This is a genomic window from Photorhabdus aegyptia, from assembly GCF_000612035.1.
Lineage (GTDB): Bacteria > Pseudomonadota > Gammaproteobacteria > Enterobacterales > Enterobacteriaceae > Photorhabdus > Photorhabdus akhurstii.
On record NZ_JFGV01000010.1, the window covers coordinates 57,672 to 107,681 of the forward strand.

The 50,010-nt window shown below is 42.7% G+C and carries 45 protein-coding genes and 3 tRNA genes (1 of these 48 cut by a window edge); 13 read left to right on the forward strand and 35 right to left on the reverse strand.

Annotated features, from left to right (window positions below; all coding sequences use genetic code 11):
- Positions 1-1,218: the start of an autotransporter assembly complex protein TamB gene (gene tamB, locus BA1DRAFT_RS04625; protein WP_036776566.1), read on the reverse strand. 2,556 nt of this gene lie to the left of the window's left edge; the window shows 1,218 of its 3,774 coding nt (coding positions 1-1,218); it begins with the start codon at positions 1,216-1,218; its stop codon lies beyond the left edge, outside the window.
- Entirely contained in the window at positions 1,215-2,957 is a 1,743-nt protein-coding gene (tamA, locus tag BA1DRAFT_RS04630) for an autotransporter assembly complex protein TamA (protein WP_036776569.1), read from the reverse strand. Before tamA ends, tamB begins: the two co-directional genes overlap by 4 nt.
- 111 nt (positions 2,958-3,068) lie before the next feature.
- On the opposite strand from tamA, the gene msrA reads away from it, so the two are divergent.
- Together msrA and paeA are read left to right on the forward strand one after the other, a co-directional pair.
- Positions 3,069-3,716 (forward strand): peptide-methionine (S)-S-oxide reductase MsrA, encoded by a 648-nt coding sequence (msrA, locus tag BA1DRAFT_RS04635; protein WP_332008658.1) that lies wholly within the window; start codon positions 3,069-3,071, stop codon positions 3,714-3,716.
- Between the two features lie 155 nt (positions 3,717-3,871).
- Positions 3,872-5,203 carry a polyamine export protein PaeA gene (paeA, locus tag BA1DRAFT_RS04640; RefSeq protein ID WP_036776572.1) on the forward strand — a complete coding sequence of 444 codons (1,332 nt, stop codon included), beginning with the start codon at positions 3,872-3,874 and terminating at the stop codon, positions 5,201-5,203.
- 117 nt (positions 5,204-5,320) lie between these two features.
- On the opposite strand, the gene BA1DRAFT_RS04645 is transcribed toward paeA, so the two are convergent.
- Positions 5,321-5,527, reverse strand: a complete 207-nt coding sequence (locus BA1DRAFT_RS04645; protein ID WP_011148633.1) for a DUF1107 domain-containing protein — start codon at positions 5,525-5,527, stop codon at positions 5,321-5,323.
- 290 nt (positions 5,528-5,817) lie between these two features.
- Between BA1DRAFT_RS04645 and BA1DRAFT_RS04650 the strand changes: the two genes are divergently transcribed.
- Entirely contained in the window at positions 5,818-6,372 is a 555-nt protein-coding gene (locus tag BA1DRAFT_RS04650; RefSeq protein ID WP_036776573.1) for a YtfJ family protein, read from the forward strand.
- A 112-nt stretch (positions 6,373-6,484) separates the two neighbouring features.
- Here BA1DRAFT_RS04650 and cysQ read toward each other — a convergent pair whose 3' ends face one another.
- From cysQ to BA1DRAFT_RS04670, 4 genes are all read right to left on the reverse strand, one after another.
- Positions 6,485-7,228, reverse strand: coding sequence for a 3'(2'),5'-bisphosphate nucleotidase CysQ (cysQ, locus tag BA1DRAFT_RS04655; RefSeq protein WP_036776574.1), 744 nt, complete (start codon positions 7,226-7,228; stop codon positions 6,485-6,487).
- Between the two features lie 258 nt (positions 7,229-7,486).
- Positions 7,487-8,860: an MFS transporter gene (locus BA1DRAFT_RS04660; RefSeq protein WP_082303633.1), complete on the reverse strand. Its 1,374-nt coding sequence runs from the start codon at positions 8,858-8,860 to the stop codon at positions 7,487-7,489.
- A 124-nt stretch (positions 8,861-8,984) separates the two neighbouring features.
- Positions 8,985-10,088 (reverse strand): hypothetical protein, encoded by a 1,104-nt coding sequence (locus BA1DRAFT_RS04665; protein ID WP_036776576.1) that lies wholly within the window; start codon positions 10,086-10,088, stop codon positions 8,985-8,987.
- Positions 10,089-10,670: 582 nt separating this feature from the next.
- Complete coding sequence (locus BA1DRAFT_RS04670) at positions 10,671-11,291, reverse strand: BamJ family beta-barrel-assembly machinery protein (protein ID WP_036776577.1); 621 nt, start codon at positions 11,289-11,291, stop codon at positions 10,671-10,673.
- A gap of 270 nt (positions 11,292-11,561) precedes the next feature.
- On the opposite strand from BA1DRAFT_RS04670, the gene BA1DRAFT_RS04675 reads away from it, so the two are divergent.
- Positions 11,562-12,278, forward strand: coding sequence for a helix-turn-helix domain-containing protein (locus tag BA1DRAFT_RS04675; RefSeq protein WP_036776580.1), 717 nt, complete (start codon positions 11,562-11,564; stop codon positions 12,276-12,278).
- A gap of 36 nt (positions 12,279-12,314) precedes the next feature.
- On the opposite strand, the gene BA1DRAFT_RS04680 is transcribed toward BA1DRAFT_RS04675, so the two are convergent.
- The 22 genes from BA1DRAFT_RS04680 to tsaE all read right to left on the reverse strand — a co-directional run bounded on the left by BA1DRAFT_RS04680 (position 12,315) and on the right by tsaE (position 36,271).
- Positions 12,315-13,610, reverse strand: coding sequence for an ATP-grasp domain-containing protein (locus BA1DRAFT_RS04680; RefSeq protein ID WP_036776582.1), 1,296 nt, complete (start codon positions 13,608-13,610; stop codon positions 12,315-12,317).
- Between the two features lie 10 nt (positions 13,611-13,620).
- The gene (locus BA1DRAFT_RS04685; RefSeq protein ID WP_051560662.1) at positions 13,621-14,808 is read right to left on the reverse strand and encodes an MFS transporter; all 1,188 of its coding nucleotides are present in this window, start codon (positions 14,806-14,808) and stop codon (positions 13,621-13,623) included.
- A gap of 123 nt (positions 14,809-14,931) precedes the next feature.
- Positions 14,932-16,629 (reverse strand): carbamoyltransferase family protein, encoded by a 1,698-nt coding sequence (locus tag BA1DRAFT_RS04690; protein ID WP_036776588.1) that lies wholly within the window; start codon positions 16,627-16,629, stop codon positions 14,932-14,934.
- A 22-nt stretch (positions 16,630-16,651) separates the two neighbouring features.
- A complete protein-coding gene (locus BA1DRAFT_RS04695) occupies positions 16,652-17,455 on the reverse strand; it encodes a dimethylarginine dimethylaminohydrolase family protein (protein WP_036776590.1) in 804 nt (267 codons plus the stop codon).
- Positions 17,452-18,642: an argininosuccinate synthase gene (gene argG / locus BA1DRAFT_RS04700; protein WP_036776593.1), complete on the reverse strand. Its 1,191-nt coding sequence runs from the start codon at positions 18,640-18,642 to the stop codon at positions 17,452-17,454. The genes BA1DRAFT_RS04695 and argG overlap by 4 nt, the downstream gene beginning before the upstream one ends.
- Positions 18,632-19,831, reverse strand: a complete 1,200-nt coding sequence (locus BA1DRAFT_RS04705; RefSeq protein WP_235200970.1) for a PLP-dependent cysteine synthase family protein — start codon at positions 19,829-19,831, stop codon at positions 18,632-18,634. The genes argG and BA1DRAFT_RS04705 overlap by 11 nt, the downstream gene beginning before the upstream one ends.
- A 668-nt stretch (positions 19,832-20,499) precedes the next feature.
- Positions 20,500-20,952 carry a 50S ribosomal protein L9 gene (gene rplI / locus BA1DRAFT_RS04710; protein WP_036776595.1) on the reverse strand — a complete coding sequence of 151 codons (453 nt, stop codon included), beginning with the start codon at positions 20,950-20,952 and terminating at the stop codon, positions 20,500-20,502.
- A 38-nt stretch (positions 20,953-20,990) separates the two neighbouring features.
- Complete coding sequence (rpsR, locus tag BA1DRAFT_RS04715) at positions 20,991-21,218, reverse strand: 30S ribosomal protein S18 (protein ID WP_000135199.1); 228 nt, start codon at positions 21,216-21,218, stop codon at positions 20,991-20,993.
- A 4-nt stretch (positions 21,219-21,222) separates the two neighbouring features.
- Positions 21,223-21,540, reverse strand: coding sequence for a primosomal replication protein N (gene priB / locus BA1DRAFT_RS04720; RefSeq protein ID WP_011148645.1), 318 nt, complete (start codon positions 21,538-21,540; stop codon positions 21,223-21,225).
- A gap of 5 nt (positions 21,541-21,545) precedes the next feature.
- The gene (rpsF, locus tag BA1DRAFT_RS04725) at positions 21,546-21,941 is read right to left on the reverse strand and encodes a 30S ribosomal protein S6 (RefSeq protein WP_036776597.1); all 396 of its coding nucleotides are present in this window, start codon (positions 21,939-21,941) and stop codon (positions 21,546-21,548) included.
- 179 nt (positions 21,942-22,120) lie between these two features.
- Positions 22,121-22,849, reverse strand: coding sequence for a 23S rRNA (guanosine(2251)-2'-O)-methyltransferase RlmB (gene rlmB / locus BA1DRAFT_RS04730; protein WP_200868759.1), 729 nt, complete (start codon positions 22,847-22,849; stop codon positions 22,121-22,123).
- Positions 22,850-22,979: 130 nt separating this feature from the next.
- On the reverse strand, positions 22,980-25,424 hold the full coding sequence (rnr, locus tag BA1DRAFT_RS04735; protein ID WP_036776649.1) for a ribonuclease R: 2,445 nt from the start codon (positions 25,422-25,424) through the stop codon (positions 22,980-22,982).
- A 44-nt stretch (positions 25,425-25,468) separates the two neighbouring features.
- Positions 25,469-25,894: a nitric oxide-sensing transcriptional repressor NsrR gene (nsrR, locus tag BA1DRAFT_RS04740; protein WP_036776602.1), complete on the reverse strand. Its 426-nt coding sequence runs from the start codon at positions 25,892-25,894 to the stop codon at positions 25,469-25,471.
- A gap of 190 nt (positions 25,895-26,084) precedes the next feature.
- On the reverse strand, positions 26,085-27,383 hold the full coding sequence (locus BA1DRAFT_RS04745) for an adenylosuccinate synthase (protein WP_036776650.1): 1,299 nt from the start codon (positions 27,381-27,383) through the stop codon (positions 26,085-26,087).
- Between the two features lie 142 nt (positions 27,384-27,525).
- Positions 27,526-28,536, reverse strand: a complete 1,011-nt coding sequence (hflC, locus tag BA1DRAFT_RS04750) for a protease modulator HflC (protein ID WP_036776604.1) — start codon at positions 28,534-28,536, stop codon at positions 27,526-27,528.
- Positions 28,537-28,541: 5 nt separating this feature from the next.
- On the reverse strand, positions 28,542-29,762 hold the full coding sequence (gene hflK / locus BA1DRAFT_RS04755) for an FtsH protease activity modulator HflK (RefSeq protein WP_036776606.1): 1,221 nt from the start codon (positions 29,760-29,762) through the stop codon (positions 28,542-28,544).
- A 105-nt stretch (positions 29,763-29,867) separates the two neighbouring features.
- Entirely contained in the window at positions 29,868-31,148 is a 1,281-nt protein-coding gene (gene hflX, locus BA1DRAFT_RS04760; RefSeq protein WP_036776608.1) for a ribosome rescue GTPase HflX, read from the reverse strand.
- A 96-nt stretch (positions 31,149-31,244) separates the two neighbouring features.
- Positions 31,245-31,553 carry an RNA chaperone Hfq gene (hfq, locus tag BA1DRAFT_RS04765; protein ID WP_011148654.1) on the reverse strand — a complete coding sequence of 103 codons (309 nt, stop codon included), beginning with the start codon at positions 31,551-31,553 and terminating at the stop codon, positions 31,245-31,247.
- A 110-nt stretch (positions 31,554-31,663) separates the two neighbouring features.
- Positions 31,664-32,605, reverse strand: coding sequence for a tRNA (adenosine(37)-N6)-dimethylallyltransferase MiaA (gene miaA, locus BA1DRAFT_RS04770; protein ID WP_036776610.1), 942 nt, complete (start codon positions 32,603-32,605; stop codon positions 31,664-31,666).
- Positions 32,598-34,499 (reverse strand): DNA mismatch repair endonuclease MutL, encoded by a 1,902-nt coding sequence (mutL, locus tag BA1DRAFT_RS04775; RefSeq protein WP_036776612.1) that lies wholly within the window; start codon positions 34,497-34,499, stop codon positions 32,598-32,600. Before mutL ends, miaA begins: the two co-directional genes overlap by 8 nt.
- Before the next feature lie 9 nt (positions 34,500-34,508).
- Positions 34,509-35,792: an N-acetylmuramoyl-L-alanine amidase AmiB gene (amiB, locus tag BA1DRAFT_RS04780; RefSeq protein WP_051560663.1), complete on the reverse strand. Its 1,284-nt coding sequence runs from the start codon at positions 35,790-35,792 to the stop codon at positions 34,509-34,511.
- A gap of 14 nt (positions 35,793-35,806) precedes the next feature.
- The gene (gene tsaE / locus BA1DRAFT_RS04785; RefSeq protein WP_036776614.1) at positions 35,807-36,271 is read right to left on the reverse strand and encodes a tRNA (adenosine(37)-N6)-threonylcarbamoyltransferase complex ATPase subunit type 1 TsaE; all 465 of its coding nucleotides are present in this window, start codon (positions 36,269-36,271) and stop codon (positions 35,807-35,809) included.
- Positions 36,272-36,442: 171 nt separating this feature from the next.
- Between tsaE and queG the strand changes: the two genes are divergently transcribed.
- Positions 36,443-37,600 (forward strand): tRNA epoxyqueuosine(34) reductase QueG, encoded by a 1,158-nt coding sequence (queG, locus tag BA1DRAFT_RS04790; protein WP_036776655.1) that lies wholly within the window; start codon positions 36,443-36,445, stop codon positions 37,598-37,600.
- Positions 37,601-38,106: 506 nt separating this feature from the next.
- Here queG and BA1DRAFT_RS23465 read toward each other — a convergent pair.
- A complete protein-coding gene (locus BA1DRAFT_RS23465; protein ID WP_160169988.1) occupies positions 38,107-38,280 on the reverse strand; it encodes a hypothetical protein in 174 nt (57 codons plus the stop codon).
- A 187-nt stretch (positions 38,281-38,467) separates the two neighbouring features.
- Here BA1DRAFT_RS23465 and BA1DRAFT_RS04795 point away from each other — a divergent pair, with 187 nt between their 5' ends.
- Entirely contained in the window at positions 38,468-38,899 is a 432-nt protein-coding gene (locus BA1DRAFT_RS04795) for a flagellar protein FlhE (protein ID WP_036776617.1), read from the forward strand.
- Between the two features lie 122 nt (positions 38,900-39,021).
- Here the strand turns inward: BA1DRAFT_RS04795 and BA1DRAFT_RS04800 are convergent, their stop codons facing one another.
- Positions 39,022-39,939 carry a LysR family transcriptional regulator gene (locus BA1DRAFT_RS04800; protein ID WP_036776621.1) on the reverse strand — a complete coding sequence of 306 codons (918 nt, stop codon included), beginning with the start codon at positions 39,937-39,939 and terminating at the stop codon, positions 39,022-39,024.
- A gap of 148 nt (positions 39,940-40,087) precedes the next feature.
- On the opposite strand from BA1DRAFT_RS04800, the gene BA1DRAFT_RS04805 reads away from it, so the two are divergent.
- From BA1DRAFT_RS04805 to BA1DRAFT_RS04820, 4 genes are all read left to right on the forward strand, one after another.
- Positions 40,088-41,278, forward strand: a complete 1,191-nt coding sequence (locus BA1DRAFT_RS04805) for a tetratricopeptide repeat protein (RefSeq protein WP_036776623.1) — start codon at positions 40,088-40,090, stop codon at positions 41,276-41,278.
- Positions 41,279-41,296: 18 nt separating this feature from the next.
- Entirely contained in the window at positions 41,297-42,292 is a 996-nt protein-coding gene (locus tag BA1DRAFT_RS04810) for a DMT family transporter (RefSeq protein ID WP_036776624.1), read from the forward strand.
- A gap of 326 nt (positions 42,293-42,618) precedes the next feature.
- Entirely contained in the window at positions 42,619-42,894 is a 276-nt protein-coding gene (locus BA1DRAFT_RS04815) for a type II toxin-antitoxin system Phd/YefM family antitoxin (protein ID WP_036776626.1), read from the forward strand.
- A complete protein-coding gene (locus BA1DRAFT_RS04820; protein WP_036776629.1) occupies positions 42,894-43,226 on the forward strand; it encodes a type II toxin-antitoxin system RelE/ParE family toxin in 333 nt (110 codons plus the stop codon). The genes BA1DRAFT_RS04815 and BA1DRAFT_RS04820 overlap by 1 nt, the downstream gene beginning before the upstream one ends.
- Before the next feature lie 11 nt (positions 43,227-43,237).
- On the opposite strand, the gene BA1DRAFT_RS04825 is transcribed toward BA1DRAFT_RS04820, so the two are convergent.
- From BA1DRAFT_RS04825 to orn, 4 genes are all read right to left on the reverse strand, one after another.
- A tRNA-Gly gene (locus tag BA1DRAFT_RS04825) sits at positions 43,238-43,313 on the reverse strand.
- A gap of 65 nt (positions 43,314-43,378) precedes the next feature.
- Positions 43,379-43,454 (reverse strand) — tRNA-Gly (locus BA1DRAFT_RS04830).
- 54 nt (positions 43,455-43,508) lie between these two features.
- Positions 43,509-43,584 (reverse strand) — tRNA-Gly (locus BA1DRAFT_RS04835).
- A 205-nt stretch (positions 43,585-43,789) separates the two neighbouring features.
- Positions 43,790-44,335, reverse strand: coding sequence for an oligoribonuclease (gene orn / locus BA1DRAFT_RS04840; protein WP_036776631.1), 546 nt, complete (start codon positions 44,333-44,335; stop codon positions 43,790-43,792).
- Positions 44,336-44,554: 219 nt separating this feature from the next.
- Here orn and rsgA point away from each other — a divergent pair, with 219 nt between their 5' ends.
- The 3 genes from rsgA (at position 44,555) to mscM (ending at position 49,939) form a co-directional block, all read left to right on the forward strand.
- Entirely contained in the window at positions 44,555-45,610 is a 1,056-nt protein-coding gene (gene rsgA, locus BA1DRAFT_RS04845; protein WP_036776634.1) for a small ribosomal subunit biogenesis GTPase RsgA, read from the forward strand.
- A 73-nt stretch (positions 45,611-45,683) separates the two neighbouring features.
- Complete coding sequence (gene asd, locus BA1DRAFT_RS04850) at positions 45,684-46,577, forward strand: archaetidylserine decarboxylase (protein ID WP_036776638.1); 894 nt, start codon at positions 45,684-45,686, stop codon at positions 46,575-46,577.
- Between the two features lie 26 nt (positions 46,578-46,603).
- Entirely contained in the window at positions 46,604-49,939 is a 3,336-nt protein-coding gene (gene mscM, locus BA1DRAFT_RS04855) for a miniconductance mechanosensitive channel MscM (protein WP_036776640.1), read from the forward strand.
- Positions 49,940-50,010 lie beyond the last annotated feature (71 nt).

Consider the following 50,010-nt stretch of genomic DNA (forward strand, 5'->3'; position numbering starts at 1 on the left):
CACGAGTAATGCCGGTGGAATTTCATTCCCCTTAATACTGGAACGCAATGACAGATCATAACCACTGGCCTTACCATTTAGACGCATTCTTACACTATCAAGCTGATATTCAGGCGTTCCCGTTAAAGGCCAACTTAGTTGCTGGCTTTCAAACATCATTCGCACTGGCAAACCCGCCTTCGCCAGTTCCGCTTGAGCATCAAGTTTAGCCCTGACAGGACCAGACAAATTCATTCCCAAGCTAAGTTGCTCCAGTAAAGCGCCATTAAGCTTTACATCAACCTTTTGCCCCTGAATCTCTTGTCGACTTAATTCACCTTTTATTACCAATTTTATCGGCCACTGCTGCGCCAGAGTCGCAGAACCATTAATGGCAATAGAACCTTCCGGCATTTTAACATTCAATTTATTGAGCTGAATCTGCTGTCCCTGATTGCTAAGTTGCAGTAAAAACTCATTGATTGTGATATTGGTATCACCCGTCAGCCGTAATTGCTTACCACTGATCCCTTCAACAGTCATATCCAGTGGAATAGGCACTTCTGGTAACGTTGCCAATAGCGGCTGGGAGAACAATTTTTTCAGGATTTCCGCCAACGATTTTTCCGGTTCACTCCCTCGTTTCGCTTTCTCCTCTGCTTCCACCGTTTTCAGCCGTTCAGGGGGAGTTTTTGGCAGTCCCACCAGCAATCCATTAATTTTCGTTGGTTTAAGCGTTAATGCTTTTTGCTGCCACTGAGCTGCGGTCCTAAATTCATCAAGGGCAAATACCGTATCATTTACGGTGACAGTGACATTTTTAACAGATAGCAAATCAAGTGAGACTGGATACGGCGTCTTCAGTTCAGTCAAAGGCTCTGACTTTGACGACGGTTCTCCCGCAGGGGGCAATTGACTCGTATTAATCGCAACTTTTACGCCCTCCGTCGTCAATGCATTAACACATAACTGACTGTTTTTCAGACAGGAAAGACGCAACGAAAGATGAAGTTGATTGACATTAACATCCACTCCAGGCATTTGATACTTAACGCCTTTCAGTGTCAAATCTCGCCAACCGCCACTGACGCTGGCTATATCCAGTCCTGGTACCCAACGGGCAGCACTGTTAATCATAAAATGCAGACCAGATTGCGTTCCTACCAACCCGGCAACAACAATAACCAACAAAGTCACCATCAGTAAAAAAGCAATACTGGCCTTTTTAATCCATCTCATAATTCAGATCCTAACCCGATATAAAACTGGATATTACGGGATTCTGAATCCCCTATTGGTCTGGCAAGGTCAAATTTAATGGGCCCAACCGGAGAAGCCCAACGTACGCCAACACCTAGGCCGGTTTTAAAATTGCTTTTTCTAATGTCATTAATGGCTTCACCGGTATCAACAAAAACAGCACTCCACCAATTACCCGTTACGTTATATTGGTACTCAAGCGAACCCACAACCAGCGCGGACGCGCCGGTCAATTTTCCTTTATCGTCTTTAGGGGAAATTTTCTGATATCTGTAACCACGAACACTGTGATCACCGCCAGCGAAAAAGCGTAAGTCAGGTGGAACTTTCTCGAACGCATTGGTTTCTATCCAACCCAAATTACCCCGAGCAACAAAACGGTGATTATCCCAGTAAGTCCTGATCCAAACGTTTTGCGCCTGTAATACCAAGAAATCGACATCAGAACCCCAAAGGGTATCAGAGATATCAATAGAATAGCGCTGGCTATCGCCCCAATAAGGCATTGTCCCCCCACGCTGGCGAATACGGCTAACATTTGCTCCTGGGTATAATAACATTGCCGTATTGGTGACATTAGCCTGAGTAAAGTGGCTGAGACTCCAACGCATATTGACCCCATACTGCCAACCCGTTGAAAGATCCCAATTACGGGAAAGATTTACTGTCGCGGTATCTGATACGGTATCGTTGATATCTTTACGCTTATAACCTGTCTGCAATGCGTAATATTGCTCTAACGGGTTTACTTTCAGCGGCATTTTATAGGTGGCATCAACAACCTGCTCAGGCGCCGAAAGGTTGATGCTGGTGCTAAGGCTGTGTCCACGGGAATTAAGCCAGGGTTTTGTCCATTTCGCTTTTACCCGTGGTCCTATATCAGATCCATAACCCCCACCCAGTTCAACATAGTTTTTGGAACGTGGAGTTAATACTGCTTCAAGAGGAAGCATTCCGTCACCGTTTTTTCTCGCGGTATTAAAATCCGGTGTAACTACCGCTGAATTAAACCAGCCAGTTTCTGCTAACCGCCGATTCAATTCGGCCAATTGTTCTGAGGTATAAAAATCCCCTTCTTTGAACGGAACCAGAGGATTCAGATAATCTTCGCGGATCTGTGAACCACGATAACGTATCTGACCAAAGTGATAACGCTCACCGCTATTAAAAACAAAGTCCCAGAATGCCTCATGCCGCGCTTTGGAAACACCCAATTGGCTCTTTTTCATAACAGCGTCAAAATAACCTTTCCTAATAGCAAGCCCAGTCAGAGAACCTTTAAGGCTTTCATATTCATCATGATTAAGAACCGTTCCTTTCTTTGGGCTTTTGCTTTTTACCAGTTTGGCATAATCTCCATCTGTCTTTGCCCCACCTTCCAAAACAACATTAACACCGGCGATTCGCACAGGTTCACCTGCGGTAACTTTTGCCGTTAATACCGAGCGAGCAGGCGGTTTATTTTCCTGATAGGTAAACTCGATAATAGGTTCATAATAACCAAGCGGGCGCAAGCCTTCACGAATCGCTTTATCTACACGAGATCGGAAACGGCCATCTGGCGCAACTTCATCTGTGCTGATAGTGGAGAGATGAATTCGGGCATTTTTCTCTAAACTGCCTGTTAGTCCCTCTATTTTCAGACGAAGATTAGCGCTATAAACAATGGGAGAGGCGATAGACACGCAAAGAAAGCATAAAACGGGGTATCTTGACACGCGAACTCCTAACCTGATCGGAATAATTTGACTATAATAAATTTATCTTGAGTAAAGTTTATAATATATACAATCTATTAATGTCTGAAAACTTAATAATTACGGGAGTGAATTGTGCCAACAGCTAATAAAAGCCTATCTATTGATCCTCAAAGCGCATTACCAGGCAGAACCGAGCCACTTAAGGTTTCACCTAACCATGCTGTTACCGATCATGCGATAGAACCTGTCCCAGAAAATATGGAAGTTGCCTATTTTGGTATGGGATGCTTCTGGGGCGTAGAACGCCTATTTTGGCAACAACCTGATATTTACACCACCTCCGCAGGTTATAGCGGCGGTACAACAGCGAATCCAACTTACGAAGAAGTTTGTAGCGGCCTGACCGGACATGCTGAGGTTGTTAGAATTGTTTACGATCCAGCAAAAAACAGCTACGAAAACTTATTAAGACTTTTCTGGGAAAACCACGATCCCGCTCAAGGAATGCGCCAGGGCGGGGATATTGGTACTCAGTATCGCTCCACGATTTATACCATGTCACCTCAGCAACATGAAATGGCATTAGCCAGCCTTGAACGTTTCCAACAAGCAATGCAACAGAAAGGGGATAACCGCCCTATTACAACGGAGATCACAGAAGCGGGGCCATTCTATTTCGCTGAAGACTATCATCAACAATATCTATTTAAAAATCCTGAGGGGTATTGTGGACTAGGCGGTATTGGTGTTTGCCTACCCCAAATGAACAAAAACTAGTCGTTACATTTTATTAATGTTATAATTAATACGCTAATCAATGGTTTTCTAAGTGTTTGTTATCACTTTTTATTTTATATGATTTTTATTGTTTCCTCCGGTGCTCTTCTAAATGACAACCTACCCTACCACCGGAGGTAAAACACGGACCCCATATGCTAAATAGTCTCTTAATAGTGTTTCTATTGTGCGCGATAAGCGCCTTTTTTTCGTTATCTGAAATCTCTCTTGCTGCCTCCAGACGAATCAAACTAAAACTGATGGTCGATGAGGGTAATGTCAACGCAGCCCATGTCCTCAAATTACAAGAAACCCCGGGAATGTTTTTTACCGTGGTGCAAATCGGCCTAAATGCAGTGGCAATTTTGGCAGGTGTTGTCGGTGAATCCGCATTCTCCCCTTCACTGAAAGCTTTTTTCATGAAATTTATGCGTCCTGAATGGGCGGAACAGTTGGGCTTTATCTGCTCATTTACCATTGTGACCAGTATATTCATTTTGCTCGCAGACTTGACACCAAAACGTATCGGCATGATCAAGCCTGAAGCTGTCGCAGTGAAAATCGTAAACCCAATGCGTTTCTGTCTGACAGTTTTCCGTCCGCTAGTTTGGCTATTTAATGGCCTGTCTGATCTTATCTTTAAGATTTTTAAAATTCCGACAACGCGTAATGAAGACATCACATCTGATGATATTTTTGCGGTTGTGGAAGCAGGCGCTGTTGCTGGTATTCTGCGTAAACAAGAGCATGAACTGATTGAAAACGTGTTCGAACTCGAATCCCGTACAGTGCCCTCGGCCATGACCTCAAGGGAAAGTATCATCTACTTCGATAAGAATGAAAGTGAAGAAAGTATCAAACAGCAGGTTTCCAGCCAGCCACACTCCAAATACCTGATATGTGATGGAGATATTGACCACGTTATCGGTTATGTGGATTCCAAAGACCTACTCAACCGTGTCTTGAGTGGTCAAAGCCTAAGCTTCAACAAGGGTGTCCAGATCCGCAACGCTCTGATCATTCCAGATACTTTAACGCTTTCCGATGCTTTAGAAAGTTTTAAAGCGGCGGGTGAAGATTTCGCTATTATCCTGAATGAATATGCGCTGGTAATGGGTGTGATTACCCTTAATGATGTTATGACTACCCTGATGGGTGATTTAGTCGGCCAAGGGCAGGAAGAGCAGATTATCATCCGTGACGAAAATTCATGGTTAGTAGAAGGGGGAACACCTATCGATGATGTACAGCGGGTACTGGATATTGATGACTTCCCTGATTCAAGTAACTATGAAACCATTGCCGGTTTCATGATGTTCCGGCTGCGTAAAATTCCAAAGTGTACCGATTCAGTCAAATTTGCTGGTTACAAGTTTGAAGTTGTCGATATTGATAACTACAAAATCGATCAGCTACTAGTCACAAAAATCACGGATATTCCCACCGCGACGCCAACACAAAACCTACTTATCAGTGATGATAAATAAAAACGGCCTACTCTTGAACTAAGGCCGTTTAGTATTCTCGTTAAGCGCCACTCATTGTTATTTTGTGGCGCTCTGATTACATCAGTATGAATATGCAACCCGACTCTTTTTCGTTATCTATCCTATTTCGGCCTGCAAACGTAGCACTTGCTGATTGACTTCGCTCATTACACTAAAATGGCGCTTATCTCTCACCTTCGGTGGTAAAATTTTGCCACAGTCGAATTCAAAAGCCCCCATATCTTTAATGTATAAACGTCCACGGAATAAAGTTTTAACGTAGAGAGCAATTTTCAGTGGGTTATATCGGTGAAAAATTTTCATCTCTGCTTTTTTCCTCCTAAGTGCTTCTTACGGTTACGTTTGGTGAACCAACTCCATACACGATACCGTTATGTAGAATAATAGACTGAATTTATCCGATTTTGTTCCCTCCATTTTTAGTTTTATGCACCGAATTTACATAAAATGACAGATATTTAGATATACATAACTATGTAACTTTATCTCTTACTTAATGTTAAAAATTTGATCTTCTTTAAAGAGATAAATCAGTTAATACCCGCTATGCTAGAGATCCATGTATTGTCACATTAACCTACAAAGGAAAAATTATGATAAAGAACTTTATGCTATATGCTGCGCTACTTTGTTCTCCTGCTTTAGCATTCGCTCACAACATCACCCTGGAACAGCAGGTTCCTTCGATCAATGTCTCTGATAAAGGTGAGTTGCTACTCAATAATAACAAGTTTAGCTACCAAAATTGGGATAGTGGAAAACTGATTGGTAAAGTGAGAGTCATACAACATATTGCAGGTCGTAGTGCCGCTAAAGAGATGAATGCTCCGCTGATAGAAGAGATAAAACGCGCTGATTTTTCAAAAGAAAAATACCAAACCACCACCATCATCAATGTCAGTGACGCCATATTCGGTACTGGGCCATTTGTCCGCAGTAGTATTGAAGATAGCAAAAAAGAGTTTCCGTGGTCTCAGTTTATCGCTGACAGCAACGGTGTGGTCAAAAAAGCTTGGCAGTTGGAAGCGAAAAGTTCTGCCATTATTGTCCTGGACAAAAATGGCGCAGCGAAGTTTGCCAAAGAAGGTAAGCTAAACAGTAGCGAAATCAAACAGGTAATTGAGTTAGTTCGTAAAGAACTACAGTAAAAACATCCGTGGTGATAACGACTTGCAGGTATGTTTTCGTTTGCCCTTATCACCACTATTCTGCTAAAAAACAAATCTACTGAAAAACAAATCTGCTAAAAAACAGCCACGATTAAAAAATCGTTACTCTAAATCCCGGATTTAGGAATGATTCACGAGGCGTATAATCTAGAGTCTGACCTTTCCAGTTCGTCACGTGAGCACCGGCAGCAATGGCTATAGCGTGACCCGCCGCAGTATCCCAGATATGAGTGGGCCCAAAGCGAGGATAAAGTTGCGCTTTTCCTTCAGCCACCAAACAGAACTTCAGTGAAGACCCCACAGAAACCGTCTGATGTTCACCTAACTGATTGAGATAATCTTCTAATTCTGTATCCATATGAGAACGGCTAACGACTACCATTGGTGGATTAGCATCACGAATTTTAATCGGCAAGCATTGACCACCACCGGCTTTTTTCCATGCCTGCCGCCCTTGCCCGGAATAAAGCGTATCCTGCACAGGAGCATATATGACCCCCATCACAGGAACGCCCTCGTCAATCAAGGCGATATTAACCGTAAATTCACCGTTACGATTAATAAATTCCTTAGTACCATCCAGAGGATCAACTAACCAATAGCGCTTCCAATCACGCCTTTCTTCCCAAGAGGGAAGCTCTTCTTCCGACAACAGTGGAATTTCTGGAGCGATACGGGATAATCCGGCTTTAATGATTTTATGAGCTACAATATCAGCCATAGTAACCGGTGAATCATCTTGCTTATGATCAACTTTCAGAGGATGTTCATCCTGATAAATTGTCATAATAGCCGCACCAGCTTCCTGAGCCAGTTGGCAGATTTGTTCTAACATCATACACCTCTGCGGTTAGTCATCTGTTATCATTTTAGACTATATTACCAATTGATCTTTTATTGGAACGGTAAGAATTTTATTACCCCTCTTAAAATAAAAACAACTGGATATACCTGCTCAAGTTACTGACAATCTGATGCAATCGCTATTATCTTCATGTTCTCACCAAGCACTTTTGCCCAATATGATGCCGTCATCTAACCCGTTGTACCACCAACAATTCATTCATTTAAGTTAAGCATTAAAAACCTTGTGTTAATATCCGCGACTTCGTTGTAAACCCTGGCACACCGCAAGCGCCACTAAAGACAACATGGCGGCTATCAGTAACGCCATAGCTTCCGAGATATGGATGACAGACTCCTCGCTGTGTTGCGTCAACAATGAAAAAAAAGCGACTCCTGCGGCAAACCCGACTTGACGCAACGTGCTGGTAAGAGCTGCCGCCAATCCTGAATTCTCAGGAGCAACATTGTCCATCACCAGCCTTGCCATCAATGGGTTAAGTACTGCCGCTCCCGTACCTAACAACAACAATCCAACCGCCAACAACCAAACATTCCCATCAACAACCGGACTAAAGATACCAGCCAACAGCACCAATCCAACCGTTAACATCAGGAATCCCTCGGTAGCTTGAAGATTGAAACGCTCGGCAATCCTCAATAAAGGTACCAAGGTTAACGGCAAAGAAAGCAATAGCATTGTCATAGCCAGATACAATGCATCAAAGCCCAATTTCACCGCGAAATATTGCGGTAACACCACAAATAAGCTCCAATAGGCGATAGAAAAAATAATCGGCAGAACCAATGAGATAACAAAGGCACCATTTTTAAGCTCAGGTAAACGTGTGAAACTACGCACAGAAAAATGGTGACACAGCCAAACGCTTATTCCCCCTAGAATAAGCAGCGTTGCCTTGATGATAGTGCCATTCTGACCCGGAAGCACTTGATCGATATATTGATACATGGTGACCAACAACAGAATCGCCGTCACTGGTAAGGTACTAAACAGAGAAACACGGCTTAACGCCCCACCGGCAGACAAAGTGCGGCCTTTTCTTTTCAACATCAAGAATACAACCAGCCCCCCTAAGGGCAAATTAAGTAACAATATCCATGACCAATCCAGCATCCTGATTATCAAGCCCCCTAAAGGCGGCCCCAAAGAAAAACTCAGCCCAAGTATCATTGACCAGGTTTTGAAAACCTGTGAACGGTTACTACTTCCCACGGGAAATAGAAGATTCAACAACGCCATCGCCGCTGTATTCAAAAAAGCGGCGGCAATGCCTTGAATTAAACGAACAAAGATAAAACTGCCAAGAGAAACACAACTAACGGACATATAAGAAGCAACAACGAACACCAACAAGGCGGAAATCAGTGTTCTCATGGCTCCCAGACGGTCAGTGATTATTCCGGCGGGTAATAGGAAAGCAGCAAAGCCTGCTGTATAAGAAATGCTGAGCCATGCTCCTTCTTTAACACCAAAACCAAGTTCAGTCGCGATCACCGGGATAGCAACCCCTAAGCCAGTTGTATCAAAACCAATCATAAAGGTGACGATCATGATGGCGATAAATATAGCTCTGTATTTCGTCTCTTGATTAGAAGAATTCATATAGTCCTATAATGTAAGAGGGTGAATAATAGCCACGCTTTTCCATACATAATTAATGTTTCAGACAACAATAATTCAGGGATCACTATCATCTGAAACATATGACAATATCGTGTCAATTTACCTAAGCAAGAATTGAACCTTCAAGATATTTGACCACATTGCGATCAATAAGGCATTCACACTGTTCATCCATCACACCAAGCGCCGTTATCCACATTTCCTCCATACGTGCCCTTGCCATTTCAGGACCCTTTTCATGCGCCAATAGTGCTAGCATGTAAGTTGTGCCAGAAACCGTATAACCAGCCATTTTGATTCGGGAACACTTCAACGACAGCTCAAGAGGAGATGCATTCATTTCCGCCAAGCTTTTGGCAACAAAGGCGTTTTTCTGGGCCATATCCTTAACATCAGGAGAATTCAAAAATTGTTCGCGGGCAGTTTCATTCTCAATCAGGTAACGTAACGAGCTCATCAGATGGAAACTTTCCATCGGTTTAATCACCGAGACATCGGTGCCATGCCAAATATCGAGGAGTGCCCACAGATCCATCTCTTTGACATTACCTGGCATGATTTTCTGACCGGTATTATGGCCTACAGCATCCAAATAAACATAGGCAGTGCTGGTCTCACTATTTTGGGAGAACGAATAAATTTTCGTATAATCCCCCGCCTTACTGATCCCTTTTTTCGTCAACATCACTTCCTCTGGTAAACGTCCCAACGTAACCACTCCATGAACATGATTACGCGAAAGGATAAAACCCACTTTTTCCAGCAAATTATGAGTCTGTTCCTTATCAAAATTACCGTTATTATCCCGCACACCCCATTGCCCATCCTCTGTTAACGCCAGACCAAAAGGATCGACAATCATCTTTACTGGCACGGAACCAATCGAAGCCAATATATTTTGCAGTGTTTCTTCAAATAATATTAAGCCCGCTTCAATATTATTATTTCTATTTGCCGACGAGATAAATCTCAGAGAAATATATTCTACTCCGAGTGTATTAGCGTGAATTATTCGGTTGGCAGCGCTACGCCAACCATAAGCAAAATAACCAGGTATCCCCTTTGTCGGATTACATTCTTCTTCTCCCAGATCAATACTAACATCAATAGCCTGTGCCATTCTTTTCGGGGAAATTCGGTATAGACTTTCAGAATTAATACGACGAGAAAAATAGGGTATTAATGGCGATATTTCAATTGCACTCATTTTAATTTCCTTTATATCAAGATAAAACTCCTGGCTTATTAATTCGCCAGACCTTTTCATAATCGTTGATGCAATGAATTAATTACACTATTCTTCAATATATTTAATAAATCAACATTATCTTTATAATAAAAACCAACAAAACATTATTTATTTGTTATTAAAGTTATTAGAAATAAAAAATACTTTAAAATGCTGAAATTCAGTCAAAAGTAAAAGTAAACAAGTGTTAACAAGAGAAAGGAAAAAGTGGAATCTAACCTTGCCAATGCGAAACAGTACTATGATCACAATTAAGATCTAGAAAGAACCCAAATAATGGTGACAATAGTATGGGATATCAGGACAAAAATAGTGTTACCGACAACATTCTTATTCATTTTTGAGGTGAAAACGAAAACTGATCAGGCCAAAAACCCTATTCAAAGAAACAACTGGGACATTGAGAAAAAGCCAGTTAATCGGCAACATACTAGCTGAAATTTTCGATAGTCTGAAAACACCGCCCACTTTATTAAATGGGTTTATCAGTAGTCTGAGGCGAATATACCGGCTATTTTTAATCCTACTTCTGGATAAAACTTACAGAATATCCAATAATTCCACCTCGAAAATCAGAGTGCTATATGGAGGAATCGATGCACCAGCGCCTCGCTCACCATAAGCCAAATTATAAGGGATATAAAGCTCCCATTTAGAACCGACAGGCATCAACGTCAATGCTTCAATCCATCCAGCAATCACACCATTCACCGGAAATTCAGCAGGTTCGCCACGCTGTACTGAGCTGTCAAACACGGTGCCATCAATCAGACGTCCGGTATAATGAACACGCACGCTATCAGTACGAGCAGGAATTGCACCATCCCCCTGTTTTAGAACAGAAAACTGTAAACCGGATTCAGTGATGCTTATACCATCACGCTGAGCGTTTTCTGCCAAAAACTTCTGACCCTCTTCTGCCATAACTTGCTGACGTTCACGACGCACACCATCCGCACGTTCATGCATTTCACGTAAGGCACGATGTAGTATATCAACCGGCACCGCTGGAGAATGATTTTCCAGCGCATCACACAACCCTGCTAACAGCGCTTCAGGTTCCAGACCTTGCAGGCCAGACTCCAGTAATTGCTGACCAACTTGCAAGCCAACTCCATAACTTGCTTGTGCCTCGATAGAATCAAAAGAAAGTTTTGCCATGAAAATACCTGTGATCAAATTAAATTAGGTTCGTAAGCATAACAGCGCTATGCAGTAGGGTAAACCGAAGATATCACTAGAAAAATACATGTCGACAAAATATATAAGAGCTAATAATCGATATAATTCTAAGTAGCATATTCATTCCTTAAAGGTTACAATATAAAAATTCAATTTTTATATATTTTTACTTATAATTGATTATATGAATGAAATATTTTTTATATAAAATTAATTTTATTGCAAATATTATACGACGAGGAAAATCTTATGAATACATTATTTAATGAGATTTCATCTGAAATTAAAAAATCCAAAACCATGCCAGAATTAGAAAAGAAGCTGTTAAACGCGATAAATTATCTGGGTTTTGAATTCTACTCAATTTATCAGGAAGAAAAATACCCATTCACGACTAAAAAATATGTCCTAATAACCAACTTAAATATAGAAAATGCAAATAATTATAATCAAGATAATAATCACGACAGCGACCAGTTAATGAATGGCGATTACACTTTCTCTATTCCGTCAATTTGTAATGATAAAATATCAGAAAACGCTGATTTTATGATTGAAAAATCAAATCCAAATAAAAATGAAGTTAAAAATAGTCTTTCAATCAAAATTAAAGGTTATCATGGAGAAAGGTCAATTTTTTCAGTTGCCAGAAAAGAAGGCACCATTTCCCACAATGAAATACTTAATAAAGCAGGAATGTTAGGCATATTGGCAAATGAATGCATAAAAACATTCAATAATCTAAAAAACAAAAAGGATAAGATCATTGTTCCAACTCTCTCTACCAGAGAGGTTGAAGTCATAAGATGGACTTGTGAAGGAAAAACTTCTGCTGAAATAGCCGATATACTGGATATTTCGACAAGAACAGTTAATTTCCACATTAACAATATCATGGAGAAATTAGTGGTTCCCAATAAAGTCGCGGCAGTTGCTAAAGCAATAGCATATAATCTAATTATATAACAATTAGAGCCGAAATAAGGCTCTACCCATACGAAATTACAAAATATAATTAGACAATATATCCCTCCATGCATCATTAATTTCATTCATCAGGGATTCACATTTGACGTGCCCATCATTAATATGCACACAAACGTAACCACAGAAATCATTATTGCTTTTTGGTGTTTCGTAAACTAATGAATTCTTCTCTAAATTAATTTTTATTGCAATAATTTCGTAATATAATTTACTTAGAATATTATCAATAGATGCTAGTAATACTTCATTAATTTCTGTTTTATCGAATTTATCATTAATCTTTCCATCTTTACCTGCCAGCAAATTAATCAAAAATGCTCTCCCCTTCGCTTCAGGCAATATCATCCGATCACTAAATCCTTTGACTAAATGGTCAACCCAAATTTCCTGTAAATTTATACCATATACCCGGTTAGCCATATCCCAAATACGCATACCCGCAGGTCTACGATTAGTTTCAACCAGAAAAGTTTCTCCCGTTTTACTCTCCTGCTTAATCTCATTATGGAATGCACCAAGAGTTTGCCCTGAGATCAGATTCATTGCCTGCCCTGCTTTATGTAATGCAATCGTATTTCCGCCATCACATTGCGCCGGTACTATTTGCCCTATTTCAACAGGATATTCCCCTTTCTGAGAAACTTTTTGCGTTAAAAACGCCATACAGCCAATACCATCATAAGAATATTCTGTATCGAAAATAATAAGCTCTTCTGCAAGAACTTGATTACCTCCTGATTGCTCAACAGATTGAACAAAAGCCGTTGGGATTTTACTTCTATCTTTAACCGCAACCACTCCTATATTTGCTCGACCACAATTAGGCTTAATAATCACACCATACGGAACAGAGTCATAAAGTTCTTCTAATTCTTTAATCTCATTAATGAAAGTATATCGAGGTGTCTTAATATGTTGTGCCGCAAGCAGTGGTAATATCCGAGTTTCTTGTTGGCGGAATTGATATTTTTCAATACCCGCAAAACTTAATTCGGGATCATCACCATAAACATTTAATTTTTTCGCGATAACAGCAGCATACCCAGATACCGCATCCATAAAGGGGAGAATAGCCGCACATGTCATATTAAGTTCACCAAGAATTGCCATCACACTATCAACATAATTTTCTGTTCGTACAGGAATATGATAGACAAATGATGTAATATCTTTCTCCTCACCGGACAACATATCGCTAATAATCACCAACTCAAGGGAGTAATGAAATCGAATATAATCGCGAATATTAACGATTTCACTCAGCCTTGCCGGAAGATAATCAAGCACTAACAAATATTTTTTTGAACACATATTTCATCCATTATTGACTATTATGCAGATTAAATTTAAGTGAACGATAAGGATTAATAATAACAAACATCAATAGAACAAATGCAGAGAATATCAGATAAATACTATTGTAGGAAAAATAGTTCAGTAAGTTAGCACAAATGAAACTAGTTAAAGGTGTCGCTAACTGATTCAAAACCAGCACCACACCAAGATACTGAGAAAAACGCTGCTTCGGAATAAGACTTGCTCGATAAGAGCGAGAAAAAAGATTAAAACAACCTTCCGCACCAATGACCAGTAAGAAACCTAATGTGTAAACCACAAATAACGGCCCGGTAGCAAATAGTGTCAAACCACATAAAGCAATCAGAAAAGCCGTTACACCAACGATACGCACATCAAAAACTCGGCATAATTTTGGCGCAATAAAAAATACACAACAATTCACCAACCCCGCATAAGCCAAAAGTTGAGCATAACTCCCCTCTGGCTGTGAAAAAACGCTGGTGATAACATAAACTGCCGTTGACAGAATAGCACCTTGCATCACATTCATCAGAAATGTCAGGCCAATGACGCGTAACAAGGATGGGTTTCCCATCAAGAATTTAAAAATGGCCGGCAGATTATAACCTTCTCTATTAGAGTGTTCTTCAATCTGGTTTTTCCTTTGTAGCTGAAACCATATCAAGCTACTAATCAGAAAAGGAAAAAATGCAAATGCAAATACCGCATAAACACTAAATTTATAAACCAACAAACCGACAACCGCCGGGGCTGCAATATAGGTAAACTGTTCAACAAACTGTAAACGAGAGTTAACAGAAGGTAATTCTATTGCACTTATGTTTTTAGAGACAAAACCTTCAAGGTTGACATATCCCGCCCCACTAAAAAAGGATAAAACACATGAGAGAGGAATAATGATATATACGATGCTATTATCAGAATATATAAATGAAAGAATAAAAAGAAATAAGCAAACTAATGATCGAAGAATATCACTCAGGAATAACATAACCAACGTATGTATCCTGTCGCCCATCCAACCAGAAATAGGGAGTGAAATCACCCTGAATAGCCGCTCAAGCCCAAAAGCAAAAGATGAAAGTGAAGCACTATTAGTTGAGGTATATACTAATACAGGCACAGCGAACATAACAAATGCTTCTGAAAAAACAGAAAAAAAGCGAGCCAGTATGATCCTATGTATCATTAATATTACCTCAACCTTATTATCTATCCCAATAGGCCATTTTATTTATCAATTCGGCTCTGAGCAAGACTGAAACTGATTCCATCAATTATGCCTACTGGGATAGATTTTTACTTGCAATAATTAATGAACAGATTTAATCAAATAATTCCCCAAAACTAAATAATCAATATTTGTTTTCATGAAAGTTTTAATGGCATCATCAGGAGAACAAACGATCGGCTCACTATCGTTATAAGAGGTGTTCAGCAACAAAGGAACACCGGTTTTCCGATAAAATGCCTCAATCAACAGGGCATAATCTGGATTTGATGCACTATCTACCACCTGAACTCTAGCAGTACCATCTTCGTGAACCACTGCCGGAATTTTCGATGCCTGATCCACTTTAGCATCCATCGCTAACAACATATATTTTGCAGCTTCCGGTAATTCTTTCCGAACATGGAACCAATCAGCAACATGTTGACGCAATACACTAGGCGCAAATGGTCTAAACATTTCACGATGTTTAACTTTACGATTCATTAAATCCCGAATATCTTTATTTCTCGGATCGGCCAATAAACTACGATTACCTAATGCCCGCGGCCCAAATTCCATCCTCCCCTGGAACCAACCAACGACATTATTTTCGGCCAGCAAGTCTGCGACGACTTCATGAATATTCTCTTCATATGTCCAGTCCAAACCATGCGCTTTCAAGCTACGTTGGTAATCATCTTCACTATATCCCAGACCCCAATAGGTATGAGTCAGAGGATAGCGTTGATTATTTCCAAGAATCTGATGCCAGATAAATAGTGCGGCACCAGTAGCCGTCCCGCCGTCATGTGCGGCAGGCTGAACAAAGATATCTTCGATATCCAACTCTTCATATAGTCGCTTATTCGTAATGCAGTTTAACGCCACACCACCCGCAAGACAGAGCTTATTCGTTGCTGTTTCCTGCAAATAATGACGAGCCATATTTAGCACGATTTCATCAGTTATTTGCTGGAGAGAAGCGGCGATATCATAATATTCCTGCGCAACTTCACCACCTGGCACTCTCTTCGCAATACCAAACAGGGATTCTAAGTGAGAAAAATCTTGGCTGCGGAAATTGAGAATGGAGTTATCGATCGTAAACTCACCTTTCTCATAAATTTTGACGAATTGCTGGAACGCCGGCATAAAACCTTCAGGCTTACCGTAAGCAGACATTCCCATTACCTTGCAGGCATCGTATACAGAGAAACCCAGGAATTCTGCCAGTTTCTCCCACATAAAACCAATTGAATGAGGGTATTCAATGGTTTTAATTTTTTCCAAACTATTACCATTTCCCAGATATACCCCTGCGGTATTATCCTCTCCAACACCATCAAGCGATAAGGTTAACGCTTTATCAAATGGCGAAACAAAATAAGCAGATGCCGCATGTGCTGTGTGATGCGGAACCCAATGAAATTGACCACGGAATCCCATTGATTGTAAAATTTCTGGTACTGAAGTAGTTTTACGATAGAAAATAGATTCACCCGAGACACTTCCCCAACTTCCTTCATGGGTGGCTTCATCAATAAAGATTGATTTTCTTCGTTCTATCGGATCGATAGAAAACCCAATATGACTCACATCTTCCAAGCTAATACCCGCAAAGTCTAATGCAACTTCAATAGAAGCCAATGGCAATTCATCGGGATTATCAATATTTGCTGGTTTTCCGTGTTTTCTTCTATTTAAACGCTCTTCTTCAATGGCAAAGATAGTTTCTCCATCTTTTAATAAGCAAACTGCTGACTCATGGTAAACTGAATTTATACCTAAAATATACATAGCTAATTATCCTCCCATATAATTATTTAATTTTTAATACTAAGCAGCGAAGACTACCACCACTCTTTAAGAATTCACTCATATCACATTTAACCACATTGTAACCATAATTATTTAATTGACGCTCAACCTCTATAGAACAATCATGCATGAGAATATCTTTACCTATTGGGATATTATTACAGACAAATAATTCTTTAGCGTCATGTTCTGATATTGAGATCCGGCGCTCAAATGTTTCAATAATATAATTTTGGCTCTCTTTAGTAAATGCTTCTGGATAGTAAACAACTGTATCTTTGTCAATAAATGAGAATGCCAGAGCTACATGAAAGAAAGTTTTATCCTGAATATGCAGCTCACCTTTAACTTTAAGTTCTGGATAGACTTTCTGAATCTTATTTATTGCTTCTTTATCTGAGCGAGGGCCATAACCAAATATGATATCATTTTCCCAATAGATAACATCTCCAAGCCCTTCAAAATAGATACCTTCATCAACACGATGTATCTCATAACCTAGATTTTCCAGGTAATCGATATAATACTGGCTTTCCCCTTGGCGTTCAGCGTGCCGGAAATTACTAGCAAGGAATTTATTATTATGCACCATACCGCAATCACCTGAGAAAGTCATATCAGGCAAACCATTAACAGGATCAATAGTGCGAATAGTGATGCCACGTTCAGTCAACCGTTCATAAAGAAAATCCCATTGTTGCTGTGCTAGTTTTTTATTGACTCTATTATTAGGGTCCATCCAATCATTAATAACGTATTCAATATCGTAGAAATCCGGTTTACACATTAATAATTCTTTAATCATAATATTTGCCTCATCTTAGATTTAGCACTTTGCTTAGTATGGATATTAAATATTTTTGCGAATCCCTCTGCATCGTTTTGACTATATAAATGCCCACAATTATATATTGCTAAATTATCATCATAGATAGTTGTCTTTGAAGTGCGGGAACAAACGTTGGCATATTTATAGCCTAATTCAAGCTTAATCTCACCATTGACATGTTGATTCATGCTATCAATAAAATGGTTTAAATGAGTTAATAAAGGATCATACCAAAGCCCAGAATAAACTAATTCAACCCATTTTTTATCGATTATCTCTTTGAACCAATTCTCGTTACGATTACTACAGTAACATTCCAAATCACGATGAGCGGTAATTAAGATATGTGCAGCAGGTGATTGATAAATTGCGCGTGTTTTCAAACCGACAATGCCATCTTCAACAATATCAAAAATGCCAATTGACTGTTTTTTACCAATTTTATTTAATATTTCAATAATTTCATATAATGATTTTTTCTCGCCGTCGATCGATATCGGTATGCCATTCTCAAAACCTAATGACAAAAATATTGGCTCAGTGGCTGATAGTGCATCCTCAAATAATTTCTCTTTGACATCTTCAGGGATTAACATTTCTGGCTCTGCCAATGGTCCACATTCGACACTGAATCCCCATATATTTTCACTGGTAGAATAAGGGTTATTACAACCAAATTCTTGAGGAATACCATAATTCATAGCATAACTATTTACGACACTTTCGTCGTATTTAAAATCTCTCAACGAAGCAATAGGTATTTTATTCAGAATTTCTATATTCATATCCATTCTGACTTGATCATTACCTCTGAATTGATGAGCAATATAATCAATATTGAGCTCATTGGCTACTTCAACTGCCGCCTCCGCAATCGCAGGCCGGGAAAGTGCAGCACTGAGAAAATAACCATTTTGATAAATAGCATTCGCTTTTATCGCTTTTGTCAGGAAATGTTCAGCATATTGCGCCCGATAATCTTTATAGATAAATTTATCAGCGCCCGCAACCATGCATTCCAGTTCAATATCTTCAATGTCTCTTACCTGTCCTTCATCAATATAAAGAGCAATCACCTCTTTATACTTAGATTTAAGACTTCTTATGATAAGAGGATTATAGAGGCGATTATAGTAAATCACCAAAACACGATCAGAACTCATTTAATACGCACCCCATGTTTGTAATAATTTCTTCTAGCTGAGGTTCTGTTTTACTTTCCTCAACTAATTCTGAGAAATTATTTTCAAATAACCAAGTATCATTATAAATTGTGTCGATATAACGTTCTCCACTATCAGGAATAATGACAACAATATTATCTCCAGGTTTAAAATCATCCAGGTGATTTAATGCTGCGCTTACCGCACAACCTCCCGTTCCACCAATTAAAATACCTTCATTTCTGGCTAATTTTCTTGCTATCCGAAATGCATCAATATCTGCAACCTTCAAGGTAATATCGATGTTGTTACGCTCCAGAATAGAAGGTATAAACGTCAGTCCCTCGCCCTGTACTAGATATTTCCCTTGTTCACCACCGAAAATAACTGATCCAACCGGTTCAACACCATAAATTCGCACCTGTGGATTTTTCTCTTTCAAATAACGGGAAATCCCGGTAAGTGTTCCACAACTGCCTGCCGTCGCAAAACAAGCAGTCAAATTATTGCCAAAAGTTTCATACAACTCACGCCCCGTGGAATGATAATGTTCATCAGGATCAACCTGATTTTCAAATTGCATGGGGCTAAACGCATTCGGATAGGCTTTTATAATCTCTCTAGTTAAATCAATACGATATTTGACAGTATCCGTTCCCGCTTCAAATTCTGGCAGGAAAATAATTTCCGCACCAAATGCTTTTATTTTATCGCGCTTCGCTGCCGGTACCATACGGTCCAAGACAGCAATAAATCGATAACCTTTAACAGCACACGCCATTGCCAAACCAATTGCCGTATTGCCCGATGATGGTTCAATAACCACCATGCCTGGTCTTAATTCTCCCTGAGCCTCTGCCCTTTCCAACATTGCAGCCGCAATGCGATCTTTAATACTCCCACTGGGGTTAATATTCTCCATTTTGAGAAAGACATTAATACCTTTAGTGTATCTACCATTCAACATAACTACTGGAGTATTACCTATAGTTTGTAATATGTTTTTACCTAGTTTCATACCAGTTTTATCCCTTATGTCCGGGTTAATATGAAGAACATATAATGATGATAAGGTATTTTTATTAATAAATAAGTAAATCAATTCAATATATAATGCACCTATTAATTTATTAATGAAACAATTCACTTTATAAATAATTATGGAGAATAACTTCATGCCTATTAACAATAAGCACATTTATTTGTGTTCTCACACAAGGGTTAATTAACAAAAATGATAATTATAAAATTACACTTAAAAGTCTACTGTCAACTCTGACAGTTATATCAATAAAATCTCATATAAATTTTTGATATTATCGTTCAATAATAAGGATATATATTATCATCATTAAATATTCTTATATAAACTCATATGAAATAAATTATTATAATGACAAATAACCGTGACTATATAAGAATATATTTCTAATTATTATGAAATAATCATACATGTAATTAACCAGATTTATACGTATATATATCAAAATATGCAATAAAAATTCTCATATCACAACAGAATTAACAATAACGATATTATCTGATAATAAGAAATACGAATTGGATTATTTATAGATAATAATCTGATAATGAATAATATTTTTGCTATAAAAAATGCAAAATCAACAATGATAAAAACAGAAAAAAGACAATATTATAGAAGAATAAGCAAGAGAAACTATGATTCTATAAACGACAAAATAAGGGAAATAAATGTAAAATAAATCAGATTAATACCCAATTACTGGGAATTATCGACAAAAATCTTATGGACTAGCGAGAGAATAGTCAGTCGAGGCAATAAAAAACGCCGGCATTGCCAGCGTTTTTTACTTGTTAGCATCAGTTAATCAGGGATTAAGCTTCAGCAACAATGTTAACGTTCAATTTAGCGAATACATCGCTGTGTACCTGGAAATTAACTTCGTGTTCACCAGTAGTACGCAGAACGCCATTAGGCAGACGCACTTCGCTCTTAGAGACTTCAACGCCTGCGGCAGTAACTGCATCAGCGATATCACGAGTACCGACAGAACCGAACAGTTTACCTTCGTCACCCGCTTTAGAAGCGATAGTAACGGAACCCAGTGCATTGATTTTCTCAGCGCGAGCTTCTGCTGTTGCCAGAACGTCAGACAATTTAGCTTCCAGTTCAGCACGGCGAGCTTCGAAAAATTCGATGTTTTTCTTAGTTGCAGGAACAGCTTTGCCCTGTGGTACTAAGTAGTTACGGGCATAACCCGGTTTAACGTTAACTTGATCACCCAGGCTACCCAGGTTTGCTACTTTATCAAGCAGAATAATTTGCATTACCTTATCCTCTCAGAGTCGTTAATGGACTGTGCCGATTACTGATGACGATCAGTGTAAGGCAACAAAGACAGGTAGCGCGCGCGCTTGATAGCACGAGCGAGCTGACGCTGGTATTTTGCACGGGTGCCAGTGATACGGCTTGGTACAATTTTACCGCTTTCGGTGATGTAGTTTTTCAGCGTAGCGATGTCTTTATAATCAATCTCTTGAACGCCTTCCGCGGTGAAACGGCAGAACTTGCGACGACGGAAATAACGTGCCATTTGGCTAGTCTCCAGAATCTATCAATTCAATCTGCTCGGCATGAAGAACCAGTTTGTTAAGACCATTGCGACCTTGATGGCAACTAATGAATCCTGAAACGGTTAATCGACTGCCGACCGTTATACTGTGAGTTAAAACTTGTAACAATTGTCCGCTGGCAATAACGGGCATTCTGCACCATGCTTGCCTGCTCAGACCGGCTTCCTGTTGCTGTGAACGGTGCTCAAGCACAAACTGGCAATGAGGAATGCCGGCAGGACTGACTTTTCGAATGGGGACTTTGCACACTGTGCCAGAAAGCACCAAACGATTCGTTGTCACAGTTATTACTCTTCAGAATCCCCAGCTTCTTCAGCATCCATATTGGCGTCTTCCAGAGAGTAGTCACGGCTGCGACGTTCATCTTTGGCTTTAACCATTGGAGATGCTTCAGTTACCGCGTGCTTAACGCGCATAATCATGCTGCGGATAACGGCATCGTTGAAGCGGAAGTTAGTTTCCAGCTCATCAATCACTTCCTGCGGCGCTTCAACGTTCATCAGAACGTAGTGAGCTTTGTGCAGTTTGTTAATTGGGTAAGCCAGTTGACGGCGGCCCCAGTCTTCCAGACGGTGAATCTGACCTTGCGCGTTAGCGATAGTCGCACTGTAACGCTCGATCATGCCCGGAACCTGTTCGCTTTGGTCAGGATGGACCATAAAAACGATTTCGTAATGACGCATTAGAATTGCTCCTTACGGATTATTCAGCCTCCTGTCAGGGTCAACCGCGGCCCGTGGAGGCAAGGAACTTGTTTAAGTGCGGCTGAAAAATTGACGCGTAACTATACCTACCCTACATCAAAAACTCAAGGAATGAACAATGCAAAAACACTTTTGTTTCATAATGTCAGATAAGTGAGTTACAACGAGCCGCGCTGACGCACCGCTTCAAACAGGCAAACTCCCGTGGCAACGGACACATTCAACGATGAGACAGAGCCCGCCATTGGGATGCTAATCAATTCATCACAGTGTTCGCGAGTCAGGCGACGCATACCTTCCCCCTCCGCCCCCATCACCAATGCCATAGGACCCGTTAGTTTGCTCTGATACAATGTATGATCAGCTTCTCCCGCTGTACCTACCACCCAAATATTGTTCTCCTGCAATAAACGCAAAGTACGGGCAAGGTTGGTGACACGAATAAGTGGTACGTTCTCCGCAGCACCACATGCCACTTTCTTTGCCGTGGCATTAAGCTGAGCGGAACGGTCACGAGGAACAATAACAGCATGTACACCTGCTGCATCAGCACTACGTAAACAAGCCCCCAGATTATGGGGATCTGTCACACCATCAAGCACCAACAAGAAAGGGGTTTCCACTTGTGCCAGTAAGTCCGACAGGTCGTTTTCTTGGTACTGACGCCCCGGCTTCACTTTAGCAATAATTCCCTGATGTACCGCACCTTCCGTTTGATTATCCAGCCACTGACGATTTGCCAGTTGGATAGTCATTCCGATGCTTTCCAGCGCATGAATCAATGGTGTCAGGCGGCGATCTTCTCGTCCTTTCAGGACATAAATTTCGATAAAACGCTGAGGATCACGCTCCAATAAAGCTTTAACGGCATGAATACCGTAGATAATTTCACTCATAATCTTCTTATTTTCACTGTCATACAGCACTGACGAATACTGTGAGCCTATGCGGTAAGCTCCATCTATTCAGTGGGAGATTAAAATATTTAGGCTATCCCGCAACAGGATAGCCCTTTGATTATTTATCTGCGCTTTTCTTAGCCCGTTTAGCTTTGAATTTAGCGGCAATTTTCTGAGTCTTGGCAGAAAGCGTCTTACCCTTTTTCTTTTCCCCTTTAGGCTTATCCGCCGATCGCTTTTTACGAACAGCGCTGCCATCAGGCTCAAAGTGGGTCTCTTTACGGTAACCACGCCCTTTTTTATTACTGCTTTCGCGACCAAGTTCTACTTTTTTCGCTTTATCGCGTGCTGTTTTGCCTACATTCCGGGCTTTTCTGGCGGTAGAAAGCAGCTTAAAGTCAATATTACGTTCATCCATATGAACCGCTTCCACACGAATTTCAACTTCATCCCCTAACCGGAAAGTTTTACCCGAGTATTCACCCACTAAACGCTGGCCAACATTATCGAAATGATAATAATCATTACTCAATGTGGAAACATGCACCAAGCCGTCAATAAACAGATCATTCAAGCGAACAAAGAAACCAAAACCTGTCACACTGGTAATAATCCCAGTAAAAGTATTGCCCACCTGATCTTGCATAAAATCACACTTAAGCCAATCGGCAACGTCTCTCGTCGCTTCATCTGCGCGACGCTCTGTCATAGAGCAGTGTTGACCCAGTTGCAGCATCTGTTCCACATCACTGTGCCATCCCCCGGTCGGTGTTCCACCTTGCTCAACAATATCTTGCTGTTTCGCCAGCAGATATTTAATCGCTCGATGCAATACTAGATCAGGGTAGCGACGAATAGGTGAGGTAAAATGCGCATAAGAATTTAATGACAGACCAAAGTGCCCCCGGTTTTCCGGATCATAAATTGCCTGTTTCATTGAACGCAGTAATAAGGTTTGCAATAGTTCATGATCCGGGCGTTCAGCCACTTGATGCATCAATTGAGCATAATCCTTTGGTGTTGGTTGCATACCACCAGGCAACGTCAATCCCAATTCGCCGAAAACCGTGCGCAAGTTAACAATGCTCTCTTCTTTTGGCCGATCATGAATACGGTAAAGTACCGGCTCGCCATTTTTTTCCACGAAACGCGCCGCAGCAATATTTGCCAGAATCATGCACTCTTCAATCAGCTTATGAGCATCATTACGAACAATCGGTTCAATTCGCTCAATACGACGTTCAGCATTAAAGATAAACTTCGCCTCTTCTGACTCAAACGAGATTGCGCCACGTTGCTCACGGGCATTTTCCAATGCCTGATACAACTCATGTAAATGCTCAATATGCTGAACCAGTGGCTTGTAGTGCTCACGCAGCTCTTCATCGCCCTGCAACATACGCCATACTTTGGTATATGTCAGACGGGCGTGAGAATTCATGACGGCTTCGTAAAATTTATAAGATGATAATCGCCCCTGCGCTGAAACCGTCATCTCACACACCATACAAAGGCGATCAACCTGTGGATTCAGGGAACAAAGGCCATTAGAAAGCACCTCCGGCAACATGGGGACAACCTGAGATGGGAAGTAAACCGAGTTACTCCGGTTACGTGCTTCGGTATCTAATGCGGTTTGCGGGCGCACATAATAACTGACATCAGCAATAGCAACCCATAAACGCCAACCACCACTTCGCTTCCTTTCACAATAAACGGCATCATCAAAATCACGGGCATCTTCACCATCGATTGTCACCAACGGCAAAGCACGCAGATCAACACGGCCTTTTTTCGCCGATTCTGGTACCTGTTCATCCAAAAAAGCAATCTGGTTTTCCACCTGTGGCGGCCAATTGTGGGGAATTTCATGAGTACGCAGGGCAATTTCTACTGCCATATTCGTTCCCATCTTTTCACCCAACACTTCAACTATTTTACCGACAGCTTTTGTGCGGCGCGCCGGGCGTGTAATCAACTCGACCACCACCACATTTCCCATGCGAGCACCACCGCTTTCATCCTTCGGGATCAGGATATCAAAGCTCAAACGACTATCATCCGGCACGACAAATCCCATACCAGAGTCAAGAAAATAGCGGCCGACAATCTGGCTGGTCTTAGGCTCCAATACACGAACGATACGCGCTTCATTACGCCCTTTGCGATTCTGAGGCAATGGTTGTGCCAATACAACATCACCATGAATAGCCATTTTTAACTGCTCAGCAGAGAGATAAAAATCATCTTTGTGGCCTTCTACTCGCAGAAAACCATAACCATCTCTATGCCCAATAACCGTACCTTTCAATAAATCTAATCTTTCCGGCAAGGCATAGCATTGGCGACGAGTGAAAACCAGTTGACCATCCCGTTCCATAGCTCGTAAACGACGACGTAACGCTTCAATATCTTCATCGTTAATCAGATTCAGTTCTTGCGCCAGTTCCTGGCGACTTACCGGTACAGTATGTTTAGCAATAATGTCTAAGATGTACTCGCGGCTTGGAATGGGTGATTCGTATTTTTCTGCTTCGCGTCCCAAAAAAGGATCTTGTGACATGGCTGTTCCTCCGTTGTCATCAGCAGGCTGTTTGCGCCATTTCTTCATTCGGTCAGAAGCAGCTTATAAAGGGGAATATTATCTTCAATCATATCAGCTAAAGTATGCTTATCCAGCTCTTCTAAAAACCTTTCTATTGCCTGATTTAAGACTACCTTCAGACGACACGCAGACGTGATATGGCAAGATTCCTGACTACAGTTAACCAATGATAATGGTTCGAGAGCGCGAACAACATCGCCAATTCTGATATCCTTCGCAGGCTTACCTAAACGGATACCGCCGTTTTTACCACGAACCGCAGCCACAAATCCTAAGTGGCTCAATTGGTTAATAATTTTTACCATGTGGTTACGAGAAACACCATAAATATCAGTGACTTCAGAAATACTGGTCATCCGGCTTTGCGGTAAAGAAGCCATATAAATTAGCGCACGCAAGCCATAATCTGTAAAACTCGTTAACTGCACATCAACCTCTGGATAATAAGATATAAATTAATATATCCGAGAACAAACTGAAAAAATAAGCATTTGTTCAAGTTATATGCCATGAATCGGCCAAAATCATGTTAATCCCCTAATCATTAAGCAAAAAAGGCCACAATAAATAGCAAAAAACCGGGCTGAAAAGCCCGGCTTTACCCGATCATAGGTACCATCAGGCATCAAACGGATCACGCAGAATGATAGTTTCTGAACGATCCGGACCCGTAGAAATAATATCAACTGGAACGCCGGTCAACTCTTCTACACGTTTGATATAGTTCAATGCCGCCTGAGGCAATTTGCTATGCTCTTTCACGCCGAAAGTGCTTTCACTCCAGCCAGGCATGGTCTCATAAACAGGCTCAATACCTTCCCAGTCATCCGCAGCCATAGGTGTCGTTTCAATCACACTGCCATCAGGCATACGGTAACCAACACAGATTTTTACTTCTTTCAAACCATCCAATACGTCCAGTTTGGTCATACAGAAACCTGACAGTGAGTTGATCTGTACTGCACGGCGGATGGCAATGATATCCAGCCAACCAGTACGGCGGCTACGCCCCGTAGTCGCACCAAACTCTTGGCCTTTTTCGCGCAAGTAACCGCCAGTTTCATCAAACAGTTCGGTTGGGAATGGACCTGCGCCGACACGAGTAGAGTATGCTTTGATGATCCCCAAAACATAATCAACATAACATGGACCTAAACCAGAACCTGTTGCAACGCCACCCGCAGTCGTGTTGGAAGAGGTCACATATGGGTAGGTACCGTGGTCAATATCCAACAACGTGCCCTGCGCACCTTCGAACATAACCAATTCACCTTTCTGAGTCGCTTTATACAACAAATCAGAAACATCGACGACCATACCCGTCAGAATATCGGCAACCGCCATGATTTCATCCAGAGTTTTCTGGTAATCAACCGCCGGTTCTTCGTAGTAGTTAACCAGTTGGAAATTGTGATATTCGATAATTTCTTTCAGCTTAACCGCGAACGTTTCCTTATCAAATAAATCACCAACCCGCAGACCACGACGAGCAACTTTGTCTTCATACGCAGGACCAATACCACGACCGGTTGTACCAATTGCTTTTGCACCACGCGCTTTTTCGCGGGCATTATCCAATGCAACATGATATGGCAGAATAAGTGGACAAGCTTCTGAAATGAGCAGACGCTCGCGAACAGGAATACCACGGGATTCTAACGCGTTCATCTCTTTCATCAGCGCATCAGGCGCTAATACGACGCCGTTTGCAATAATACTGATAACATTTTCACGCAAGATCCCTGATGGGATTAAGTGGAGAACGGTTTTTTCACCGTTGATAACCAGTGTATGACCAGCATTATGGCCCCCTTGATAACGAACAACATACTTAGCTCGTTCAGTCAGCAAGTCGACGATCTTGCCCTTGCCCTCGTCACCCCATTGGGTGCCCAATACGACAACGTTCTTACCCATTTCAAAATTCACTCGGTTGCTTAAAAATGGATTCTAACATCTCATCCCACACCTTTCAGTAATTTTTATCACATCCGTTATTTTTGTTAGACACCAGACATGATAAGGCCCGCCGGATGCGGGCCTATAGATTCAGCTTCTATTAGTGCTGAACTGCACGCTTTTCAGGTGCTTTCATATAGCGGAAGAAATCAGCTTCTGGGCTTAATACCAGAACATCTTTCCCATCTTCACCAAAGCTTTTCTCGTAAGCACGTAAGCTACGGATAAAGGCATAGAAATCTGGCGCTTGGCTGAATGCATCAGCAAACAGTTTAGCGGCTTCTGCATCACCAGAACCACGCAAAGTCAGCGCTTCACGCTCCGCTTTTGCCCGGATTTCAATAACTTGTTTATCTGCTGCTGCACGCAGTTTCTCTGCTTCTTCCAAACCTTGTGAACGATGACGGCGAGCTACCGCTTCACGCTCAGCGCGCATACGCTGGTAAATCGCTTCTGAAACTTCCAATGGTAAATTGATCTGTTTGATACGTACATCAACAACTTCAATACCCAATGCCGCCATACTGTTCGGATTGATAGCAAGTTGTTTATCTGCTGTTTCTTGCTCTACACGAGCCGCGGCCGATGCAATAGCATCATCTGCTTCAGTTGTAGTCGCTGTCTCTTTATCCGTTGTACCTTTGTTCAGAGCATCGCGAACATCCGTAGTTAATTGACCACGGGAATCCGTTACGATACCACGAACATCCTTACGGCCAATCTCAGAACGCAGACGGTCACTGAATTTACGCTTTAACAATACTTCCGCTTGAGAAATATCACCATTGCCGGTTGCCAGATAATAACGGCTGAAATCGTTAATCCGCCATTTCAGGTAAGAATCAACTATCAGATCCTTATTTTCACTGGTCAAGAAACGGTCGGCCTGAATATCCATAGTCTGAATACGAGCATCTAGGGTTTTTACCGTTTCAACAAAAGGTATTTTGAAATGTAGCCCCGGCTCATAAACAATCGGCTTATTTCCCGCATCACGCAGAACCTTGCCAAAACGCAGTACAATGCCACGCTGTCCTTCCTGCACAATAAATAGAGAGACATAGAGAGCAACTAATACTGCGACAATAACAAAGACTAATGATTTACGCATGATTATTATCTCCCTACCCTGATAATGTCATTACGCAGATTATCTGTTCGGTTATAATTCGCGCCCCGGCCTGAATTTGTAGGCAGAGTTGGACGGGTAACCCGCAGATCAGAAGCTACCGTATTATCTGATTGCACTGTTCCCTCTTTTTTAACACCAGAAGCATCGCCACGTAACATTTGCTCCAATGGCAATACCAACAAATTATTGTTGTTATCATTAACAATAACTTTGCGAGTACGGCTCAACACTTTTTCCATCGTTTCAATGTACAGACGCTCACGGGTAATTTCAGGCGCCTCTTTATATCTAGGCAGCATTTTGGCAAAGCTTGCCACTTCCCCCTGCGCTTCCAAGACTACACGAGCCTTATACGCTTTCGCCTCTTCAATGATACGTTGCGCATCACCTTTCGCACGTGGCAAAACTTCGTTCGAATAAGCCTCTGCTTCACGAATAGACTGCTGTTCATTTTCACGGGCAGCAATAACATCGTCAAAAGCGGCCTTAACCTCTTCCGGCGGACGAGCAGCCTGGAAGTTAACATCCAGCAAGGTTATTCCCATTCGATACGGAAGAATCGTCTTTTCCAACTCGCGCTGAGTATCATCACGGACAATCATACGGTTTGCCGTCAAGATTTTATCCATCGTATATTTACCAACAACGCCACGCACCGCGCTATCCGTTGCCTGACGCAAGCTATTATCAGGACTTGTCACGCTGTAAAGATAAGCGGCAGGATCAGTCACACGATACTGCACGTTCATCTCCACGCGAACAACGCTTTCATCTGATGTCAGCATCACGCCGGCGGTTGCCAATTCACGCACAGATTCCACGTTAACTGGAACAACTTCATCAATGAATGTCGGTTTCCAGTTTAGACCTGGCTGCACAATATGGTTAAACTTACCCAACCGGGTGACAACACCACGTTCTGTTTCTTTAATCGTATAAAAACCGCTAGCGGCCCAGATCACGACAACAGCAGCAGCGACAAGGCTAACAATACGCCCGCCAAATTTTGCCCCTTGGTCAGAACCATTACCGCCCTTGTTCCCACCAAAACCCCCGAGTTTACTGCTCAGCTTACGGAACAGATCGTCGAGATCAGATGCCCCACGGTTTCGACCACTTTTGTTCCCGCCGGAATTGCCGCTATTATTGCTGCTCCCCCACGGGTCGCGGTCTTGTCCGTTGTTTCCGGGCTGATTCCACGCCATGTTTTAGCTCCATTCTTTTATGATTGGTTTTTCAGGCCAAGAGCCTCTTATAAACAAGCCGACTCTCAATCACATAAGTTTTCTGATATTCACCTGACAGGCGCATCAGACAACATAATCAAACAAATCCTGTTCTTGTTTGCATAGACGGCGCCAGTCAACAATCGGCATTCTCACTTCGATACCAACTTTACCGTCCTCTTCTATCCACTCTTTCTCTATGGCTTGCAGTTGATAGAAGCGGCTGCGTAAACGGCCTGCTTCCGGCGGCAAATGCAATTCGTAGTGTGCAATTTCACCCGAAAGACGCTCAGTTAACGCTTGTAACAATAACGGGATACCTTCACCGGTTTGCGCAGACAACCAAACTCTAACCGGTAAGTTATCTTCGTTGCGATCAATACGCGGAGTGAAGCTTTCCAGCATATCAATCTTATTCATCACCAACAGCACCGGAATTTGATGCGCTTCAATTTCTTCCAGTACGCTGTCAACAGCAGCAATATTTTCGTCGATGCGGCTATCCGCAGCATCAACAATATGCAGCAACAATGTTGCCTGCCGGGTTTCTTGCAATGTTGCTTTAAATGCCGCCACCAGATCATGAGGCAGATGGCGAATAAAGCCAACCGTATCAGCCAGCACCACCGTACCAACATCATTAACTTCAATCCGGCGCAACGTTGGGTCCAGCGTAGCGAACAATTGATCAGCCGCATAAACCTCAGCAGCCGTCATGCGATTAAACAAGCTCGATTTACCGGCGTTGGTATATCCCACCAATGAAACCGTCGGTATATCCGCTTTATTTCGCGCTTGACGCCCCTGTTCGCGCTGTTTCTCAACCCGGCTCAGACGACCCAAGATCTGACGGATTTTATCCCGTAATAAACGCCGGTCCGTCTCAAGCTGCGTTTCCCCCGGCCCTCTCAAACCAATCCCACCTTTCTGACGTTCAAGGTGAGTCCATCCCCGGACAAGACGGGTAGAAAGATGACGTAACTGCGCCAACTCTACCTGTAACTTCCCTTCGTGAGTCCGCGCCCGCTGGGCAAAAATATCCAGAATCACACCGGTGCGGTCGATAACTCGACACTGACAGAGCCGCTCAAGATTGCGTTCCTGCGCAGGACTGAGTGCATGATTAAACAACACAACATCAGCACCACTAGCCTGCACCGCCTCAGCAATCTCTTCCGCCTTACCTTCTCCAACAAAATATTTTGGATGAGGGGCTTTCCTGCTCCCCGTGACAATTTGCACAGGAACTACACCAGCAGAAGTTACCAGTGATTCAAACTCACTGAGATTATCTGTGTCTTTATCCTGCGAGAAAAAAACATGCACCACAACGGCTTGTTCGCCGCCTTCATAACGTTCAAACAAAGGTGCGACCTCTCAGGCTGAGTAAAAAACTACAGGAAAAAACATAGGTAAAACCCCCTACCTATGTTTTTCTTCATTCTATTACCGCTCTCAAGCTTATTCAGTGCCATCACTTTCCTGTTGTGCTGCCGGAGCAGAAACGCCACCAGAATGATAATTACCTACGCTCGCCCCTACACTCGTATTGCTACTGTGATGAGAAACTGGGCGGGAAGGTACAACAGTAGAGATGGCATGTTTATAAACCATCTGGCTAACCGTATTTTTCAGTAAAATGACAAACTGGTCAAAAGATTCAATCTGACCCTGCAATTTGATGCCGTTGACCAAATAAATAGAAACCGGGACCCTTTCACGCCGCAATGCGTTCAGGAACGGATCTTGCAAAGATTGCCCCTTAGCCATTCTATATTTTCCTTATTTTGTTGTTTTTAACTAAGAACCTAAAGGTTCGAAAAAATGAACTACTCAAAAATTGCGCTTTGGTACTCATCAATTGTACACAATCAATAAACCTATGCACTAACAACCTGCATAACTGTGCTTAAAGCTTGCTCTGGTTGAGAACTATCCAACCAATGAACCGGCTTCCAACCTCTGAGCCAAGTTATCTGACGCTTTGCCAACTGGCGCGTCGCACAAATACCGCGATAAATCATTTCATCGTAGTCAATTTCGCCGGAAAGATAAGACCACATCTGACGATAACCAACACAACGAATAGAAGGTAAATCCACATGCAAATCATGACGAGCATAAAGTGCTTTAACTTCCTCTTCAAACCCTGATTCAAGCATTTGATGAAAACGCGCTTCAATACGTTGATGAAGAACCTCACGTTCCACCGGTGCAATAGCAAATTGATGAACATGATAAGGCAGCGATTCTCCTGACAATTCAGTCAGTTCAGTGAGAGTCTTACCCGAAATAAGAAAAACTTCCAGTGCCCGAGAAAGCCTCTGTGGATCATTAGGATGAATTCTTAACGCCGCCACCGGATCAATCTTCTGTAATTGCTGATGCAATGCATCCCATCCCTGTTCTGCCGCCTGTTGCTCTATTTGCTCCCGAATAACTGGATCAGCAGAAGGCAAAGGCGATAAACCTTCAAGTAACGCCTTGAAATAGAGCATCGTTCCTCCAACCAACAGAGGAATACGGCCAGAGGCAGTAATTTCTGCCATTTCCTTCAATGCATCGCGACGGAAATCAGCAGCCGAATAAGGTTGAGAAGGGTCCAGAATATCGATTAAACGATGAGGCGCCAACGCTTGCTCTTCGGTTGTTGGTTTGGCGGTGCCAATATCCATTCCACGATAAATCAGCGCAGAATCAACGCTGATCAATTCCACTGGAAGATGCTGGCGTAAAGCGATAGATAAAGCTGTTTTGCCTGAGGCCGTCGGGCCCATAACAAAAATTGCCGTTGGTAGATGTTGAGTCTTCTGATCACTCATGAGTAAGAGATGCCACCACTGCTTGTAAATCAATTAATTGTAATAACCCATCTGGTGGAGATTTTACCAGTTGTGGGCAAAGACGCTCAACATCAGTTAATAACTGTACCGCCTGCGCAACATTCCACGTTTCATATTCACTGCCGATATGACAAGCAAGCCAAGTTACAATCTGTTCTGCCGATGCTGATGGCTGTTGTGCTAAATAACCTAGCAACTCAGGAATTAATTTAGGCAAATTTTGTTGACGTAATGGTAACGATACCGCACGTAGTGTCGCTTTTCCATGAGATATAGAGGCATCAATACCAAAAGAACCTAATAAGTCACTATAACGATTTAAAGCATCAGCTTCCTCTTTACTAAGAACGAGTTTCAGCGGTATCAACAGTGGCTGTGATTTCAGCCCTTGCTCTGTTGGTGTTAACTGTGCTCGCCTTAACCAGCGTTCAGCTACCGGCAAAGATAACAACCCAATTCCCAATGGGGATTCAATCAGAGCATAGCACGATGAATATATACTCAATACCTTACCAAAACTATGGCTGCTATTTTTAACCTGAACAGGAGCCGAAGTAACCTTTTCTGCCATAACCGGAGCGATTCTTGCCGGAAACAGCTCTCTTTTGCCTTCAGGTTCAGGGACAGACTGCATTAGCTTCTGATACACCTCACCCTGACGTTTCTGATAATGATCTCCATGATATTGGCGATTTTCACCACCGCGAAAGCCCCCAACACTCCCTTTACTTGACAAAACCTCTTTTGGTGACGATGCTGCCGCAGGTGTAGCATTGTTTTGCCGGGAAAAATGATTTTCCCCTGCTGACGGACGGTTTTCCGGCTCCCATGCCGGAGCAGGTTCACAGCAAGCCAAATCTAATTCAGCGCCGCTTCCTCGCTGTTTTAATACAGCCGTTACACCTTGATAGATAAAATCATGTACCAAACGGGCTTGATGGAAGCGAACTTCATGCTTCGCGGGATGCACATTCACATCCACCTGATGCGGATCAACCTCCAAATATAAAACATAAGCAGGCTGTTGTTCTCCTCGGAGCAAATCTTGATAAGCTTGACGGATAGCATGATTAATTAAGCGATCACGCATCATACGCCCGTTTACATAACAATATTGAATATCTCCACTCGCCTCAGCATTCATCGGGTCAACAACCCATCCTTTGATCGATAAATCGTCATGCTGCCAGGAAAGAGAAAGAGCCCGTTGCATAAAAGCGGTGCCACAAATGGAAGCCAACCGTCGTTCATACTGTGATTCATCTTTCGCTGGCCGGTATTGGCGCACCAACTTACCGTTATGATGTAAATTGATCAATACATCCAAGCGCGCCAGTGCAATACGTCTGACAACTTCATCAATATGACCAAATTCTGTCTTTTCTGTTCGCAGAAATTTGCGCCGTGCAGGGGTGTTATAAAACAGATCCAGCACTTCGACAGTACTGCCTACCGGATGTGCCGCCGGCTTCACTGTCACCGCCATATCCCGCCCTTCCGCGTAGGCTTGCCAAGCTTCATGCTGCTCTTCCGTACGGGAAGTCAATGTCAGACGCGAAACTGAGCTGATACTCGCCAACGCCTCCCCACGGAATCCCATACTGATAATGGCTTCCAAATCATCTAGTGTGGCGATCTTACTGGTAGCATGACGAGCCAACGCTAGCGCAAGATCCTGATGATTAATACCACAGCCATTATCACGGACACGAATCAGTTTTACTCCACCACGCTCAATTTCAATATCAATACGACTAGCGCCAGCATCAAGGCTATTCTCCACCAACTCTTTTACAACTGATGCAGGGCGTTCTACGACTTCGCCAGCCGCTATTTGGTTTGCTAATTGAGGAGGTAGGATCTTGATCGCCATACTTAACCTTTACTTCTTGGCTGTTTTAGGTGCCGCTTGTAATGGATTCGCTAGAAAATAGTTGCGCAATCCTCGATGGATAGCACTTGCCAGCTTATCCTGAAAATCATTGGAACCAAGCAGTGTTTCTTCTGCTGAGTTACTGATAAATCCCGTTTCCACTAAAATTGAAGGAATATCCGGTGAACGTAACACTCCTAAGCTAGCATGTTCTGGTGAACGTTTATGTAATAAGCCGACTTTACGCAACTCACTTAAAACCTGTACTGCAACGTTATAACCCACCCGTTGGGAGTGACCGAATTGCAGATCCAGCACCGCCTGGCTTAGGTAGGGATCGGTACCATTTGCCAATGCATCTCCTGCGCCACCCAGTAACTCAGACTGTTTCTCATGCTGCTCAAGCCAATTACCCAATTCACTGTTTGCACGCTTGTTTGACAACACCCAGACAGAAGCACCACGCGCACTACGATTAGGGGCTGCATCTGCATGAATAGAAACCAACATATTCGCGCTATGTTTACGCGCAACCTCAGAACGACCAGCAACAGAAATAAAATAGTCTCCGTTACGGGTCAGAACGGGTTTAAACATAGGATCATTGCGTAACAATGTTTCAAGTTTGCGCGCCACACTGATAGTCACATTCTTCTCTTTCAATCCACGTTGCCCAATCGCACCAGGGTCTTGACCACCATGTCCTGCATCAATAGCGATAACGACTCGCTGACTGCCCTTAGAAGTTGCCTGCAAAGCAGCCTGTTTGGTCGTCTGCAATTTGTTGTTAGTAAGTGATGGTTTACTCGTAGCTGCTTGTGAACTCTCTCTAAAAACAGACTTACCCGTCGATACCCCAGAAGCCCGCAGGGTAAAAATCACCCGATATTCACTACCCGACCGCTGTACTATAGAATTGACTTTAACTTTATTATTTAGTTCAAATACAATGCGTTTCTTTTGTCGATCAGGTGCCTGGCTGGAACGGATTTTCCTCACTAAATCCTGCCCCGGTAGATTCATGGGTAAACCAACAATTTTTTCTGATTGATGGATATCTACCACTAAACGCTCTGGCGAATGCAATGGAAAAACACTGTAATTAGGGCGACCACCTGAAAAAACCATCGTCACTTTAGATTCATTTATGCTGTTACTGACGTGAATATTGGATAAAGTCGCCGCTGTTGCGGTTGTTACCACTAAACTGTTTATCATAATAAACAGCCAGCCCATTACCATAAAACTGACTTGCCATTTCTTTATTATTTCTGCGACTAAAGGACGCGTCATGGTCAGGTGATCTCTTATAAATATTTCAAATTATCTAACAGGCTCTCGCCATATTTAGACAAAGCAATAAAATGTGCCTGTCGCCCTTCTGGCTGGTAACTCAAATGTAATTCAATATCTGCGTCCGGTAATACGCCTTCTCCTTGCTGAGGCCATTCCACTAGACAAATGGCATCTTGATGGAAATAATCACGTATTCCCATAAATTCCAGCTCTTCCGGATCTGCCAATCGGTAAAGATCGAAATGGTAAACCGGCCTCGGTATTAAAGCATAAGGCTCAACCAAAGTATAAGTTGGGCTTTTTACATGCCCTTTATGACCTAAGGAGTGCAAAAAACCGCGGCTAAACGTAGTCTTACCAGCCCCCAAATCACCATATAAATAAATTACACTACCACTATTACAGGCAGCAGCAACCGCGCTTCCAAGAGAAACTGTCGCATCTTCATCTTTAAGTGATAAAACAAGTTCTTTCATCGAATAATATCTGTTGTTTTATTAATTCATCAGCCAAAACGATAACCCTAACACACCTCTATTATCAACATTTAACATCTTCTGCTCAGTTTCATTATCAAACCCACTATTTTTGGCTTGAAACAAATTATGCTACACTGCGACGCCTTGCAGTATAAACCGATTTCCATCATGACAACGCCTCTCGATCTTAATCTTTTAGCCGCCAATATCAAACAATGGGGTCTTTCTCTTGGTTTCCAACAAGTTGGCATTTGTGATACTGATTTATCGGTAGAAGAGACAAAACTTCAGGAATGGCTAGATAAACAATATCACGGAGAGATGGCATGGATGAAACGCCACGGCATGATGCGTGCTCGCCCGAATGAACTTTTACCAGGAACACTGAGAGTTATTAGTGTAAGAATGAATTACCTCCCTGCTAAAGCTTCTTTTGCCAGCACGCTAAACGACGCCGAACTCGGTTATATCAGCCGTTATGCTCTAGGAAGAGATTATCACAAACTACTGCGCCAACGTCTTAAGAAACTAGGGGAACAAATCCAAAACTACTGCCATGACTTCGAATATCAGGGAGTCCTTAATTTTCGACCTTTTGTTGATTCAGCACCCATAATGGAACGCCCACTCGCCGCCAAAGCCGGATTAGGCTGGGTCGGTAAACACTCACTTATTCTTAATAGAGAAGCTGGTTCATGGTTTTTCCTCGGTGAGTTGCTGATTAATCTTCCCCTGCCGATAGATCTTCCACAAAAAGAGCAATGTGGACGCTGTGTCGCCTGCATGACAACCTGCCCAACCGGTGCAATTATCGCCCCTTATACTATTGATGCCCGCCGTTGTATTTCCTACCTCACAATTGAATTAGAGGGTATTATTCCTGAGGAATTTCGTCCACTGATGGGAAATCGTGTTTATGGTTGCGATGACTGCCAGATTATTTGTCCTTGGAACCGCTTTTCCCAATTGACAGATGAAGATGATTTCAGCCCTCGTGCAATATTACATACACCAAAGCTATTGGATTTATTCAATTGGAGTGAAGAGAAATTCTTACGGATAACGGAAGGTTCTGCAATTCGCCGCATTGGTTATTTACGCTGGCTACGCAATATTACTGTTGCTTTAGGAAACGCACCCTATCAATACGATATCGTTCTGGCTCTGCAACAAAAACTTGGATTAAACACCATGCTAGATGAACATATTCATTGGGCTATTGAACAGCAAATCATTCGCCGTAAAACGAATACTATTAATGTACAAACACCACAACAGAAACGACTTATTAGAGCGATAACCAAGGGCTTGCCCAGAGATGCTTAATTATTAGCCATCTCTATAACGCATAAAAAGATTCAGATAATTTTCCTGTGAATAAAATAAAAACCCCTTGCTGATCAATGCTCAAAAAAAGCGCAAGTGATCAATATGACATTTCTTAACAAAGGATCATTCCGAAAAACTATCAACGAGTTACAAAAGGAATACTCATTTTATAACATTCAAAATCAGAAAAATTTAGACGCAACAGCCTGTGGATAAGTCTGTGTGATAATTTTAAAGCATCATACTTATTTACTGAGAAACCAGCTTCCGAGCTGTGGATAAAAAATAGAAATCTGTACTATGAAGATATAACCCAAAAATCAAATCTAAAATAAGTGAGCACAACTACTGAGGAAGAAACTTGGAGCGGGAGATAAATTCTTTGAATATCAGCTAATTCATTGATTCAACAGATATTTTTCCCATACCTCACTGACGAAAGGAGTGCATTATGTACTACCCAAAAACGTTTGGCAAGCAGAAGTTGAAAAAATATTTTGCAATTAAAGAATAGTACTTTCTTTACCCCTATAAATACCACACGATGAACTGAGTACCATCAGGACATAAGGCTGGCTACCGATGTCAAAAAAGACAAAGAATATACACCCAAACAATACCCCTTTAGGCATAAACATCACACAATATCGGTGCAACCAGCGCACAGATTCAGACATTCAACCAAAGCCTTCGCTTGATCCACTGTTATTCCAGTGAGATTCTTTTTACGTGATCAAGGAAGATTTGAACAACCATAGGAATCAATAAGCAAGCAATTTTCATGTGCGCCAATCATATCGGATGTCGCGCAACGGTTGCATGCAGATAACAGTCAGATAACTCACTAGCAATGAGGATTGAAGAATGAAAAGATTTACCAAAATTGCAGTAGGTTTTCTAGCGTTAACCACGGCTCAGATCTCCTTTGCCGCTACCAGCATGTGGTCACAAACGAGCCGTGCCCCAAATGTTTATGCTGCTGGCTACACCAACTCAAATTTCTTTACCACGCCCTCTTCGGTACCGACAAGGGCAACTATCACGACAGTATCTTGGAATATCGGTTTATATAGCAATGGTGCGACAACTCAGACTTTCAACGTTTGTTACACCCCACGATATTCATCCACTCCATCGCAATGCCTGGATGTCTCCGGCGCCCTCAATAGCACCACAAATGCCTTTAGCGGCCATGATGCCAAAGGTTCCTTTAGAATTAGCGGGATTCTCAACGGAGGTACTTACCCCGTTTACCCGTCCCATTACAATATGATCAAAGTTGATTATCAGTATTAAGCAACCCGACCTGAAGCCGCATGGCTTCGGGTCATTGATAGGAAAGTTACTTTAGACAATTCTTTCGCGTTTCAAGAGCAATATATGCTAGCGGAAGGAGGTAGCGTGCTATAAAGCTGAGCTCATTCACTAACGAGTTCTCTGGAAGCCAAGGAGACAGCCGAACTCACCATACGAAATTTTTTAGTCGCCAATGCGATAAATGCTTTAGTGGCCGGTGATGATTGACGTTCATCAAACACAGCCAACCCGACATGTCGTTTCACTTTTGGATTCAGCGCTTTCTTGACATAGCGAACATCACGAGCCAGCGGCAGAGATGACTCGGCAACAATCGTCACCGCATCCCCACGTTCAACCGCAGCCAAAGTACTTAACAATTGAGACGTCCGATAACGAATATTAGGTTGCAATCTTGCCGATAAAAAAAGCCTGGAAACCAGTTCAGCCGATCCCGCTTCTGTCAACGCGAATGGTCCAACACACAGATCTTTCAACGTTACCGAATCCTGCAATACCAAAGGGTGATCTATCGGCAACAAAGCCACCATCTGATCTTCAAGAATCGGGTAAGTGTCGAATTGATCTTCCGGCAAGGTCACAAATCCCACATCCACTCGTCTATCCATAAGCCACTGCACAACCTGCCTGTCTGGTCCCTCATCAATATGGACCTCAATGCCGGGGTAAAGCCTGCGATAATCGGCCAGTACCTTTGGCAACAGCCATAAGGATGAAGTCGGTCCAAACGACCCGATTCGCAACGTACCTCGTTTCATCCCCCGAGCATCCGCGGCCTCTTGCCGCATGGTCTCAGCCAGACCAAGAATGGCCTGGGCTTTTTGTAGCAGACTTTCTCCTATATCTGTCAGTTCGACAACTCCTTGATGCCGATGTAGCAGCTCTACGCCAAGCTCCTGTTCAAGGAGTCTGATGGCATGGGAAACCCCAGACTGAGAGATCTTGAGTTGGGCCGCAGCCAAGGTAAAGCCCTTCCGTTCAGCAACAACAGCAAAAATTTCGAGCTGAGTTAAAGTCATTATCTCCCCCTTGAGTAATCACTCATTTCCGCATGATCATACATCTGAATAAGTATATGCAATGCGGATATAAAACAGTAGGCGAGGCATGCTCGCCGAACGCTCAACAGAGTTTCCAAACCATAATTAATTAAAAAAGGGGGATTTTATGAGTTACCCATGGCCTTCTGATGGCTCATCTTCCATATGGCCGGAGATAAACAGCACGTTCTTATCCCTCCGTGGATTTTCAGACGAATTTATTCCAATGAATGACACTCAGCGAACCTACAAAAAACTCCTGATGGGATTTGATGCAATCACCTCTTGCGAGATGAAAGAACTTTATAAATTTAAAATCACATTAACTCAAATGAACGAGCACGACCTCTCTCTCCCCGAGCTTTGTCTTATCCATAAGGCATTCAGCGCATGGGTGAAATTTGATTACGATAACGCGAGATCGCTTCTGACCCAACATATTCGAGCATACCCATCGGATATTGTCGCGCTCTTCTTTATTCACATGCTTGATTTCTGCACTGGCAAAACAACCAACCTGAGGTCTCTTCTGCTTTATTGTGACGAACACATTCCTGGCACTCACTACCTCTATCCATATTATCTTTCCATAAAATCATTCGTCCTTTGTGAAGCTCAATGTTTTGATGATGCCTTAGAGGTTGGTTTTAAATCTGTTAAATTAATGCCGGACAATATCTATGGCATTCATGCTGTCGCACATGCCCTGCACGAGCTAGGTCGCTGGAAAGAACTTTGTCACTTCCTGATCAACTGCAAAGAACATTGGATAACCAATGCCGGAATGGGAATGCATGTATACTGGCATCTCGCCATTGCGTATGAACGATCCGATGAAATCACGCTGGCATTGCAAGCTTTTGATGAATTATATGCGCTAAAAGACAATCCATTTGCTAAACAAGATTTGGACGCCGTAGAATTCTTGTGGCAACTTAGGCTCAAATCTGCCGACACTAACTTCCAACCAATATGGGAACGTCTTGCTGTTCTTTGGACAGGCAGCATCAGCTCATCCACCTCTTACTTCCACAAAATACATGCAGCACTCGCTTTTTCTGCAACAAATCAGTCTTTTCTTATTGAGAAGCTGATCGCGGAAAGCGATGGATTTGGCATCGAACCAGACACACATTCCACAGGGATAGACGTCCTTAAAGCGATCTTATTATTTACATCTAGGCACTATGAGGAGTGTCTAAATAAACTTCGTCTCAGCTATGAAAAATGGCCATTATTGGGAGGTAGCCGCGCTCAACGTGAAATATTGGAACAAACGATGGAATACGCCGCCTTGAAAGCATCCTCCACCCTATAAATTGCGACATTGACAAACATGAAAAGCAACCACGCATCAACGCAGTCGGTCAACAACTACTCAACCTATATCAAGCTGTCTCTTGTGGCTATTATCTGGGGCGGAACATTTGTTGCAGGTCGATACATTTCTGTCGAGACACCTCCCTTGTTATCAGCAAGCCTCAGATTTATTCTTGCGGGCATAACGCTCATTATCTTCCTCGTTTTATCAGGAAAAATGTTCGTCAAGATTAATCTATCCCAACTATTGAAAATCATTGGACTGGGCCTCTGCGGAATATACGCCTACAACCTTTTTTTCTTTTATGGTCTGCATCACACAACTGCCTCCAGAGCTTCACTTATCGTGGCACTAAATCCAGCAGTAATGGCGATTTTTTCATATTTCTTTTATAAGGAAAGACAATCGTCACTGAAAATACTGGGAATTATTCTTTGTCTGCTCGGAGCAATGATCGTAATTTTTAGCAAAACGCCACAACTGACAATTGGAGAAGAAGATAACTGGTTGGGTGACACTTTGATCTTTGGCTGTGTTTTAAGCTGGGTTGCTTATAGCGTCTTCTGCAAGAACATTGTGAACCAAATCGGCCCGCTACACACCGTTACATACTCCATCCTGGCAGGCGCTATCATGCTAGCGGTAACGACCATTTTAACAGGTCAAATGAGTTTATCTGCAATACATGCATTATCCATGACTGATCTCTCCAGCTTACTTTATCTTGGCGCAGTAGGTTCAGCGGTGGCCTACATCTGGTATTACGACGGAATCCAAAGAATTGGTTCCACTCGCTCCGGTGTATTCATTGCGCTTAACCCTTTGACCGCGGTATTGCTCGGCGCAGTACTATTAGACGAGAAATTAACATTCCCAATGTTCATCGGCGGCGCTCTCGTCATCGGAGGTATCCTGATCTGCAATAAGAGATCAACCGGTAAAAAACTTATTCCACCGGAACCTAAATCTAAGATCAATCATATAGTAAAAGCAAAGAATTACAGGAAATAAGCCAGAAATCTCATCCTATCGACGCTTTGGTACAAACAAAAGCGTCGATCTTGCTGAGACCTGATGGCAAACCTGATCTCTGAACCTAAGAACCATGAATGTAAGAGACTTCAATAGATATTTATATAGCAAAAATGGGAGCGGAGAAATGTAATTCATAACCTCTTTCTAAATAAGCCAAAAAATAATAATGAGTGAAAACAACAAAAATCTATAGTCACCCTCTTTTCTAAAATCAGCATTTGCTTAATTGGCAAGGTGATTTTATAATCAATCAGTTGACTTTTTATAGTCTCTATTTAGTCCTTTTTGATGTGAGGGATTCTATGCGTTATTCAGAACAGATCAAACCCATTAGCTACCTAAAAGCCAATGCAGCTACGGTGATGACGACACTCGCTGAGTCCCGTTCACCGATGATTATTACACAAAATGGCGAAGCAAAAGCGGTGATTCAAGATATTGCCTCTTATGAGCAGACTCAGGAAACTATAGCGTTGTTAAAGATTTTAGCTTTAGGACAACGACAAGTTAAAGCAGGTGAAGTCACACCAGTAAAAGAGGTGGTTCAACGCTTAAAAAATAAAGGGAAGTCCACCTAATGCCATATCATGTAATGCTGACTAAAAATGCCGAAGCAGATTTAGAGGACATTTACGATTACATTGTCGAAAATGACAGTTCAGAGAAAGCTGATTATGTATTGGATCAGTTGCTGAAAATAACAGACAGTCTGGCTAACTTTCCTGAAAAAGGCAATTATCCCAAGGAGTTGCAGGAGTTAGGGATCCGCGACTTCCGCCAAACATTTTTTAAACCTTATCGGGTTATTTACCAAATCACAGGTAAACAGGTGGTAATTTTTGTGATTGCTGATGGTCGGCGGGATATGCAAACCCTGCTTACGCACCGGTTGCTAAGTGTATCTGCATGATAAGAAAGACTTGGAGCGGGAAACGAGACTCGAACTCGCGACCCCGACCTTGGCAAGGTCGTGCTCTACCAACTGAGCTATTCCCGCATTACTGACTGGTGATCACCTGAAATAATATATCAATCCCAAGAAATCAATTGTGAATCTAAACTTGGAGCGGGAAACGAGACTCGAACTCGCGACCCCAACCTTGGCAAGGTTGTGCTCTACCAACTGAGCTATTCCCGCGTCACTGGCTGGCTAATAATAACCAGAACAACATACTGATTCCAAACCAAAATTTGGAGCGGGAAACGAGACTCGAACTCGCGACCCCGACCTTGGCAAGGTCGTGCTCTACCAACTGAGCTATTCCCGCATATCTTTTAGTACGCTATCCATACCTTATGAAATTCTTCATCGGTATGGGGAGCGCATTATACGAAAAATCGTTGCGCCCGCAAGCCCTTCAACACAAAAAAACAAACTTTCCGGTCAAATGACGATTTAAACGCCAACGCAGGTTAATTAATCATCACACCAAACTTGCATTATCATACCAACAGAAAATAAAACTTTCTGACTCACAGTTGAATAAAATGTTCCCGATAATAGGCTAACTCAGCAACTGATTCACGAATATCATCCAGCGCCTGATGAGTATTCTGCTTCTTAAACCCAGCAAGGATTTCCGGCTTCCAGCGACGGACTAATTCTTTAAGTGTGCTGACATCCAAGTAGCGGTAATGAAAATAAGCCTCCAATTCTGGCATATAACGAAACAAGAAACGCCGATCCTGACTCACGCTGTTACCACAAATAGGGGAAGCACCTGCCGGAACCCATTTCTCCAAAAATTCAATCGTCGCTTTCTCTGCCTCACGATCATCAATTTTACTTGCTTTAACACGTTCAACCAGCCCACTGCCCGTATGAGTGCGCACATTCCATTTATCCATCAGAGCCAGTTGTTCATCAGACTGATGAACCGCAATGACTGGCCCTTCCGCCAGGATATTCAAATTCGCATCGGTGACAATTGTCGCAATTTCAATAATGCGATCCCGCTCGGGATCTAAGCCCGTCATTTCCAGATCTATCCAGATAAGATTGTGCTCACTTTTTGACATGTTATATCCTAGATTGGAGAGATAGTTCTTATTAATGGTGTATCATAGCGCTTTTAAGTAATAACAGCGATATACCCAATGGATTTCAAGATGCATCGCGACGGCAAGGGAGCGAATCCCCGGGAGCATAGCTAACTATGTGACCGGGGTGAGTGAGTGCAGCCAACAAAGAGGCAACTTGAAAGATGACGGGTATAAATGTAGAACAAGTGAGGTTCGGTGGCTAAGCATAAACTATCCAAAGGCCAGCAACGGCGGGTACAGGCAAATCATCAACGCAGGTTGAAAAAACAGGATAATAAACCTGAAATGGATGATAGCCAGTTAGGTGAACCTCAAGAAGGGCTGGTTATCAGCCGTTTTGGCCAACATGCTGATGTCGAGGCAGCAGACGGTTCTATACAACGTTGTAATATTCGCAGAACTATCCGCTCATTGGTCACTGGCGATCAAGTCGTATGGCGTCCTGCGCTGCAAACACAAGCCGATGTTAAAGTAAATGGTATTGTTGAAGCCGTTCACGAACGTACTTCCGTACTTACGCGGCCTGACTATTATGATGGTATTAAACCTATCGCCGCCAATATTGACCAAATAGTGATTGTGTCAGCCATTCTTCCTGAACTGTCACTCAATATTATCGATCGCTACCTTGTCGCCTGTGAAACACTGGGCATTGAGCCATTGATCGTATTGAATAAAATTGATCTGTTGGACGAAGAAAGCCGTGAATGGGTCAACGAAATCATGTCCACATACCACAACATTGGTTACAGAGTATTGAAGCTCTCAAACCATACTGGCGAAGGTATGGAAGAATTAACGAAGATGCTCGCAGATCGAATCACTATTTTTGCCGGTCAGTCTGGTGTAGGTAAATCAAGTTTACTCAATACACTCCTGCCAGAAGATGAAGCAGAAATTCTGGTCAATCAGGTTTCAGATGTCTCCGGTTTAGGTCAACACACCACAACAACGTCCCGTCTTTATCATTTTCCACATGGCGGTGATGTTATTGATTCTCCTGGTGTTCGGGAGTTTGGCCTGTGGCATTTAACACCGGAGCAGATAACTCAGGGTTTTATCGAATTCCGTGATTATCTGGGCGGTTGTAAATTCCGTGACTGTAAACACCGGGACGATCCAGAGTGTGCGTTACGGAAAGCAGTGGAAGATAACGAAATAACTCAAGAACGCTTTGAGAATTATCACCGTATTCTCGACAGTATGGATCAAATTAAACCACGCAAAACTTTTACAGATCACGATAGCTAACTGACATTAAATGAAAGGGCGGGTACAATACCCCCTTTTGTCTAATTTTGCCAATAGAATCCAAGAGGTTGACGTGCTGGATAACATTAAAATCAGGTTGCATTATTTACTGCCTAAACAGGGAATAACTCACCTGGCAGGCTGGTTTGCCAACAAAAAAGCTGGCTGGTTAACTCAACTAGCAATCAAAGCGTTTGCCCGTGTTTATAAAGTGGATATGAATGAAGCGAAAGCGCCTGAGTTTTCAGCATACACCACATTCAATGAGTTCTTTATCCGCCCATTAAAAGATGATATTCGCCCAGTTGTCAGCAATGAACACCAATTAGCACTACCTGCTGATGGTACTATCAGCCAGTTAGGCAATATCCGGACATACCAGCTCCTTCAAGCCAAAGGGCACCACTACACGCTTGAAGCTCTACTCGCCGGTAATCATCAATTGGCAGAGATATTCCGTGATGGGCAGTTTGTAACGACTTACTTATCACCTAAAGATTATCACCGTGTACATATGCCTTGCGATGGATTACTGAAAGAGATGATCTATGTCCCTGGTGATCTATTCTCTGTCAATCCATTGACTGCCGCCAACGTGCCAAATCTGTTCGCTCGTAATGAAAGAGTCATCTGTCTGTTTGACACTCAATTTGGGCCAATGATACAGATTCTGGTTGGTGCAACTATCGTCGGCAGTATTGAAATGGCTTGGTGTGGTACGGTTACACCACCACGGGAAGGCATTATCAAGCGCTGGACTTACCCCGAAGCCGGTGCAACTGGCGCAATTTCTTTCAAGAAAGGGGAAGAAATGGGGCGTTTCAAATTGGGTTCTACCGTCATTAACCTGTTTGCATCAAATCAGGTACAGCTAGCCGGGCATTTGAGCAGTGGCTCCACAACCCGCATGGGCGAACTGTTAGCCCAAGCGATCATACCTGACGAACCTACTGACAACATAAGCTAATCCCTTTCCAAGGAGAGCCCTTTATCGTGCGCCTGATTATCAGCTTATTGCTTAGCCTGATCATTATTAGTCCAGTTCTTGCTGCGATTCCACTTGATGAAAACCAGCTCAAACAAGAACTGAAACAAATCGAATCCAGCAAAAACCCACAGGATGCAGAAGTTGCTCAGGCGCTGCAAGGCGCTCTCAATTGGATTGCTGATACTAAATCTGCTAATGACAGAACGCAGAAATATCAGACCGCCATTGATGATTTTCCTAAAATCACGAAAGAACTTCGTCAAAAATTACTCTCTGAAAGTGATACGCCTCGTCCAATTCCCGCTAACCAACCCATTGCAAGCATTGAGCAACAGATCATTCAAGTCAGCAGTCGGTTGCTAGAACAAGGGGGGCAATTACAGCAAGAGCAGGACAAAGGACGGGAAATCAGTGACTCTCTAGTACTATTACCGCAACAACAATCAGAAGCGCGACGCCTGCTAACTGATGCATCCTCTCGCCTACAATCATTAGGAACACCATCTACTCCATTAGCAGAAGCTCAATTTGCCTTAGCTCAAGCCGAAGCCAATGCGCACAAAGCAACAGTCAATGAACTTGAAATAGCTCAACTCTCCGCTAACAATCGGCAGGAAATTTCCCGTATGCGGGTTGAACTGTTCAAAAAGCGCTATCATCGACTTGATCTTGAGCTGCAACAACTCCGCAGCCAACTTAATGCACAACGCCAGCAAAAAGCAGAATTAGCCTTAGAACATACCGAGATGCTGGCGGAACAAAGCGACCAGCTACCAAAATTTCTGCTTGATGAATTACAACTGAACCGGAACTTATCTCAAGAATTAAATCAGCAAGCACAGCGAATGAATATCATCGGCTCAAAGCAGCGACAAGCCGCCAGTGATATTATTCAGGTCCGGCAAGCATTGAATACCATTCGTGAACAGGCGCAATGGCTCGGCGGCTCCACAACACTCGGAGAAGCGCTCCAAACTCAGCTTGCCCGCTTGCCTGACATGTCTAAACCACAGCAACTTGATCGGAATATTGTCAAATTCAGGGTCGATCGTCTGAAATACGAAGACATGCTGGATCAGTTACAAAAAGACACAAAACCCGTACAGCAAAGCAACGTTGCGTTAACTGCCGAACAAGAGCGGATTTATGATTCTCTTACCCGCACCCGCAAAGAATTACTCAATTCATTATTATCTGGCTATGACAGTGAAATCCTTGAATTGACCAAACTGAAAGTCGCTACCAGTCAGCTAAATGATGCGCTAACAGAAGTTAAAGAAGCCACACACCGTTATCTATTCTGGGTCGCGGATGTTAATCCTGTTTCGCTCAATTACCCAATCAGTGTTGTACAGGATCTGACTCGTCTATTATCGCTGGATACTTTCTCTCAGTTAAGCGGCGCCCTGATCGTCATGCTGACCACTCAGGATACGCTGCTGTACTTATTTGGCACGCTATTCCTGGTTGTATTCAGCATCGGCTCTCTCCGCCATTATTACGCATTCCTTGAACGCGCGAGTAACCGTATCGGCAAAGTCACCTATGATCACTTTTCCCTCACTTTACGTACCGTATTTTGGTCGGTTGTTGTCGCGTTACCTTTGCCGATGCTCTGGTCTGCAATTGGCTATGGGCTGCAAAGCGCCTGGCAGTATCCTATGGCGACGGCTATCGGTTATGGCGTCAGTGCTACGACGCCCGTTCTATGGATCTTCATGCTGAGCGCCACTTTCGCCCATCCAAATGGATTATTCATTGCCCATTTCCGTTGGCCGGAAGAACGCGTCAAACGGGCTTTACGATTCTACCAGCTATCTATCTTCGCTATTGTGCCGTTGGTCATGGCATTGATAACTTTTGAACATTACAGTGATCGAGAATTTGCTTCCACACTCGGCAGGCTCTGCTTTCTCATCTTGTGCGTCTCCTTAAGCCTGATCACTCATAGCTTGAAACGGGCAAAAATCCCGCTCTATCTGGATAAAAATGGCTCCGGCGAAAATGTTATCAATACCGCTCTCTGGTGGATTTTACTCTCTGCGCCGATAGTCGCAGCGCTAGCTTCCATACTGGGATATTTCAGCACATCACAAGCATTGCTGGGGCGTTTAGAAACTTCCGTTGCTATCTGGTTCTTCCTGCTGGTTGTTTACCATATCATCCGGCGTTGGATGCTGATTCAGCGACGCCGTATTGCCTTTGACCGGGCAAAACAACGACGGGCAGAAATTCTGGCTCAACGAGCCAAAAGCGAGGATGACTCAACGGGTTCAAGCAGTATCGAAGGTGCCATCGAAGTTGAGGAACCCATTATTGATCTGGATGCCATCAGCGCTCAGTCATTGGGATTGGTCCGTTCAATTCTGACTCTGCTTGCCTTGGTTTCACTCATTTGGCTGTGGTCAGAACTTCATTCCGCTTTCTCATTTCTAGAAAATATCCGACTGTGGGATGTCACCACGACAATAAACAATGTAGAAACTGTTCAACCCATCACCGTAGGTTCTGTCTTGATTGCTATCTTGGTGATTATTATCACCACTCAACTGGTGCGTAACCTGCCCGCACTGCTTGAGTTGGCCTTACTACAGCATTTGGAACTTACACCCGGTACCGGCTTTGCCATCACTACACTCACCAAATACACCATTACTTTGATTGGTGGTCTGGTAGGTTTCTCTCTGATTGGTATTGAATGGTCAAAATTACAATGGCTTGTTGCTGCATTAGGGGTTGGATTAGGGTTTGGCTTACAGGAGATCTTCGCCAATATTGTTTCCGGCCTGATGATATTGTTTGAAAAACCGATCCGTATCGGCGATACCGTGACTATCCGCAACCTGACCGGCAGCATCACCAAGATCAATACACGAGCAACAACCCTTTCGGACTGGGATAGAAAAGAGATCATCGTTCCTAACAAAGCCTTTATTACTGAACAGTTTATTAACTGGTCATTATCTGACACCATCACTCGTGTCGTGCTGACAATTCCTGCACCGGCAGAAGCTAGCTGTGAAGAGGTTACGCAAATCCTGTTAACCGCCGCTAAACGCAGCACTCTGATCCTTGATAACCCGGCGCCTGAAGCCTATCTGGTTGATCTTCAACACGGTATTCAGATATTTGAATTACGTATTTATGCTGCTGAAATGGGGCATCGCATGCCTGTCCGCCATGAAGTCCATCAGCTTATTTTGCAAGGATTCCGCGAACACGGCATTACTCTGCCATTCCCGCCATTTCAGGCGAGTATTGATGTCATTGGTCGGGATATTCGCAGCGCGACGACCAATATGTCAGGCCGTAATCCGCCACGTCAACCGGGTAGTTTGTAAGACAATGAAGTACTGAGCATCCGTACTTGAATCAACTGGCTCTATTTCAAGCAGAATATGGCCTTTTACCG

Bases quoted from the DNA above. Each gene is read 5' to 3' on its own strand.
- amiB (WP_051560663.1), bottom strand. From the start codon at position 35,792: ATGACGCGTCCTTTAGTCGCAGAAATAATAAAGAAATGGCAAGTCAGT.
- queG (WP_036776655.1), top strand. From the start codon at position 36,443: ATGACAACGCCTCTCGATCTTAATCTTTTAGCCGCCAATATCAAACAA.
- miaA (WP_036776610.1), bottom strand. From the start codon at position 32,605: ATGAGTGATCAGAAGACTCAACATCTACCAACGGCAATTTTTGTTATG.
- BA1DRAFT_RS04695 (WP_036776590.1), bottom strand. From the start codon at position 17,455: ATGATTAAAGAATTATTAATGTGTAAACCGGATTTCTACGATATTGAA.
- hflC (WP_036776604.1), bottom strand. From the start codon at position 28,536: ATGCGTAAATCATTAGTCTTTGTTATTGTCGCAGTATTAGTTGCTCTC.
- BA1DRAFT_RS04800 (WP_036776621.1), bottom strand. From the start codon at position 39,939: ATGACTTTAACTCAGCTCGAAATTTTTGCTGTTGTTGCTGAACGGAAG.
- hfq (WP_011148654.1), bottom strand. From the start codon at position 31,553: ATGGCTAAGGGGCAATCTTTGCAAGATCCGTTCCTGAACGCATTGCGG.
- BA1DRAFT_RS04815 (WP_036776626.1), top strand. From the start codon at position 42,619: ATGCGTTATTCAGAACAGATCAAACCCATTAGCTACCTAAAAGCCAAT.
- BA1DRAFT_RS04805 (WP_036776623.1), top strand. From the start codon at position 40,088: ATGAGTTACCCATGGCCTTCTGATGGCTCATCTTCCATATGGCCGGAG.
- BA1DRAFT_RS04820 (WP_036776629.1), top strand. From the start codon at position 42,894: ATGCCATATCATGTAATGCTGACTAAAAATGCCGAAGCAGATTTAGAG.
- BA1DRAFT_RS04745 (WP_036776650.1), bottom strand. From the start codon at position 27,383: ATGGGTAAGAACGTTGTCGTATTGGGCACCCAATGGGGTGACGAGGGC.
- BA1DRAFT_RS04650 (WP_036776573.1), top strand. From the start codon at position 5,818: ATGATAAAGAACTTTATGCTATATGCTGCGCTACTTTGTTCTCCTGCT.
- BA1DRAFT_RS04665 (WP_036776576.1), bottom strand. From the start codon at position 10,088: ATGAGTGCAATTGAAATATCGCCATTAATACCCTATTTTTCTCGTCGT.
- rnr (WP_036776649.1), bottom strand. From the start codon at position 25,424: ATGTCACAAGATCCTTTTTTGGGACGCGAAGCAGAAAAATACGAATCA.
- paeA (WP_036776572.1), top strand. From the start codon at position 3,872: ATGCTAAATAGTCTCTTAATAGTGTTTCTATTGTGCGCGATAAGCGCC.
- BA1DRAFT_RS04680 (WP_036776582.1), bottom strand. From the start codon at position 13,610: ATGTGTTCAAAAAAATATTTGTTAGTGCTTGATTATCTTCCGGCAAGG.
- BA1DRAFT_RS23465 (WP_160169988.1), bottom strand. From the start codon at position 38,280: ATGTCTGAATCTGTGCGCTGGTTGCACCGATATTGTGTGATGTTTATG.
- argG (WP_036776593.1), bottom strand. From the start codon at position 18,642: ATGAGTTCTGATCGTGTTTTGGTGATTTACTATAATCGCCTCTATAAT.
- rpsF (WP_036776597.1), bottom strand. From the start codon at position 21,941: ATGCGTCATTACGAAATCGTTTTTATGGTCCATCCTGACCAAAGCGAA.
- BA1DRAFT_RS04810 (WP_036776624.1), top strand. From the start codon at position 41,297: ATGAAAAGCAACCACGCATCAACGCAGTCGGTCAACAACTACTCAACC.
- BA1DRAFT_RS04675 (WP_036776580.1), top strand. From the start codon at position 11,562: ATGAATACATTATTTAATGAGATTTCATCTGAAATTAAAAAATCCAAA.
- rplI (WP_036776595.1), bottom strand. From the start codon at position 20,952: ATGCAAATTATTCTGCTTGATAAAGTAGCAAACCTGGGTAGCCTGGGT.
- BA1DRAFT_RS04660 (WP_082303633.1), bottom strand. From the start codon at position 8,860: ATGAATTCTTCTAATCAAGAGACGAAATACAGAGCTATATTTATCGCC.
- hflK (WP_036776606.1), bottom strand. From the start codon at position 29,762: ATGGCGTGGAATCAGCCCGGAAACAACGGACAAGACCGCGACCCGTGG.
- BA1DRAFT_RS04645 (WP_011148633.1), bottom strand. From the start codon at position 5,527: ATGAAAATTTTTCACCGATATAACCCACTGAAAATTGCTCTCTACGTT.
- cysQ (WP_036776574.1), bottom strand. From the start codon at position 7,228: ATGTTAGAACAAATCTGCCAACTGGCTCAGGAAGCTGGTGCGGCTATT.
- BA1DRAFT_RS04795 (WP_036776617.1), top strand. From the start codon at position 38,468: ATGAAAAGATTTACCAAAATTGCAGTAGGTTTTCTAGCGTTAACCACG.
- BA1DRAFT_RS04690 (WP_036776588.1), bottom strand. From the start codon at position 16,629: ATGTATATTTTAGGTATAAATTCAGTTTACCATGAGTCAGCAGTTTGC.
- tsaE (WP_036776614.1), bottom strand. From the start codon at position 36,271: ATGAAAGAACTTGTTTTATCACTTAAAGATGAAGATGCGACAGTTTCT.
- rpsR (WP_000135199.1), bottom strand. From the start codon at position 21,218: ATGGCACGTTATTTCCGTCGTCGCAAGTTCTGCCGTTTCACCGCGGAA.
- BA1DRAFT_RS04685 (WP_051560662.1), bottom strand. From the start codon at position 14,808: ATGATACATAGGATCATACTGGCTCGCTTTTTTTCTGTTTTTTCAGAA.
- BA1DRAFT_RS04670 (WP_036776577.1), bottom strand. From the start codon at position 11,291: ATGGCAAAACTTTCTTTTGATTCTATCGAGGCACAAGCAAGTTATGGA.
- mutL (WP_036776612.1), bottom strand. From the start codon at position 34,499: ATGGCGATCAAGATCCTACCTCCTCAATTAGCAAACCAAATAGCGGCT.
- orn (WP_036776631.1), bottom strand. From the start codon at position 44,335: ATGTCAAAAAGTGAGCACAATCTTATCTGGATAGATCTGGAAATGACG.